Below are 57,671 nucleotides of genomic sequence, written 5' to 3' on the forward strand. Positions count from 1 at the left end.
ACGACCAGGATCCTCTCGGTCTCCTTCCCACTTCAAACATAGCATGGGACCAACACACAGGATCCTCGGGTCTGCGCCGCGTCGCTACCCTCCTTGCTCCGCCCGTGGATGACGAGAGGATGGGCGTTCAGGCCAATCTCGCAAGAGCGCGGCTGCCAAATTCCAGCCATCGCTATCTTGCGTCGAAGACCTCAGTCGGTCGTGCCGTTGTTGCCGACCCCCTCGGCATCGTCGAGACGCACGAAGGTCATGCCCTTCGCCTTCAATGCCAGCAGACCCTGGACGACACCCTCGCCGGCCGCGTGGGTCGGCTGGTTGATATGGGAGATGATGACATCGCCATCCTTGGCGGCGGCGATGCGGCGCGCGGTTTCCCTGGCGCCGAGCAGCGAGCCGCCGTCGCCGTTGATCGAGAAGCCGGCGATCTTGAAGCCGAGCTTGCGGATCATGGCGATCGCCGAAGGACTGTATTCGGCGGTGGCGCCGCGGAACCATTTCGGCGCCGGGCCGCCCGCGCTGACAAGCGCGGCGGCGCCGGATTCGACCTCGGCCTGCACGGCGTCGGGGCTGCCGGCGCTGCGGATGCCATAGATCTTCTGCGGCGTATCGACCGCCGGGATGTGGCGGCCGCCATGGTTTTCCAATTCGAACAGGTCGGGATGCGCCCGCATGATCTCGACAGCGGCGGCGTTGCGCTTCAGCCAGATGCCGGTGACGAAAATGGTCGCCGGGATGCGATTGTCGACCAGGGCCGAAAGGATTCTCGTGTCGGTCTTGCCGCCACAGGCGTCGAGCGTCAGCGCGACGCGACCGCCAGCCGTTTCAGCGGCTTGCGGCTTCAGACGCAGCGTCGGCTCGACCAGGGCGGCATGGCCGGCCGAGACGACCGATACCGACAGCGCGATCGCGCAAAGAGATTTTCCAACCAGACCCATCACTCGTTCCGCATTCCATCATTTCTACCGAAAACGCAACAAGACCGGCATAACGGCGAAAATCGGGACGCACCGGCCGGGAATGCGCCTTTCACGCAAATGTCAGACCGTGCGCTCCGCGGCCACCTCTGTCTGCGACAGCAGCTCGCGCACCGCATCGACGACCGCGGCGACTTCGAGACGCCAGACGCAGTATGCCCTGCTCGGATCGGTCCGGCGACACAGGTCGCTGGCCACGCAGTCGCACGGCATCGAGGGCCGCAGCGAAATGCTGGGCACGCCGACCGGCCCCCAACGGATCGGGTTGGTCAAGCCAAACAAGCCGACAACCGGCGTTCCGACCGCCGCCGCGATGTGCATCGGGCCGCTCTCATTGCCGAGGAAAAGCCGGGCTTCCTTGAGCAGCGCCGGCAAGGTTTCCAGCGACAAGGCCCCGACCAGGCTGACGACCGGCGTTTTTACCATGGCCACGATCTTGTCGTTTGCCTCGGCCTCGTCAGGGCTGCCGACCAGGACGACGGGCAGTCCGGTTTCGGTCGATATGGAGTCGATCGCCGCGGCGAAGCGCTCGGGCTGCCAACGACGCCCCGGGAAACTTGCTCCGGCATGCACGGCCAGGAAGGCATTGCGCCGAAGACCGGACTTGTCGAGCAAGGCCAAGACCCGAGCGGTTTCCAACGGCAGCGGCTGGATCGAAGGAGCCCTCACCCGCAGATCCACGCCAAGCGCCTCCAAGGGGGAAAGATAGCGGTACAGAAAATGCTTTTCGCCGTAGCCGAACGGCTTGGCCCGGACGTTGGCGGGATAACGCTCGAATCGGCGCAGCGGCCGCTCGGTCGGCCAATAGCCGACGCGGGTCTTCGCATTGACGGCCATGACAATAAAACGCGACGTTTTTGAATCGGCCAAGTCGATCGTCATGTCGAGACCGAGCCGGCGCAGCTTGCGCAACACCCGGTAGAGCGCCAGGCCGCGCTCCACGATGGAGCCGCGCGTGCTGGCACGCTGGAAGGTGACCGTCTCGGCTGCAATACCGTGCGCGGTCAGAAAGCTTCCCAGACGGGCCTCGCAAAGGAAGACGATCTTAACACCCGGATAGGCGAGCTGCAGGTTCTTTGTCAGTGCCGATGCGAGGACGACATCGCCGATGAACTTCGTCTGCAGGACCAGGATCGAGCGGACACCGCCTGGCGGAACCTGCACCATCCTTGTCTGGTCATCGGACGGATCGGGCTCCACGAAAGCCGGTTGAGACGAAGTCGACATAGGGAACCGTCACGCGCAGGTTTATGCGACCTCATATACAAACTGCGCGGACGTGGCCATAGCGACCCTTGCACGGCGCCGAAGGGCTCGGCGCGCGCAACCAAATGATGAAATGTCAAACCGCGCGTTCCAAGGCCACCTCGGTGCGCGCCAGCAATTCGAGCGCCGCGTCGACGACCGGATCGACGTCGAGGCGCCAGACGCAGCATGCCTTGCTCGGATCCGTCCGGTGGCACAGATCGCCGCCGACGCAATCGCAAGGCATCGATGGCCGCAACGAAATGGCGGGCACGCCGACCGGCGCCCAACGGATCGGGTTGGTCAGGCCAAACAGCCCGACGACCGGCGTGCCGGCGGCGGCCGCCATGTGCATCGGACCGCTCTCGTTGCCAAGGAACAGCCTCGCCTCCGCCAGCAGCGCCAGCAGCGTTTCCAACCGCAAGATGCCTGCCAGGTTGACGACAGGCGTCTTCGCCTCCGCCATGATCCTGTCCGTCGCTTCGTTCTCGTCCGGACCGCCGACCAGGACAATGCCGAGGCCGGTTTGCCCGGCTATCCTGTCGATGGCGGTGGCAAAGCGCTCCGGCTGCCAGCGACGCCCGATGAAGCTTGCCCCGGCATGCACGGCGATGAAGCCGTTCGGCTGGATACCGTGCCTGGCCAGCAAGGCGAGCGCGCGCGTCGTCTCGAAAGGCAGCGGCCGGATATCCGGCGCCTTGACGCGCAGCTCGACGCCGAGCGCCTCCAGCGGCGAAAGATAGCGGTAGAGAAAGTGCCGCTCGCCAAATCCGAACGGCTTCATGGCGACATTGGCGGGCTGACGTTCATACCAGCGCAGCGGCTTTTCCGTCGGAACATAACCGAGCCGGATCGGGGCATTGACCAGCTCGGAAATGACCCGCGAGGTCTTCGAGCAGGTGATGTCGATCGTCATATCGAAGCGGTGCCGCCGCAATTCGCGCAGCGTGCGGAAGAATTCGCGTCCACGCTGGATTACCGAGCCGCGTATCTTGGCGCGGCTGAAGGGAACGACCTCGGAGGCGATGCCATGGCCGGTCAGAAAACCTGCGAAGCGCGCCTCGCACAGAAACACGATCCTGACGCCGGGATATTGAAGCTGCAGGTTCTTTGCCAACGTCGAGGCAAGCACGATATCGCCGATGAACTTGGTCTGCAGGATCAGGATCGACCGGAAAGTGGTGGGGGAAATCTGCAACATGGTCTCTGGCACCGACGAATTCGGGCCAGAAACTGGTGTCAAACGGTGTCGATATTTAGGGCCGAAACACGCACGTTCGTGTGACATTCCATACAAAATCGTAAGCCGCGCCGCTCAGGCGCGCTTTGCGCCATCTTTCCTGGCCGCCACCGCCGCCTGTGCCGCGGCCAGCCTTGCGATCGGCACGCGGTAGGGCGAGCACGACACGTAGTCGAGGCCGACCTCCTCGCAGAAGCGGATCGAGGCCGGGTCACCGCCATGCTCGCCGCAGATGCCGAGCTTGATGTCGGGTCGCGTCGCCTTGCCCTTTTCGGCGGCCATCCGCACCAGCTCGCCGACGCCGTCGATATCGAGCGACACGAACGGATCCTGTTCGATGATGCCCTTCTGCCGATAGGTTTCGAGGAAGGACGCGGCATCATCGCGCGAGATACCAAAAGTGGTCTGCGTCAGGTCGTTGGTGCCGAAGGAGAAGAATTCGGCCGCCTCCGCGATGACATGCGCCCGGATCGCCGCGCGCGGCAGTTCGATCATCGTGCCCGTCAAATAGTCGATCTTGGTGCCGGTTTCCTGCATGACGCTTTGCGCGACCGCATCGATGCGCGCCCTGACGTATTCCAGCTCCTTTACCAGGCCGACCAGCGGCACCATGATTTCCGGCACCACCAGCGCGCCGGCCTTGCGGCCGGCTTCGACCGCGGCCTCGAAGATGGCGCGCGCCTGCATCTCGGCGATCTCCGGATAGGAGACGGCAAGGCGGCAGCCGCGATGTCCAAGCATCGGGTTGAACTCATGCAGCGCCTCGGTCCGCTGTCTAAGCTTGTCGGCCGAGACGTTCATGGCGGCGGCGACCTCGGCAAGCTCGGCTTCGGTCTTGGGCAGGAACTCGTGCAGCGGCGGGTCGAGCAGGCGGATCGTCACTGGCAAGCCTGCCATGATCTCGAACAGCTCGAGGAAGTCCGAGCGCTGCATCGGCAGCAGCTTGTCGAGCGCGGCGCGGCGGTCCTTTTCCGTGTCGGCCAGGATCATCTCGCGCATGGCGACGATGCGGGCGCCGTCGAAGAACATGTGTTCGGTGCGGCAAAGGCCGATGCCTTCGGCGCCGAAGGAGCGCGCCATGCGCGCGTCGAGCGGGGTTTCGGCGTTGGTGCGCACCTTCATGCGGCGCGTGGCATCGGCCCATTCCATGATGGCGGCAAAGTCGCCGGAGAGCTCGGGCTGCAGCATGGCGACCGCGCCTTTGAGCACCTGGCCGTTGCCGCCGTCGATGGTGATGATGTCGCCCTTGCGGAAGGTCTGGCCCATCGAGAGCAGCGTTCCGGCCTTGTAGTCGACGCGCAGTGAACCGGCGCCCGAAACGCAGGGCTTGCCCATGCCGCGCGCCACCACGGCGGCATGGCTGGTCATGCCGCCACGCGTGGTCAGGATGCCTTCGGCGGCATGCATGCCGTGGATATCCTCAGGGCTGGTCTCGATGCGCACCAGGATAACCTTGCGGCCTTGCGCCTTGGCGTCCTCGGCATCGCCTGAGGAAAAGACGATCTCGCCGGTGGCGGCTCCCGGAGAAGCCGGCAGGCCCATGCCGATCACATCGCGCGCGGCGCTCGGATCGATGGTCGGGTGCAGGAGCTGGTCGAGCGAGGCCGCGTCGATGCGGGCAACCGCCTCTTCCTTGGTGATCAACCCGTCCCTGGCCATCTCGACGGCGATCTTGAGCGCCGCCTTGGCGGTGCGCTTGCCCGAACGGGTCTGCAGCATCCACAATTTGCCGCGCTCGATCGTGAATTCGAGGTCCTGCATGTCGCGGTAGTGCTTTTCCAGCCGGTCGGAGATGTCGACGAAATGCTGGAAGGCATCCGGCATCAGCTTCTGCAGCGACGGCTTGTCGGAACCGGCGGCGATGCGCGCCGCCTCGGTGATGTTTTGCGGCGTGCGAATGCCGGCCACCACATCCTCGCCCTGGGCATTGACCAGGAATTCGCCATAGAGCTGCCTTTCACCGGTCGAGGGATTGCGGGTGAAGGCGACGCCGGTGGCGGACGTGTTGCCCATATTGCCGAACACCATGGCCTGGACGTTGACCGCCGTGCCCCAGCTTTCCGGAATGTCGTGCAGGCGGCGATAGGTGATGGCGCGGCTGTTCATCCAGCTTGAAAAGACGGCGCCGATCGCGCCCCAGAGCTGCTCGTGCGGGTCCTGCGGGAACGGCTTGTCGAGCTCTTCCTCGACCTTGGCCTTGTAGAGCGAAATCACGTGCTGCCACTCTTCGGCGCTGAGCTCGGTATCGAGCTCGTGGCCGAGGTTGGCCTTCTCGTCCTCGAGGATTTCCTCGAACACCTCGTGGTCGAGACCCATGACGACATCGGAATACATCTGGATGAACCGGCGATAGCTGTCATAGGCGAAGCGCGCGTCGCCGGAATCGGCGGCCAGGGCCTCGACCGTCTCGTCGTTGAGGCCGAGATTGAGCACGGTGTCCATCATGCCTGGCATGGAGGCGCGAGCGCCCGAGCGCACCGAAACCAAAAGCAGCTTCGACGGATCGCCAAAGCGCCGGGCGGTGAGCTTGCCGATATGGTCGAGCGCCGAGACAACATCGGCTTCGAGCGCCGCCGGGTAGGTGCGGCCGTCGGCGTAATAGGCGTTGCAGACTTCGGTGGTGATGGTGAAACCGGGCGGCACCGGCAGCCCGAGGCTGCACATCTCGGCCAGATTGGCGCCCTTGCCGCCGAGAAGATTGCGGTCGCCCGCACGGCCTTCGGCAGCGCCGTCGCCGAAGGTGTAAACCCACTTGGTCATGCTCGTCCTCCAGTGCGTGGAAGATAGACAACAGCCGGAGCAAGGCCCGGTTCCCCGCCTTCCGGTTCGAGCGATATGATGCTGCAGTGCGAAAGGCAAGGCATCGCCCCGGCGGGTCCAGCCTCTACAATCGATTAAGCAAAAGCTGCGTCAAAAAGACTTGCCGCGTGCCGGCATGGGATATAGAACATATCAAGAACATAGTGGAGTAGCGTCATGAAACTCAATGGAAAACTCGACTATCTGGAACTGCCGGCGACCGGCGGCACGCTGGACAGCGTGAAAGCATTCTACAGTGCGGCGTTCTCATGGTCGTTCACCGACTACGGGCCAACCTATTCGGCCTTTGGCGAGGGCCTCGACGGCGGCTTCCAGGCCGATGCCGGCGAGGCGCCCGCCAAGCCGTTGCCTGTGCTCTATTGCGACAATCTCGAAGAAACGCTGGAAGCGGTCGAGAATGCCGGCGGCACCATCGTCAAGCCGATCTTTGCCTTTCCCGGCGGCAGGCGCTTCCACTTCACCGATCCGGCCGGCAACGAGTTGGCTGTCTGGGGACATTAGTAAAGACGCAGATTACCCGCAGATTTTTACAGTTGACAGGTGGCCCTGCTCCAATAAGTAGCAGCCCAACCTTTCAACCACAAAAGCGGGCTGATGAAATTCGGGTCGAGCGGCGTTCGAGGTTTGGCTTCCGAATTGATCGGGAGGGCAAGCGGACTTTATACGGAAGGCTTTGCCCGGCGCCTGCGCGCCACCGGCTTTGAACAGGGCAAGGTCTTTGTCGGGCGTGATCTGCGCGACAGCAGCCCGGAAATTGCCGGGGATTGCATGGCGGCGCTCGCGGCAGCCGGCTTTGAGCCGATCGACTGCGGCCCGATCCCGACACCGGCCCTTGCTTTCTACGCCCGCCAGCACCGCAGCGCCGCGCTGATGGTGACCGGGTCGCACATCCCCGCCGACCGCAACGGCATCAAGTTCTATGGCCCGAACGGCGAGATCGACAAGGCGGACGAGGCAGCGATCACGCACGCTGTCGCCGAGTTGTCGGATCGCTATCCGTGGCCGCCGGCCCATGCCAAGCGGCAAGCCAGCCATGATCAGGCGCTCGCGGCCTTTCGGGACCGTGTCGGCGCAATCCTTGCGCCTCGCGCCCTTTCCGGATTGAAGCTCGGCGTCTATCAGCACAGCACCGTGGCGGCGGAACTTCTGGTCGAGGTGCTGCGCTCTTATGGCGCCGATGTCGTCCCGGTCGGGAAAACCGGGACCTTCGTGCCGGTCGACACCGAGGCCGTCAGCCCGGAAACGCTGGCGATGGCGAAGGACTGGGTGCGCGAATTCCGTTTCGACGCCGTGCTCTCGGCGGACGCCGATGCCGATCGTCCCCTCATCATCGACGAAAATGGCGCGTTATTCCGTGGCGACCTGATCGGGCTGGCCACGGCCCTGTTCGTGCGGGCCGACACCGTGGTGACGCCGGTGACCTCCAATTCGGGCATTTCCGACGCCTTCGGCTTCAAGGTGGTGAGAACGAAAGTCGGGTCGCCCTTCGTCATAGCCGGCATGGAGGCTGCACGGTCGGCCGGCGGCACGATTGTCGGCTTCGAGGCCAATGGCGGGGTTCTGCTCGGATCCGACTGCCTGTTGAACGGCAAGACATTGTCCGCGCTGCCGACCAGGGATTCGTTTTTGCCGATCCTGGCCGTGCTCGGCACGGTGGCCGCGACCGGAAAATCCTTGTCCGGCCTGCGCGCGCTCTGGCAGCTTCCGGTCTGCGCCAGCGAGCGGCTCGAGAATTTCCCGATCGAGAAATCGCGCGGCCTGATGCATCGTTTCGCCGACCGGGATGCATTGCAGGACTTTCTCGCTCCCTTCGGAACTGTCGCCGATGTCGATGAGACCGACGGCATCAGGGCGCGCATGACAAGCGGCGAGATCGTCCATCTGCGGCCTTCCGGCAACGCTCCGGAGTTTCGCTGCTATGCCGAAGCCGCAAGCGATGACAGAGCGGCAGCAATTGTGGCAATAGCGCTGCAACGGGCGCGGGACTGGCAGATGAGTGAAAGGCCCGTTTCATGACAGTGGTTCCCGTCATCATCAGCGGCGGCGCCGGGTCGCGGCTATGGCCGGCGTCCAGGCAATCGCACCCGAAGCCTTTCCTTAAGGTCGCGGACGGGCGCTCTCTGATCCAGCACACGGTGCTACGGGCAGTTTCGCTGAAGGACGTCGCGGAGCTTGTCGCGGTAACGTCCAGGGACCACCTTTTCCTGACGAAGGACGATTTCGACGAACTGTCGCCGGCCGTTCCGCCGCATACGTTCCTGCTCGAGCCCGAAGGGCGCGACACGGCCGCCGCGGTAGCCGCGGCTGTCGTGCACGCCAACGCGACACAGGGCCCGGACGCGATTTTGTGCATTTTCCCGGCCGACCACATGATCGGCGACTTGCCAGCGTTCAGCGACGTGATGGGGCGGGCGATCGAACATGCGCGCCAGGGCCTGATCGCGACACTCGGCATCAGGCCCAGCCGTCCGGACACCGCCTTCGGCTACATCGAAGCCGATGGCGAGAAGGTCATCCGCTTCGTCGAAAAGCCGGACCTCGCCACGGCCGAGGCTTACGTGGCAACCGGCCGCTTCTTCTGGAACGCCGGTATCTTCTGCTTCAAGGCGCGGACGATGCTCGAGGCGATGGCCGCGCACTGCCCTGCCGTTCTCGAGGCGGTTGCCGCAAGCTATGAGCATGGCCGCGTCGAAAATGGCGGCGACACTGGGAAAGTCGAACTCTCGGCCGAGCATTTCGCGCTCGCGCCGCGCATCTCGCTCGACCATGCCGTGATGGAGAAGACGCGCAATCTTGCCGTGGTTCCCTGCGAGATGGCGTGGAACGATATCGGCTCGTGGAACGCCATGGCGGAACTCACTCCGGCCGATGGCAGCGGCAACCGGATCCGCGGCGATGTTCACATGGTGGATACGGCGGGCAGCTATATCAGCTCGGACAAGCGCGTCATCGGCACCGTCGGCGTCAGCGACCTTATCATCGTGGATTCGCCGGATGCCTTGCTGGTCGCCTCGCGCGACCGCGTCCAGGACGTCAAGAAGCTGTTCGAGGGCCTCAAGGCGTCGGGGCATGAGGCGCATCTCTTGCACTCGACCGTGCACCGGCCGTGGGGGACCTATACGGTCCTGGAGGAAGGCGAGCGGTTCAAGATCAAGCGCATCGAAGTGAAGCCCGGGCGGCGGCTCAGCCTGCAGATGCACCATCATCGTTCGGAACACTGGGTGGTGGTCAGCGGCTCGGCGAAGGTGGTTAACGGCGACCAGGAGCTGCTCTTGGCGACCAACCAGTCGACCTATATTCCCTGCGGCCACAAGCACCGACTGGAGAACCCGGGCAAGATCGATCTGGTGATCATCGAAGTTCAGAGCGGCGATTATCTCGGCGAGGATGACATAGTGCGCTTCGACGACGTATACGGTCGCGCATAGCGATTCATTCGTCCGCAGGGCTGGGGCGGGCAAACAACGGATAAAGGGCTTGGGGGAGCAATTATCAGAACATTTTGAGAGCATTGATGAAAAAAACAGCATTGATTACCGGTATTACCGGGCAGGATGGCGCTTATCTGGCGGAGTTTTTGCTCTCAAAGGATTATGAGGTCCATGGACTTGCGCGGCGATCGAGCACCGCCGACGTCAACACCACGCGCCTGAAGTGGCTTGGCGTCGACAAGGACGTGCGGATCGTCGATGGCAACCTGACGGATCTGTCGGGCCTGGCGCGCACCATGCGCGATATTAGGCCGGACGAGGTCTACAATCTTGCCGCCCAGTCTTTCGTCAAATCCTCATGGCAGCAGCCTATTTTGACGGGCAATGTCACCGGCATCGGCGTCACCAATGTGCTCGAGGCGCTGCGTCTCGAAATCCCCACGGCGCGTTTCTACCAGGCTTCGTCGTCGGAGATGTATGGCCTTATCCAGGAGCCGATGCAGTCGGAAACCACACCTTTCTACCCACGCTCGCCTTATGCCGTGGCGAAGCTCTACGGCCACTGGATCACCGTCAACTATCGCGAAAGCTTCGGCCTGCATGCCTCGAGCGGCATCCTGTTCAATCACGAATCGCCGCTTCGCGGCATCGAGTTCGTGACCCGCAAGGTCACCGACGCGGTCGCGCGCATCAAGAAGGGCATGATCAAGGAGTTGCGCCTGGGCAATATCGACGCCAAGCGCGACTGGGGCCACTCGAAGGACTATGTCCGCGCCATGTGGCTGATGCTGCAGCAGGACCAACCAGACGACTATGTCGTGGCCACAGGCAGGACGACGACGGTGCGCGACATGTGCCGGATCGCCTTCGAGCATGTCGGGCTGAACATGGACGACCACCTGGTCATCGATCCTGACCTGTTCAGGCCGGCTGAAGTCGAAATCCTGCTTGGCAATCCGGCCAAGGCAAAGGCCAAGCTCGGATGGGAGGCGACGATCTCGCTGGAGGAAATGATCCGCGAAATGGTGGATGCCGATCTCCAGCGTCACTCGGCCGGTCGGATGTAGATTTGGGAAGAAGCGTCAGCATCATGATGGTCGATAATCTGACGCGTCGTGTCTCGCCATGCATCCGACGGCACGCGCGTGTACTTAACCCGTCATGGTCAGCGAGGTCGGCATGCGGGTTTTGATCACCGGGGCCAAGGGGTTCGTCGGCCCGTATGTCTGCGAGGCGCTGCGCACCGTTTGCGGCCATGACATTGTCGTTGCGGCAACCTCCAAGGATGGCGGTCCGCATCCGGTGTTCGGTGAGGTCGAAGCGCTGGACGTGACCGACAAGGCCGCCGTCGATCGCGCCATTGCCCGGCATCGGCCGACCCATGTCATCAATCTGGCCGCCGTTGCCGCCACCAGCGCTGCCCAGGCCGACCCCCAAAACACATGGCGCATCCATGTGGCGGGCGCGCTCAACGTGGCCCATGCCATCCTCGACGAGGCTCCGGATTGTTGGCTGATCCATGTCGGATCCGGCCTGGTCTATGGCGAAAGCGCAAAAACCGGTCGACCTCTTGACGAGAGCACCTTGCTTGCTCCGATCGACGACTACGCCGTGACCAAGGCCGCGGCCGACCTCGCGCTGGGCGCGCTTTCGCGCCACGGGTTGAAATGTGTTCGCATGCGTCCCTTCAATCACACCGGACCCGGCCAGACGGAGGCATTCGCCGTGCCGGCCTTCGCCATGCAGATTGCGCGGATCGAGGCAGGCCTGGCGCCGCCGGTCATTCTTGTCGGCAATCTCGATGCGCAGCGCGATTTCCTGGACGCGCGCGACATCGCCAATGCCTATGCGCGCGCGGCCTTGAACACCGATGATCTCGCGCCGAACACTATCTTCAACATCGCGTCCGGCGTCTCCTGGCGGATGGGCGATGTTCTGGATCTGCTGTTGGCGCAAAGCAGCGTCAAGATCGCCACGGAACAAGACCCGTCGCGGATGCGACCGAGCGACCTGCCGTCGATTGCGGGCGATGCAACGCGCGCCCGGACACGACTTGGCTGGGCGCCTGAACATCCCTTCGAGGAAACGCTTGCCGCTGTCTTGAACGACTGTCGCCAACGCGTGGCCCGGACGTAACCAGGCATGCAGCCTCGACGCGTTGAAGCAGGCATATGTTGCCCTCGCGTCAACCGGAAGAACGCAGCAGCCGAGCGGCCAATGAGGGCTTGCGATACACCGCGGCGGCGATCAATGACTGGGCGCGCAGGGTGTCCGGGTCGTCCGTCACGCGATAGAATACGGCGTCGGCCCAGAGGAGCCTATCCTGAGCGTTTCCATCGTCTTGCGTGTCGTAGTGATAGCGGGCCGGGCCTACCAAATCTATCAGCTCGAATCCATGTGTGTTGAGAAATTGCTGAATTTCCGGGTAAAGCGGTTGGCCCGCGTAAATCGGCGCGAACTCGACTTCGCAATGCACTACGGCTGTGCGCTCCAAGGTCTGTTGTGCTGATTTCAAGGCCATCAGTTCCGCGCCCTGTATATCAAGTTTAAGGAAATCCACCGGCCCGTGCGGAAGGACGTCGTCAAGGCGGTGCGTTTCCACAATTTGCATGTCGACCGTGTGCAGTTCGCGCAGGTGATTGAAGGAGGCGTTCATCACCGCGTTCAGCGGATATAGCGATGAGGTGGCATCGTCATTGTTGATGTAAAGGGTATGCCTGTCGCCGTCGCCGATGGCGTAGGGAAGCAATGTTATACCTTGCTTTCCCTCAGCTTCGGCGCGCTCGGCAAGACGCTCATCGAGAGGATCGAAGCCGATTATCTCGAGAGGCGGATAAGACGCTAGAGGATCATATGGATTGGATCCGTGGCCGAGCAGCTGGGCGCCGACATCCACAATCCGCAAGGGTCTGCCAAGAGCGCGGTGCGCATCGCTGGCAATCGCAATGCACCGCGCCCTGGCGTCGCTGTCGGTTGCCGACTTAAGACGGTATTCTTTGCTCGCCAATATGCCTGCGAGCACCGCAGTCGGATCACCGTGCAGGCCGATTTGGTCTGACCAGGCTGCCAGTCCATCCGGATCGGGTTCTCTACCGAGGCAACATCGGTACAAGGCTGAGACGAATTCTTCTGGTGTAAGGGCGCTCATGTGTTCTCTCTAACCGGAAATCGAACTGGTGGCCGACCTAATCCAGCCGCAAATGCGGCAGCCTCGCCACGAACAGGAAACAGCGGCGGACCGCGCAACGCATCTCAGACTTCATAGCAAATCCCTTCACAGATGCTACGTGCGTCCCGCGACGATAGCATCCCTGTAAAACCGACGCAGAGACGGCTCATCAAACTTGATGTCCCCAGGGCAATAATGTATCGCACAGTCGCGCACAGTCGGGCCTGGGCAGAAACACGAACGGGATTTATGCTGCCGACCAGAACAGGCTTTCTTGCAGAGGCATTCGCCGATGTCGGCGCTGCGATCGAGAAACATCACCTTGCGACGACCTTCAGCTGGCAGGACGTGGCCCAGCGCTATCGGCGCTCGCGGGTCGGCGCGTTTTGGCTGACGATCAATATGGGCGTGCTGATCGGCGCGCTGGGCTTCGTCTTCGGCACGCTTTTCCGTTCGCCGATGCAGGAGTTTCTTCCGTATATCTGCGTCAGCCTGATCATCTGGAATTTCATTTCGACCGCGATCAACGAGGGCTGCACCGCCTTCATAGGCGCAGAAGGGATCATCCTTCAGGTGCGCATGCCGCTGTTCACGCATGTGTTGCGCACGCTCTACCGCAACCTGATCATTCTTGGACATAACATCCTTATCTACCCCGTGGTCCTCCTGGCTGTCGGACGCATGCCGACCTGGGACGTGTTCCTGGCTGTGCCCGGTCTTGTCATCTTGGTGCTCAACCTACTCTGGATCATGCTCATTCTAGGCGTGCTGTGCGCCCGCTATCGCGACATGACGCAGGTGATGCAGAACCTCCTGCAGGTGATCATGTATCTGACACCGGTGATGTGGATGCCGCGGACATTGCCCGACGGCATTTCGCGGTTGGTGCTGGACCTCAACCCCTTCTATCATTTGATCAGCGTCGTACGGGATCCGCTTCTGGGCGTGCCGCCGTCCTCGTTCAGCTGGATGGCGTGCGTTGTGTATGCGATCGTGGGCTGGATAGTCGCGTTGCTGCTGTTCGACCGCTATCGTCATCGTATCCCCTACTGGCTTTGAACATGGCTTCCATCACATTGACCGGCGTCTCGGTCGAATTTCCGGTGTTCAACGCGGCAAGCCGTTCGCTCAAGAACCGGGTTCTCAGTGTCGCGACCGGCGGCGCGATCGACCGCCGCGGCGACGGCCATGTCATCGTGCGCGGCCTTGAGGATGTGAGTTTTTCCGTCAAGGAGGGCGACCGGATCGGCCTTGTCGGTCACAACGGCTCGGGCAAGACGACGCTGCTGCGCGTGCTGTCGGGCATCTACAGGCCAACCAGCGGATCTGCGGTGATCGACGGCGAGTGCGTGTCGCTGATCAACATCGCGCTGGGCATCGATCCCGAGGCGACGGGGCGCGAGAACATCAGGCTCCGCGCGGCCATGATGGGTATGCGGCGGGACGAGTTGCGCGAGCAATTCGACGACATCGCCGAATTCACCGGTCTGGGCGATTTCCTCGACATGCCGTTCCGGACCTACTCATCCGGCATGCAGCTTCGCCTGGCTTTCTCGACATCAACGGCGATCCGGCCGGAGATACTCGTCATGGACGAGTGGTTGTCGACCGGAGACGAGGATTTCAAGCACAAGGCCGACAAGAGGCTGCACGAGATCGTCAACACGACCAAGATACTTGTCCTTGCCAGCCACTCGCGCGAGCTCTTGCAGAAGAATTGCAATCGCATCCTGTGGATGGATCATGGCCGCGTGCGGCTGGACGGACCTGTTGACGAGGTTCTGCCGGCGTATTTTGGCTAATTGGAATGCGGCCTGGCGGGACATGGAGCCAGAGCCGATCGATATTCGAGATTAGATTTTTTGCTTCCAAGCATTTCATTATGCGTTCGGAGGTCATTCATGGCCAGCAGAGAGCAAGATTGGTGGCGTGGCCAAAGGGCGGCGCTCATCGTTGCCCATCCAGGGCATGAATTGCGGGTCCACCATTGGATGGAAAGTACCAGCGCGCTGGTACTGGTGCTGACCGACGGTTCGGGCCATCTTGGCGCAGGCCGGCTCGACCGCACGCTCGCGGTCCTGGCCGGCGCCGGCGCGCGCGCCTCGGCGACGTTCTTCGGCAAGATGTCGGACCGGGAGCTTTATCAAGCCATTTTGGCGGGTGATGCGAGAACACTCAGCGGATTCGCGGACGAAATCGCCACGATCCTTGCCGACGAGGACATCGACTATGTCGCCGCCGATGCGGTCGAGGGGTTCAATCCCGGACACGATGTCTGCCGGCTGCTCGTCAACGCCGCGCTCCGACGACTGCGCGACCGGAACGGCCGCGAGCTGCGCAATTTCGAGTTTCCGCTTGAGGCCGCCGCGCTTGAGCGCGGGACGCGAGGGGAAATAGAACTCCACCTCGACGCTGGCGCGTTCGCGCGCAAGCTCAAGGCCGTCGACAATTATTCCGAACTGACCGAGGAGGCCGACCGGCTGCGCGCGGCGCATGGCCAGGCGAGCTTTGGGGTGGAGCGCCTTAGCCCGGTCAATTATCTTCTGGATATTTCAGGCTGTTGCGAGCAGCCGCCCGCCTATGAGCGCTGGGGCGAGTTGCGGGTGAAAAGCGGCTATTACAAGACGGTGCTGCGTTTCAAGGACCACGTCGAGCCGATCGCCAGGCAACTGGCTTAGTAATATCTCATGGTTTGAGCTCGATCTGGCACAACCCCAGCCCAAGCCGCCGGTCATCGTTCGACAGGCCAAGCTGCAGCGGGCTTGCCGGGTTCTCGATCCGAAACCCGATGCTGAGGCTCGCGCCCGGCATAATTTCGGTCGGTAGTGTTACCAGCCAGTCGCGCGGCGTAAAAAGCGGTTCACCACGAACAGTCGGCCGGAAAACCCGCCGCTCGATCTTCCTGCCGTTGATGAAAAGCTCGACGGCGAGTTTCGCGTGACGCCTGTGCAGAAGAAATGGCACCACGCTCAGCCTCAGCGCCGTCGCAGCCGCGGTGGAGGACAACGTGCATTCGACCGTTGCCAGCTCGCCGTCCGTCCAGACTCCCCAATGCTCGACTGCGGAGAACCCCGTCAGCCGCACGACGCTTTCGGGATCGTCCGCCTGCGCCAGCGACAGCGGCTCGTCCAGCTTCACCGGCTTGAGCTCGATCGGCACAGGGTCGATCGGCTGCGCCAGCCGCGACAGAAGCTCCGCACGCTCCGTCATCCAGGGCCATATAGGGCTCTCCTTGGGCAGCCAGGTCTGCATATGGCGCGCCAGCGCCAGGTTAAGCTCGTGAGCGCCAGGAGGCGCCGCCCGGTGCCGCTCGATAGCTTCGCCATACAGCGACAGACAAGCGTCCAGCCATTGCGACATGCCTGCCTCCCGGCGGGCCCGCCTGGTAACTTCCGCGGCGTCGACGGCATCGTAGCGGTCGATCTCGGCCGAGATGGCGTCCGGCGACAGGGGCTGTTGCAGCACTCCCAATCCGAAATTGCGACGGCGCCAGCTCTCCCAATTGTCGGAGCGGGCCATGCCGGCAAGGCCACGACCGTCGCAGACGATCACGGCGCGCCCGCATGCCATCGCTTCAAGGGCACTGAGGGCGGATGTGAAGAGCAGGTCGTATTGCGGCAGCAGAATTTCGGGCTCGGTCACGAGACTGCCCGTGATACCGCCCGCCACGTCCAGCGCTATGTCGTGCCGCTCGCAAGCTGTTCGCACGGCATGGAGATGCTGAACGTTCTTGGCGAAAGCCAGCGCCCGCCGGGGACGCTCCGGCAGCGGCGGCCCAGGCACAAAACGATCGGTATCCACGGCATTGAGTAGCGTCGCGATGCGATCAGCCGGGATACCCGCTTCGAACCGCAGCCGCCCGGCAACGGTGTCGTCGACGGCAACATATTTCGAGATGTTGGCTAGAAGCGGCGGGCCGCTATGCCAAGCGATGAAATCATGTGCGAAATACAGCGCCGGAGTGTTCGGGAAGCGCGCGGCGGCAATTGCCGTGACCTGATTGTGGTTGCCATGAATGATGTCGACATCCGCGGCGATCGTCGAGATATCGTCGGTGACCGGAATGCCGCGTGCCTGTATCTCCTGCGCAATCGGCCCCAGCCCGGCGGCATAGACAATCGGCATGTGCCCGGCGCGCCGAAGGGCAAAAGCAACGTCGCGGGTGATGATCTCGGTTCCTGAACGACCGGTCAGGTAGATGTTGGCGATCAGGACCGTCAGCGGTCGTTCGAAGGTCATGGATCGGCAGGCTCCCGCTAAAGTGTTTCACCGGAACGGCTAACCGCTTTATCTCTTTGTTTTTAACGCAATTCCGGAAGGAAGGCCTACGGCGGCGCCGTGGCCAACCCTATAGCCTATCGACGCTGCTTGGATCGCCGAAATTGCTACCCGAGCGTGGCGCCGTGCAGATCGCGAAACCGCGCATGAGGGCCTTTTCATTCATGTGCAGGTTCTTAGCCGATGCGCCGCATTCGGCAAGCCGGTATTCAACCTCTTGGCCGGAGCCGCAGAGGGTTTGTTTCAACACAAAAATGGAAGGCCCGTCCGTTGTCGTCGCGGTCGTCAGGGGGTTGCAGGCCTATTTTCGTCGAACTTGTGGATTGAAACGGGTGCGTGTGCGAAGAGATTGCTTGCGATGCACCGCTGGAAGCCCAGCCAAGACGTGCGGCGGAATGAGACGGGTATGATGGACGAAGAATCTGATTCGCTTGGCCAGCCTTTTTTCGGTCCCTAATTTAGGCTCCGAGGATAGCGTCTGATCACACGCCGGTCTCATCATCAACAATTGAGATACTCTCTTTGGCCTTCATTTCATACGCACAGAACTTCGAAGACGTCATATTGTGGCGTGCCCTCAAGTCTGTCGAGCGCGGCTTCTACATCGACATCGGCGCCCAGGACCCGGTCGTAGATTCGGTCAGCCTGGCGTTTTATGAACATGGCTGGCGGGGCGTCCATGTTGAGCCGATATCGTCAAACGTTGCAAGGCTCCGTGCCGCGCGACCCGACGAGGAAGTGCTGGAAGCCGCAATCGCGCGACATGAGGGAACCGCGACTTTCCATGAAATTCCCCAAACCGGTCTCAGCACAGGCAGTGATGAGATCGCGGCAATGCACGCCAATATGGGTTTCGCATCGAATCCCATCGAGGTCACGACCTTGCCCCTGTCGATACTGCTCGATCGCTACTCCGACCGGGAAATCCACTGGCTGAAGATCGACGTGGAAGGCATGGAAGCCGAGACCGTCGCGAGTTGGCGGCCATCGCATGTCAGGCCATGGATTCTCGTTATCGAAAGCACCGTTCCATTGTCGCGGGACGAGAGCTATTTCGAGTGGGAACCGACTGTGCTCGCCATGGGCTATGCGTTCGTCTATTTCGATGGGCTCAACCGCTTCTATCTTCATGAAGCGCATTCCGATCTGAAGCCGGCTTTCGGCGCCCCGCCCAACATCTTCGACGATTTCACGCTGAGCGGACTCTCGAACTCGCCTTTCACACATCGATTGAATGGCGAGATCGCCAGTCTGAAAGAACGCAGCCAAGGCGCTGCTCGCGATGCCGCCGAGATTCAGCGGCTTCATCACCATATCGCCGAGACCGAGAAAAGCCACGCCGCCCAGCGGACCGCTTATGCCGAACTCACTGCCGCGGTCGAGAAACTCGGCCAGGAAAAGGACGCCGAAATCCGTCGGCTCCATCATCATATCGCCGAGACCGAGAAAAACCACACCGCCGAACGGACCGCCTACGCCGCGCTTGCTGCCACGATCGAAAAGCTCGGCCGGGAGAAGGAAGGCGAAATCCACAGGCTTCATCGTCATATCACCGAGACCGACAAGAGCCACACCGCCGAGCGGGCCGCCTTCGCCGAGCGGGCCGCCGCGATCGAGGAAAAAGACATCGAAATCGGCCGGCTGCATCATCATATCGTCGCGACCGAGACCAGCCATGCCGCCGTCCAAGCCGCCTTGGTCGAGCAGGCTGCGGCGATCGCGGAAAAGGATTTCGAAATCGGCCGGCTGCATCATCATATCGTCGCGACCGAGACCAGCCATGCCGCGACGCTCGAAACGCTCGGCCAACGAACCGCCGAACTGGCGGCCGTCACCCGCACGAGCTCATGGAAAATGACGGCGCCGCTGCGCTCGGTGAAGGCCGGCGTCATGCGAATGATCCGCGCGCCCGGTCAACGGCTGACGCTCGTTATGGATCACGGCTTGTTGTGGATGCGACGCAGACCAAGGGTTTTGAGTCTCGCAAGAGGGGCTGTACGGCTGGCGCCAGCGCTGGAGCGACGGCTTGTTGTCTATGCCCACGCACGTATAAATCCCGTAGACCCGGCACGGCCGTTCTGGTCCCTGGAGCCGGATCCGACCACATTGCAGGAATGGCGCCGTCTGCTCGGTCTGCCGCGTCGATAGGAGCCACCATGCGTCTTTGGATCGACGGTCAGTGCCTGCAAACGGCGAGCCGCCTGCGCGGGATCGGGCGCTATGTAAGCGAGCTCATCGGCGCCATCGCCAGGCAGCACCCGGAGGTCGAGCTATCGATTTCATTCAATGCGGCGATGCCCGACGAGGCCCTGCTTGCCAGGGAAGCCGTGAGAGAATGGATAGCCCACGACAATATTCATGTCTGGCATGGGGCAGCCAGAGCCGGAGAAGCCATCGAAGGCTATACGACCGAACGCCGCCACAGCGAATTCGCCCTGGCCCATCATGTCAACTGCCTGGCACCCGACGTCGCGCTTTCCGCAAGCCCATTCGAGGGGTCGCGTGATCGAAGCGTGCCTCTGCTCCCGGATCGCCTTTGCGCCGCGCCAATTGCTTCTATCTTTTATGACGCCATACCGTATCGCTTTGGCGATATATATCTCAATACCAATCTGGATAAAGAATACTACGAGCGCAGACTTAGATCTCATAGCGGATATGATATGAATCTATGTATTTCTGCTTTTTCGGAGTCTGAAATTCAAAATATTTTAGAAAACTCTAAATCGATGAATATTTCAGCGGGGATCTCATCTGACTTTGTTAAATTTCTTGGCAAAAATAATTCCAATTTGACCCTACCAGATCGTTTCGTACTTTATATCGGAGCATTCGACTGGAGAAAGAATGTAAAAACTCTGATTGACGCCTTTCAGCTTCTCGACAAACGATGGGCTGATAGTCGCCTAAGTCTGGTGCTCGCGGGAGACCAGCCACCCCATCTCCTTGACGGGCTGGTATCTCACTGGCTCGAATTGGGCCTGCCGCCTGAGCGCCTGGTGCCACTGGGCCATGTATCCAACGAAGACCTCGTTTCCCTCTATGAGAAGGCCGAGTTGCTTGTCCAGCCATCACTCATGGAAGGATTTGGACTGACAGCGCTCGAAGCCATGTATTGCGGAACCCCTGTGGTCGCTGCTCGAGCCGGCGCATTGCCGGAAGTTGTTGGACAGGAAGAGCTGCTCTTTGATCCTGCCTCAGCCGATCAGTTGGCCAACGCAATGATATTTGCCGTGAAGGAAAAGGCTCACGCGAAGCTTATCCTCAAGGAGCAGGCCCTTAATTTTACCTGGGAAAAGACGGCAGCAACGGCGACCGAAAGCCTCGCACGTCTTAAGCGTACGGCTCTGGACACTGCGGATGCATCCAGAAAGCGGATTGCCAAGCGGTTGATTCAAGAAGGAAGCCTGGACTCCACAACCGCAACTGTCTTCAGCCTTGCGGAGCCATGGGCTTCGCGGGAAAGACGTCTTTTGGTCGATGCCACGGCGACGTCAGTCGTCGACCATCGAACCGGTATCCAGCGCGTCGTAACGAATATCTGCCGAGAGCTGGCCGCAGCGCCTCCGACACAGCACAAAGTCGGCTTTGTATTTTGCGATGATGAATCTGGTTTTTACAAAGTCGACGGCCGAAATCTTCGCGTCCCACAGAAATTAGAGGGCAATCGAGTCTATCTCGCCGGCGATACTCTGCTGATGCTCGACAGCTCCTGGGATCTCTACTCAACTCACGAGCATCAATGGCAAGCCTGCAGGCTGCGCGGCGGCAATATCGTCACCTGCCTCTATGATACGGTCCCGCTCTTTGCCCCAGGGATGTGCGACCCCGGCATGCCTCCCATCTTCACCCGATGGTTCTCGGCCGCCCTGTCCAGTTCCTCCGCTTTCGTGTGCATCTCGCGCTCTGTCGCGGACGAATTGCTGGCGCTTTTGGAGGCACTCGATTTCCCGCGCCGCATGAAGGTCGGGTATTGGCAACTCGGAGCCGATTTCGGCGGCGCACCGCTGGCTGGCCCGGCGCCGCGAGGACAGGACGCGGCTTCATTCCTGATGGTGGGCACTCTCGAGCCTCGTAAGGGACACGCTGTCGCTCTAGCCGCCTTCGAAAAGCTCTGGTCGGAGGGGAGGCAAGACCGATTGGTGATCGTCGGCAAGCTGGGCTGGGGCGTCACTTACCTTGCCAAACGCATCCGCTCGCACAGCGAATTCGGCCGCCGTCTGGTCTGGCAGGAAAAGGCCGATGATGGCCAACTGCAACGGCTCTATACCGAGTGCGACGCGCTGGTCGCGGCTTCATTCGCCGAAGGCTTCGGCCTGCCCATCGTGGAGGCGGGGCATTTTGGCAAACCCGTGATCGCCAGCGACATAGCGGTCTTCCGCGAGGTCGGCGAAGGCGCTGCGAAAGCCTATTTCTTCGAAGCCGGCAATTCCGACGCGATGGCCGACCAACTACGGCAGTTTACACCCGGCAAACTCCCGAAGCGAAAGGTTGGCGCCGCCACATGGCCGACTTGGGCCGAAAGCGCGGAGCAATTGCGGAACGTGATCGTGGCCGACAAATGGTACAAGATCTACGAGCCGCGCTCCCCCAAGCCGTTCGCGCCGCCTTCCGATCTCGGCCGTACGAGAATGACCAAGCCGCTGCCACCAGAAGCAAGACAGTATCGTTTGCGGCTGGTCGAAGGCCCCTACCCTACCGATGACGAGACCGCCTTGAAGGCGGTCGTCGCCGTATCCAACCTCAGCGAGGATGCCTGGTCGAGCGCCGGCAAGGACGACGGCACCTTGGCGATCGGCTTGGGCTATCATCTGCTCGACGCGGAAGGCGGGGATTTGCTTTACGACAATCCGCGCACGGCAATCCCGCTCGTGCTGCCGCCGGGGGGGACGATTTACCTTCCGGTTCTGGTGCCGATGGAATGGAAAGCGCGCGGCGCGGAATTCATGGACATCGAACTTGTGCAGGAGGGCGTGGCCTGGCTCGGCAACCCGCTACGCGTCGGTTTGCAAATCTGAAGAACCGCCTATTTGCGGCGGCAATGGCGATCCCAACCAACGTCGAGATATAGCCTTCGAACAATGATCCTAAATGGGATCGTGCCCATCCGGCGGCGCATCAATGTGGTGATCCACGGCGAAGCGGGAGCGGTATCCTCGAACGGATGATTGACGGCAGTTGCAGCGGATGCAAATCGTGCCCGCTACTGTCATCGAATTTCGCGTATGCAAAAAAGGAAGATGGCTCGAATGTTGTTAAGGCGACTCCAAGCTCGGTTCATGACGCCGCTGGAACGGCAGAAGCCGGAACCCGCGATGCAACGCGCCGATATCGTTGCCGGGTACAACGAAGTGCTCGGTCGTTCCCCCGAGTCCGACGCCATCGTGACAGCGCATTTGGCCGCCCATGGAAATGTCGAGGCGTTTCGAGCGAGCCTGCGACAATCACCCGAATATCAGAAAAGAAATGCCGATTCGAACGGAACTCCGGCAGCGCTGCGGGATTGGCGGCAAGATAAGACAATTACGCGGAGCGATCTCGATACGTTCGTGGCCAGTTCCGATAATATTGGGCCACCGGGATCCCCTCAAACAGACGAGTTCTGGCGCGGAACTCAATACGTTCCCGATACCCAGGTAAATCAGGAGCTGGATCCGTTCAGCGAGGAGTACGTCGCGCAACAGATTGCGGTTTACAAGGAAATCTCCGCACGCGATTTGGACCAGGATGCCAATGAGTTGACCGAGTTCGTCCTGGCCGACCACATTGCCGGAGCGAATCCGTACACGTTTTTTCCACCGACTTCGGTAGCGTTGCACACAGTACGAGTTGCGCGTGCTGTTGAACACTCCGGACTGGTGGCTGGCAACCACATTCTAGACATGGGCTGTGGTTGGGGTACGAGCTGCGAGCTGATGGCCTTCTTTGGGCTTGAGGTTACCGGTCTCGACATCAATCCGCGCTTCGTCGAACTGGTGAACCGCAGGGCGAAGCGCATCGGCCACAAGGTCGGGGCGGTGCAAGGCAGCTTCGAGAACATTCCCGGCGACAAATTATATGACGCCGCACTTTACTATGAGAGCCTCCACCATGCGGTCAGACCTTGGGAGACGCTCTCGCTCGTTCACAGCAGGCTGAAACCCGGCGGCAAGCTGATGCTGGCAGGCGAGCCGATCAACGATATGTGGAAACATTGGGGCATTCGCACCGATCCTTTGTCCGTCTATTGCATTCGCAAGTTCGGCTGGTTCGAAAGTGGCTGGAGCGCCGATTTCATCTCAAGATGCGTGAAGCGGTGCGGCTTCGAGATCGAGCATTTCGAGGCTGAACCGGGCTCGACTGGTTGGATCATGATCGCCCGCAAGGCAGGCTGATCGTGGTGGTGATGATCCGGCGCCATTCAGAACGCTGAAGGTCAACGAAGTGGTGGAGAACGCGGCTGTGCGTGAACGCGGCTTCGATGCAATCGCTGACGGGCGTCGACTTCGTTTGCCGCATCAAAACGTACAAGCCGGTCATCACCAAGACGCCAACGAAGGCCGCAGCCAACACCGAATTTCGAATAGTTTAGACATCCCGCTACCCTCGACGATCACGCTTTTCGGGCGATGTGTCCAAATGCGGGGCCAGCATTGCGCCAACCCTGGACGCCGTCCACCCGGATTTGCGGTTGCCCGTCGGCCAAGTTGATAATTGCGGGACGTTCCATCTCAAGCTTCCATCCCTGGCTCAACAGAGTGCTCATGATCCGTCCCTCGATCTGGCGTGAATGCGTGCCGATAACGATGTAGCGGACAAATCTGTTGAGGTCGGCGATGGCGGCGTCGATGAAATCCGCCTCACCACCCTGGATATCGATATGCAGAAGGTCGACCGGCTTGTTCTCAACGATTTCAGACAGCGGGAAAGCTTCGAGTTGCTGATAGTGGCCGGATGCGGAAGCCTCCTTGATCTGTATCGACGTCGCATTCAGGATCGGTTCCGACCCCCATGATGCACCGGCATTTTCAACCACGGGAAAGAGTGCCACTCCTTTTTCGGGCGCTGCGACACCATGGATGATGCGGGACTTTTCGCGGGAAAAGCCGTTGGCCGCCATCGCCTCATAGGCGTAGGCGACATGTTCGCTGTCGCCCTCGATGCCGATCAGTTCGACTGCAAGTCCCTTTTGGCGTGCGGCGGCGCCGGTGTTGTTCAACCAGCACCCCCAGCCGCATCCAAGCTCGACCACGCGAAATCGTTCCGAAGCGAGGTCGACGGCTCTGAGCGCGGCTGCCCACTCCGCAATGTCGGCATGCCAATTGGCGGGAATTGGCAGGGGTTCGATCGTCCCAGCCTTTCCATCGAGAATGCTCGGAAAGAACCGAGGTGAGACTTTGACACCGAGAAAATTTGTCACAAAGGACGGATCCGGACGCAAGTCGTTCCGCGCATGCCTGTTGATCGTGCCTAGTGCATCGAAACTACAGTTGTAGTGAAAGAATACACTGCCCTGCTCTGCTCCCCTGGATCGCAACTGGGCATTCTCCTGGAAAAGAAGATCGCGTTGCGCCAAAAGATCGGTACGGTCCTGCCACAATCTCCTGATCTGCGGGATTTTGAGCGCAGCTGCCTTAAGCATTGTAGTCGCCTCTCGTGATCTACTTTCAATGTCCAGCGTAATCTAACGATCTGCTGCACGCTTTTCAGCCTCATTCATCGCCTGCTTCGTAAAACGCCCGGCAAGCTGGCCGCCAGCAAAAAAGAGAAAATCGCCCAGGACGGTGATCATCCGGCCGATCACCACCGCCATGAGAACGGTTGGACTAGAACTTATTCCGCCAAGCAGGAACAGCAGCACTGCCTCCCTGACACCGATACCGGCTGGGGCGCCTGGGGTCAAAAGTCCCGCCAGCCATGCCAAGACATAGGCGCCTGCGATTGTAGGGGCGCTGGAAATCTCAATCGAGCCCCCGGCAATTCGGAAACCTGCAACGAACACCAAGCCAGACAGAACCAGATAGAAAACATGGAAGACAGCAGCTTCCAAAAGCGCTCGCCCAAATCGCCCGATGAGATAGAGCGCAATCGCTACAACCGAAATGAATGCCACCGGTGCTGGAAAGGAACCGAGGCCGGGCCAGACCAGTGGCAAAATCAACGGGAAGAACAAGCCACCCGCACCAGCTACGAGGGCAAGCTCAAGCATGGTGGACTTGGCCAGTTGAACGTTGGAGATACCTGCGGACACCCCGAGTGCTTGCCGCCCAAAAAACTGAAACACATTGCCGGGCACATATTTTGCCAGCTGAGACGTGGCATAGGCCCAGACGACCCATCGCAATCGTGGTTGCACGCCCAGGAAATTCAACAGCCTGCCCCAGCCCAGAGCGAGAAACATGTTCCCCGCCCCGTACAGCGCCGCCAAAAGCAAAATGATCGCATATTGAGCGCCGCCTATCCGGGCGACGTCCAGCTCGCTTTTGTAGGCGTAGAGGCGATACGCGACGAAAAGCAGGCCGAGCGCGCCGAGGAAGACGCCAAAACGATTCAGGAAAAGCTCAAGCCTGGCCTTTGTCGCTTCATTGAGCATCTTGTGCAAACGCAATCACCTGATTGGCGCCAGCCAGAAATCGTCGATAGTTGGCTTCCCGCAAACCGGCTCGACGGCCTGTTTCGACGAGACGCTCGCGGTTCAACAGATCTTCGTGCTCGTCATTTGCGCTCCGACTGAATAGACCGATTCGAGAGCCCGCCCAATGAATCCAATCCATTGCCGGGTGCGGCGTCGTGCACACGATCCGTGCTGACGGTGTCTTCACCAGATTTGCCTTCAGGCTGACCAGGAAAGCAACGGGATCTGGCACATGCTCTATGACTGCCAGCGCCGCGACCGTATCGAAGGCACTATCCTTGAGGCTCTGCTGCTGGATGAAAGTATATCCGGGATAGCGATTGCGGGCGGCGGCAATGGATATGGGATCCGGATCGATGCCGACATAGTCGGCTCGGTCTACATAAGCCGCAAGCGCGCCGCTTCCGCAGCCGACATCCAGGACCCGCCCCCGCAGAAACGGCCGTACGGCCGATATCCGCTGCCGTCGCAGGAATGGGGAGAGCAGTCCTTCAGCGCCTTGATCTGCCATGAATTAGACCTTGTCACGTGTTCCGGACGCGGAACTGGAGCCGGCGGACAATTGGGCCGCCCGCTGCGTGTAGCGAATATCCTCGAGGAGTTTGCGGTTTGCCGCGATGACGTCGGCCAGAAACGCGACCAGAAGAGCCTGAAAGCCCATCGACATCAGCACGCCCGCCAGGACCACCGACTGGATGTGGCCGCTGCCGGTCCCGGTCAGGTAGAGGTAGAGGAAGCGCAGACCGAGCAAAAAGCCAAGGCCGAACAAGGCAGCCGCCACGGCACCGAAGAACCGCGCCGGCTGGTAGATGACGAAGATGCGCACGATGGTGAAGATCGAGCGCTTGATGTACGAAGGAATGCTTTTCACCAACCGCGACGGTCGAAGGTCTTCGTTGACACGGATCGGCACAGAAACCACGCGCATGTTCTTGCGGCCGGCCTGGATTATGGTTTCCAGGGTATAGGTGTAGCTGCTGAACACGATCAGTCGCTGCGCGGCGTTTCTCGATATGGCGCGAAAGCCGCTTGGGGCGTCCTGAACGTCGGTGCTGCTGGACACCCGCACGACCCAACTGCCAAGCTTCTGCAGCAGCTTTTTGAGCGGCGAGAAATGCTCTATCTCCGATATTGGCCGTGCGCCGATGACCATCTCCGCACGCCCGTCGAGAACCGGTCCGGTCAACGCCGGAATATCCTCGCCGCAATATTGGTTGTCCGCGTCCGTATTGACGATAACGTCAGCGCCGCGCGCAAGGCAGGCTTCGATACCGGTCATAAAAGCGTAAGCCAGGCCCTGGTTGCTTGTATGGCGTATGATGTGATCCACGCCATTCTGCTCGGCGACCTTGACGGTATCGTCGACGCTCCCATCGTCGATAATCAACCACTCGACACTGTCGAAACCAGCCACCGTGCGCGGCAGGTGGCCTAGCGTCGTCGCCAGCGTCTCGGCCTCATTGTAGCAAGGTATCTGGATGATCAGTTTGGGCAGGGCGAGTGCTCTTCATTTTGGGGTGCCACTCCCGTGCATCTATCATCCCAAGAGCAACGCGCAAGAAATTTTCCCAGAAATGGAACAGCATTTTCTCGTTTAGGATTTGCTGAATTGACGAGAAGCATGGAATGATTTCACAACGAACCGGACAGCGTCCACATCGTTGCCTTCGACCCGCAACGACAATATGCGGAATCCTTTGCTTGCCTCATGTCCGGAGAACCTATTGAAAATCGGCATCGACGGCAGGAACCTGAGATCAGCCACGGACGGAATAGGCCGGTTCGTCCACCAGTCGATCAAGGCGCTGTCAGAGCTCGGCGCCGAGATTTGCGTCTACGCCCCCGCCCCGATCAATGCCGGCTACGACCTGCCGGCCGGCGCAAAGTTGCGAGCCGGCGGGTTCGAAAGCCTTCCGGCGCGGGCGTTGTGGGGGCAAGCCGTGCTGCCCGCACGGGCCGCGCGGGATGAAGTGGAGGTTCTGTGGGGCCCAGCGCACCGCCTGCCGCCCATTCTGGACAAACGCATCGCGCGGGTGGTGACCATCCACGATATCGTCTGGGTGCACGCACCGGAAACAATGCGCGCCAGGACCCTGGTCGGCGAACGCCTGTTGATGAAGCCGGCGCTGCGCAGGGCCGATGTTGTGGTGACGGATTCGGACGCCACGGCAAGCGCGCTGCGCACAGAATTCGCGTGGCTGAAAGCGCCAATCAGGACGATCGCGCCGGGAACGCCCCCGCTTCCCGCGCCGGATGGTTTTTCCAGCCTCGAAACGCTCGGCATCATCAGGCCCTATGCGCTTTTCGTCGGCACGCTCGAGCCGAGAAAGAATCTCGGCAAGCTGATCCAGGCCTATGGGATGCTGCCTGAAAGCACCCGCTCAGACTGCGATCTGGTGATCGTCGGCGGCAGCGGCTGGAAACAGACGAGCCTGGCCGACGACGTGCGCCGCGGCGGGCTGGAGCGCAACGTCATCTTCACCGGTTTCGTCGACGACGCGATGCTGGCGAGCCTCTACGCGCACTGCCTCTTTCTCGCCATGCCGTCGCTTTACGAGGGCTTCGGCTTCCCGATCGTCGAGGCGCAGTCGTTCGGCAAACCGGTGCTGACGTCGAACATTTCGTCAATGCCTGAAGTCGCCGGCGGCAGCGCCATTCTCGTCGACCCGCAAAGCGCCAATTCGATCGCCGATGCCTTCGGGCAGCTTTGCCTCGACGCGCAATTGCGCCAGAAGCTTTCCGCCGGAGCCCGCCGGAATGCGGAGCGTTTCACCTGGGAGAATCATGCCAAAGGCATGCTAGAGATATTTGGGCAGGCCATCCGGTCAAGACGAAAGACGCCTATTTGAAAGTCCTGCATTTCTTCAAGACATACTGGCCGGACAGCTTCGGCGGGGTTGAGCGGACCATCCATGCCATCGCTGAAAGCACGGCCCGCCATGGCATCGAAACCCAAGTCCTGTCGCTGAGCCCCACTCCGGTGGAAAACACCAGGCGCCTGGACGGCCACACGGCCGTGAAAGCCAGGCTGGATTTCGAGCTGGCCTCTACCGGCTTTTCGCGCGCGGTGTTTGCCAAGTTCGACACGCTCGCCCGGCAATCCGACCTAGTGCACTACCATTTTCCGTGGCCGGTCATGGACATCGCGCATTTCCGCTCCCGCCACGGCAAGCCGGCGGTCGTCACCTACCATTCCGACATCGTCAGGCAACGGCTGCTCTTGTCGCTCTACAGGCCGCTGATGATGCGCTTCCTGAGCAATGTCGACGCCATTGTCGCGACCTCGCCCGACTATCTGCGCTCGAGCGCCGTGCTGAGGCGGTTCGAGGCCAAATCGAGCGTCATTCCGATCGGCCTGGACGAATGCGCCTATCCAGCGCCGACTATAGCCGACATCGACTGGTGCCGGTCGATGGTGTCGGGTCCATTCGTGCTCTTCGTCGGCGTCCTTCGCTACTACAAGGGGCTTGATGTCCTTGTCGATGCGGCTGACCGGGCGCGATGCAGAATCGTCATTGCCGGATCGGGACCGATCGAGCAGCTGCTGAAACGCCAGGCCGAAAGGCTCGGCCGAGACAATGTCATCTTCCCCGGCGAGGTGTCGGAAGGACAGAAGATGGCGCTGCTTCACGCCTGCAACGGGTTCGTCTTTCCCTCGAACCAGCGCTCGGAGGCCTATGGGGTTTCGCTTGCGGAAGCGGCCATGTGCGGCAAGCCGATGATCTCGTGCGATATCGGAACCGGGACGTCCTATGTGAACAAGGCCGGCGCCACCGGTCTGGTCGTCCCGCCGTCCGACCCGGAGCGCCTGGCCGAAGCCATCAACCGCCTGATCGATTCGCCCGCTGAAGCGCAACGATGGGGACAGGCGGCGCGCGAGCGGTTTTGCGAGCTCTTCACCGCCGAGAAAATGGGGCAGGCCTATGCCGATCTCTATTTCCGGCTGCAAAAGCGGAGCGCGTAGCCGGCTGCGACGAGATTGCCATGGCGTTCGTGCACAGCCGGCATTGAGCTTTGTCGCGCCTCGTCCTATAAGGCCGCGCGCAGCGGGCCTGCCCGCCTGCTGGGGCGTCGCCAAGTGGTAAGGCATCGGTTTTTGGTACCGACATTCCCAGGTTCGAATCCTGGCGCCCCAGCCAAACTGGACTCCTTTTCGAAAAAGCTGTCTGCTGTGCATCCATTGCTGCGCCGGCTACGACCGTTTCCGCAAGTAAATCAAACGGTTGCCTGAAGACCGGATGAACCTCGCCTTGACTCCATTGGCAGTTCGACAGCACAAGATTCAAGAGCCGCTTTTTCTCGTGCGCAGGCTGTTTCGCAAACAGTCGGCTGGCGTTGCGTGCCAGTTCCAACAGCCGGATGCCGTCATCCATGTATGATTCCTCGGCGCTACCATGGCGCTCTATCTCGCGAAGCAGCCGCGTCTGTTCCGTCCGCCACTGTGCTGACATCCGATCGTAGAAGGCGTTGTCGATGCGGCCATCGAGCTTGTCGAGATACATGGCATGCAGCCGATCCTCGAGCCGCTTGTACTCGACCTGGCATCGATGGATCGCCTGTTCATGCTCGCGGCGCTCGTCGGTATGGCTGGCCAACAGTGCTGCCTTTACCCATTCCAGTATCTCTTCGTCGAAATGCAACCGGTCAAGCAGGTTGGTGAATGTTTGGTCGAGCACTTCCTCGCGGACATATTTGCGGCGGCAATCACCGTATCCACCCCGACCTTTGTTGGTATGCCCCGTGCAGTGATAGTAGACGTATTTGCCCTTTTTTAACTCCGCGACGATGGCGCACCCGCATTCGGTGCAGGTCATAAGCCCGGTGAAGGCGAACTCGTTTCCCATCGGGTGGGTCGGCACCGAATTGCGGCCCGTCAGGACGCCCTGAACCCGCTCCCATAGTTCGATCGATACGAGAGGTTCGTGCTTGCCATGGTGCAATTTGCCGTTCCATTTGAATAGTCCGGTATAGAGGCGGTTGCGGAGGATCATATGCACGGTGCTGACCGGAACCGGGTTGCCGCTCTTGGGATAGATCAGCCCATCGCCATGGGCTGCCTTAGCAAGGGTTTTGAGCGAATACTGACCGGTTGCGTAGCGCTCGAACAGCTGTGTTACGACTGGAGCGAGTTCAGGATGCGGCTCAATAACCTTTCTGCCATCCTTCCCCATGGTGTTCAGATAGCCCAGCGGAGCCTTAGTCGGCCATATGCCCTGCTCCGCCTTCTCCATCTGCCCCTTGCGGGCTTCTTCCGATAGATTGTCGATATAGTTCTTGGCCATCAAGACCTTGATGCCGTGCATGAATTTTTCAGACGAGCGCGAGTCTCGCGACAGCGTCACACCTTCTTTCGCAAGGTGGATTTCCACATCCAGTTCATCGAGAGTCACCCAGTCCTTCAGGTTGCGATAAAGGCGGTCGGTCTTCTCGACCAGGACGCTTCGAATGCCGGGGTGCCTTCGCAGATACTTTACCATTTCGGTGAAGTTGGTCCGGCCAGTGGTCTTAGCCGTCTCGACGTCGATAAACTCCTGCACGACGTCGAACCGCTGTTGCAGGGCGTAGTCGCGCAGCAGCTTGCATTGCGCCGGGATGGAAAAGCCTTCCTTCTCCTGCTCCTTGGAGGAGACGCGCGCGTAAAGCAGCGCCTTTACAATGCCTGCTGGCTTGGCGGTCCGTCCATGTCGCTGGTTCATGTGGGGTCCCCCTCGTTCATCGCACGGTCCCACAACGAAGGCTATCACCTGAGCATCAAGTGTCAGCTATTTGCCCCGGTCAATCCGTTCCCATTCGGCAAGGATGCGGAAGAAGCCGCCGATGTTGTCAACGATTTGCCGTGCGTCCTCCGTTGATTGCGATCGCCCCATGCGAGCCTCAAACAGGCGAGCCGTTTGTTCCAGGAATGCTTCGTCGACGGTGCGATGGCATGAAAATGGGTTGGCCTCGGCTTTGTGCTCAACACGTTTGGTGACGCGCCGCTTCGCCTTCACCATTTCCGTGGCGACAATATCTGCATCGGGATAGGGTCGCCGAAATCGGCTCAGCGCCAAATAGCCGTATTTTACGCCTGAGTTTCTTTTTCTACTCCCCCTTGATGCCGAGGACAGGCCGCCGCGCCAAATCCAGGCTACCCACCCGCTTTTTCACACCGACCAGGTGGGCTGCTATCTCTTGATAACGCCGACAGTCCGCATGAATCACGGATCGTTCAGGGCGTTCTGAAGGCAGGCTCCCGGCTATTTCCTTCAGGTCATCAAGGACGGAAGCAATATGCGGCCATGGAAAGTCTGTCGGGTCGTCGATATCCCGATCTGCGCCTGCGATGATTTCGAGCTTGGCGACGATACCAAGAAGCGACCGCGCCCGTATGGTGGGTAGCTTGTCCTGAAGCTTCAAGGCCACAGTCGAGGACTCGACCTCGGCTTGGCAGGCGATCGAATAGGCGACCCGCTTGTCCATCGCCTCTGAGTCTCTAGCGTCGAGATAACGCCTCTCTAGCCGTTGTTGAAGACGGCAAAGGATCTCAGAAACATGCTGCGCCCGTAACCAATCTCGCAGCAGTTGGATTGGAGGGTCTGAATCCGGCAACCGGTTCGGCGCTGCATTCCTGCCATTCGTGACGACAGGTATAGTCGTGCTATGGTCGGAATCAGCCATGATCCGAGCTCCGCAAAGCGTGGGCGTGGTTAGACTGTCGAAAGCGGGGAACCACTTCCTACGGTCTCTTCCTAAAACAAGCATATTTGCACTTTTTGTGCAACAGGGCATTTGAACAATGAAGGTAAGTGCGGCCCAAGTTCGCGCGGCCCGTGGGCTTCTCGACATTTCTCAACAGGAACTGGCGGATATATCCAAGGTAAGTTTAAGGACGATCGTGCAGTTCGAACGTGGTTCGAAACCAGCATCTGAATCGATCCTGCAAGTGCTGAAGCTATCGCTCGAAGCGGCCGGAATAGAATTCATTCCAGAGAATGGCGGCGGCCCTGGTGTGCGCTTGTCACGAGGTACCGCCAACACTTAGCTGAAGGCGGCACCTGCGGGCGGCATTACGATGCGGGCACACGACGCTCAAGACATTTAGGCCGGGATATGGTCACGGCGCCTAACCGCAACGGTCATCCGGCCTGCTTCAAATGCATCTGCATTTCATTATGCTCGTCAACCGCGCATATCCGCTTCGCATCCCGATTGATAGGCAGCCGAGCGATTATTGCCCGAAGCTGCCGTTAACAATTTGGTCGAACACTAGAAATGAGCCAAGGCTTGCTATTTTCTGAAACTCTTTCGATTTTTTGCCATCTCCGTAGTCAGCGACTCCCTTAATGCATATCGCCTCGACTGCATCACCAGGCGCAAGATACACTGATTGGTATACCGCATGGCATTCCATCTCGAGCGCAACTGCATGCGAGAACCGTCCCAATATCTCCGCTGTCTGTTGTCGAGCAGCGACTACGCTCGATCCGGATACATTCAGACCAATGCGAACTTTAGGCGAGGCCGGCACAAGGCGACCGGCGCTAACAATCCCGACGGCGCTGTCGTGGCGTCTGTAAGCATCTGCCAACAAATGGCGCATTTCCAAGGCGCCTGTTTCGACCAAATTTTCTGCAATTTTACGCAACCGTGGTGCGACGTTGGCCGAGGATGGTCGAGCTTCAAAAAACGCAACGTCATCGACATCTATTACCGCCGACCCGACTTTCTTCTCCGAGTAGCGGCCCTCGTCCCAACAATATGTATCCGACATGACAACGACATCGCCAAGTTCTACCTTGTCACTAGCGTCATCGCCGGTCAGGCCGCAACACATCCCCAGCATTGCGATCATTCGTGGCCGGAAACGAGCGATCATGAAGCTCGCCACACTCGCAGCCGACGCCAGTCCGGTTCGCTCAATACACACCAACGCCGTGCGAAGCTCTAGACCGCCGGTTGTAATCCAAGATCCTGTCTTTACTGTAAAAGCGCTAAAAGCCCGGTCGTGCAAAATTGAGCTACTGCCCCATTTAATGGCGGCATCAATCGGTTTAAACTCATTTTCTGAGCGCGCTGTAAGAATCACTACATCGAAGTGATACGATCTGAAATGATAGTTGACGCTCGCTTCCTTAGAGCGCCAGATAAATTCGATATGACGGCATACTTTCTGCGCCCAGTGATTCTCGCTCGAAGAGTAACCTTCTATGATCATATACTCTATGGGGTAAATCTCCGCTCTAGCAATCTCATCCGTGTATTCAGTTAGCCCGATAATATAACTTGGTATCACTGCCTGACCACGCGTAATGAACTGGACTATATCGTTCGACGCCTGCGCAGTTGGCGACCCGCCTCCTTTCAGATAGGGAAGCCTGATATCGAGTATCACCAGGTCGAAATGACTACGACCAAGTATCTCAATCGCCCGCGTATAATCTTCTGCTCTTTCAGAATACTCGATAATTTCTGCATTCTCTGCCAATACATTTAACGCAATGTTGTCAAACTTTTGGTCGCTGTCCTCGATCACCAAAATCCTAAGACCAGACATTAACTCGCCTCACAAAAGTGCACATTACCGCCCCCCAACAATCTCTGCTATTCGTCTACGCATCTCAATTCTCCAAGGCTCCGAACCCAGCCTAACCCTTACTGTACCGCGATAGTTGAAAGGGAATGCTTCCTGGAGCGCGGTGTCCAAAGCATCGACATCGGGGAAATAAAGAAAGTCTTGCTCAAAAACATCGTGCTGCGTAGCGACGATAACCGGCGTTGTGTCTCCACGGGCCTGGAGAGCCTGTAGCACCTCAATTCCGGCGAGACTCTCCTTGCTGCTAGCCGAGAATGCCCCCTCAGCTGCGTGCAATGTCATATCTAGGATTATCAGGCGCCACCCGCCTCGTTGTATCGCCGGATATGCTGCCCTCAGTCCCCTGACAGAAATGATGTCGGCCTTCGCGACCCCCGTACCTTCAACAATCTCAACTATTTGCCTTGCCTTCTCCTCATTATCCTCAACAAGAAGGACTCTCACCTAGATTTCCTTTAAGAACGGACCATTCAGAGCAACCTCCACAACGAACCTTCGCCTACGTCCGATGCTCGGGATATTGATACGACAAACTCCGAAATCTCGAATGCACATTCGTTGGACCTTCTTCAAACCCGTTCCTCCCTCTCGAAAAGTATCCTTCTTGAAGTCTCCTCGTGCCCGATCATTAGCCTTTTTGTGAAGGGCGTCTAGCTCTTCATCCGAAATCGTGTCTGCAATATCGTTTTCTACATGAAAAACCACACTTTGTTCAGAAATTCTGCATTTAAGCATTACCGCCGTTCGGCGGCCAAGGCCGCTGTATTTAACGGCGTTTGCAACAAGATTATGTATAATTGATGCTACCGCCTCGAAGTACATGCCCGGTATCTGAACGTCGTTAACGACTCGACGTCTCGACTCTCTATCGAACTGCACCTGGATGTCAGCTCGATCTATTGGCGTACTCGGCCTCAATAGCTTGAGCTCAAACTCTGCTAGATCGCGGAGAGAAAACGATTCAATGGTGCCTCTCAAATTGGGTATGCCGATCCAACTTTTTACCTCTTCGAATGAGTTGGTAAGCTCTGCGGATATCCTCTCGGCAAGGGAGACCGAAATGCCTTGACCATTTGCGAATACACCGCATGACTTCTCAATCTCAGCGACGAGTTGGCTATCAAAGGCTACCAATGCGTTTTCCACCACGCTTCTCGAAAGCGATCTAATCTCCTCAAGAGCTGCCTCACACAATGCTCCAGTCTCTATTTCAGAGGCTCTCTCCAACAATTTGTCAAACTTTCGGATCAGATCATCGCGGAGCCGTTTAACGGTAGGTCCGTCGGCAACTATTTTTAGCCATTCGTTCATGTAACGTTGAACCGCGTGCTCGATTTCGGCGCGGAGCGGCGATATCAGATCGTACTCATCAGAGGACCTGCAGGCCATATCAATAGCATTGGTTATGCGGGGCTCGATTACTCCATGCCGTAAGTTGTTGCTAAGCACCGAGTTCAATGAGAAATCGGACCGAAACAATCCATGTTGCACAATACTGTCTGCCATCGCCTCAACGAGATGCCTCCTGAGGATCGGGTCACGGCGCCCCTTGCGCGCCGCAATACGGAACTCACTTTCAAATATCATTTCAAAATCAAAAAGAAGTTCAATCTCATTCACCTGGACGCGACCAAGACCGAGGATCTCCTTAAAATGCAAGCTGCGGAGGACCGACCGCTCTTCTTCAAGGGCTTTGATTAACGGAGCCCGCCCCTCCCGTGTATGATTTACTAAATATGTTATGAGCTCAATGCGTGTCTGAGCTACGTTTTTTTCATCACTTGAACGACTGAGTTGCTCTGATGTGTTTGTAAAGTCTGAGGTCAGGTGAAATATTGAATATAGTCGATCGGATACGCTTCTTTCGGAAAGGTACGAGAAGACGACGCGCCTCGCCCGACCTTTACCTCAAGGAACCTTCGCAAAAATCCGCTTATGCGCCTGGCGGCGCCACGCTTCAGTAGGTCGGATGCGAGCTCAAAAATCTGATTGTTCGGGCGGCCATTCCCATGAGCGAGGCCGACCTTGAGCGGAAAGCGTCGTGCAATTGCAATATCCGTCATCAATATCGAGATGAAAATAGAGCGAGGAGTGATCTCTGCTGGAAATTGCCTCATATAATCTGCAATTCGTCCCCAGTTCAGAAATTTTGCCGCAAGAGGATCAATGCCGTGTATTGCTTCTATTTCTCGATATATCGACTCACGTTCCCGTCGAGTGTTTATGTCGCAATATATATTTATCGTATGTGAAACAATACGGGCATATGGATCGCTCCCGGATACACGAATGGCTCTAGCCTGCCTCCATTCTTCCTTCGAAAAACAATCTACCTTCTTATATATACTAGATTTTGAGCTAAATAGCTCTTTTGCCAATGGAACTAACGGTAAATGATTTATATTCCGATACCCGTTCAGACGTCGGATTAGCAGAATGGATGCTAGGGTTTTGTCAAGAAGTAGGATTGTTGCTTCGGATCGCAAAACGGAATCGTTAGTGTATTCAATATTATCTTCTGGATCACAAAGACGCATTAACGTATGCGGTACAAACCCTCCGGTAATCGGCCATAGTGAACGTACAATTATCTGCAGCGAGCGCCGAAGTGCGGTTATGGGGTCGTTCTTCCGTAAATCTATGTTCTCTACTTTATCCAGATTTTTTGCTAGATGAATTATATGCAAATAGGACGATATGACCTGGCTACTTGTCGCGAACGGTAATTTGTGGCGCCGAAATAGGTCAATCATACAGGTTCGGAGGCGCGTTATGGCCTCGTCAGGAAGTGGCGTTTGGTAAATTCTTCTAAATAGCGAATAATCAGATGGCGAAAGAGAATCCTCATTGGACTCGCTATAGTAGTCAAATACATCGCCTACGGCCAAATTGCGGAAGATGTGGTATGTTTTCTGACCTTGTAATATCTCGGAGAAACTTGCTTTTAAGGAGTAGCTTCTATAGGTGTGAGAGAAGGTTAGATATCGTTCAAGGTATGAAAATTCTCGTGCAAAGAAATCGTTTTCTGCGGTCTGTATCGGGGGGTGGAGGGCAGTCAGAGATATCGAATTGCGTTTTCGTTGGACGACTCTTTTTGTTCGGCTTTTCAAAAGCGCTTCAAGGACAATGATCCGCTGGCGCATGCCGGCTTTCAAGCGCGATATGCTTATGTCTGGCATCACTCGCATCCCGTTGGTGCTGCTCGTGTTAACAGCATTCCGCGTCGTTTGATTAGACCAGATTAGCGCTCGGTCGCCAAGGGCCAAGAGCCGCGGTTAGCGTCATGTGGCCTGCGCCTCGCACGCTTGAGCTCTAGTGGATTGATCGGGACAGACGAGTCCGATTGGGGATTCCCGGTGTTGCGTGCCTGTGCGACGATGCGGGATGCGTACCGGTATCAGCATCGTCGTCACGGCATCGGATAGGGCCCGGCTTGAGGCGCTCGTCGCGGCGCGCGGTTCACCGCAAAAGCACGTTTGGCGGGCGCGGATCATCCTGTTGACCGACGATGGCTTGGGCACCGTCGCGATCATGGCGGCAACGGCCAAGTCGAAGACCTGCGTGTGGCGCTGGCAGGAGCGGTTCATGGCCGAGGGCGTGGATGGCCTGCTGCGCGATAAGACCCGTCCTCCGGGCATCGCGCCGCTCAAGACCGCGCTGGTCGACAAGGTTGTGGCGCTGACGCTGGGGCAGCCCGACAACGAGGCGACGCACTGGACAGTCCGCGCAATGGCAAGAGCGGTTGGCATTGCTGCGTCCTCGGTGGTGAAGATCTGGCACGACCACGGCCTTGCGCCCCACCGCTGGCGCAGCTTCAAGCTGTCCAACGACAAAGCCTTTGCCGAGAAGCTTCACGATGTGGTCGGGCTCTACGTCTCGCCGCCTGCGCATGCCATCGTGCTGTCGGTTGACGAAAAAAGCCAGATACAGGCGCTTGATCGCACTCAGCCGGGGTTGCCGCTAAAGCGCGGTCGTGGGGCGACCATGACGCACGACTACAAGCGCAACGGAACCACTACCCTGTTCGCCGCACTCAACATCCTCGATGGCTCGGTGATCGGCCGCAACATGCAGCGCCATCGGCATCAGGAGTTCATCCGCTTCCTCAATACCATCGAGGCTGAAATGCCCGCCGATAAAACCGTCCACGTCATCCTCGACAACTATGCCACCCACAAACAGCCGAAAGTCCGCGCCTGGCTAGAGCGCCATCCGCGCTGGACATTCCACTTCGTGCCAACATCATGCTCGTGGCTCAACGCCGTCGAAGGCTTCTTCGCCACATTGACCCGACGGCGCCTGAAGCACGGCGTCTTCCATTCGGTTGTCGACCTCCAGGCCGCCATCAACCGCTTCATCAACGAGCACAATCAGCAAAACCGACCCTTCGTCTGGCGCGCCGATCCAGACGAAATCATCGCCGCCGTCAGGCGTGGGCACCAAACGTTGGAATCAATCCACTAGGCCTATGAGGCAGATTTCTTTATAGTTGCAAAGTGGCGCGTTATTGTATTCGAGCACACCAGCCGGTGGGACTTTCAACCCATCGATTGACATCGGATTCCCGCCAGCCCGCCCCGTTGACGCTGATCTTGATCTGAGCCGGGAACGTGCCGTCGGCAATCTTGCGATAGAGGGTTGAGCGGGACAGGCCGGTCCGGGCAAGGACGGTTTTGAGGCGAATTATACGATCGGGCTCGGACATGGCTTGCCTGCACCTCACTGGTTCTTGCTGATTGCTGCTGCGACAGACAGGATGAACCTACCCCGGAGGCAATCAGGTTTGTCGCCTCAGCCGGCTGCGGCGCGGAAATGGCGGCAAATCGGCATGCCTTAGATCCCAATGCCCCGCCCCTTGCCGATGCCATGGCTGAAGGCGAGTTCCGCCCCGAGACGACGACCCGACTCCACGTTGATGCCAAGCTCGCGCTTACGGTTTGCCAGTAGGGATTCAAGTTGAGGGTCGCGTTCAAGGCTCTTGGCCATATCGGACATTGCCGAACGCGTTGACTTGTAGCCGGACATGTCGCCGGCCTGATATTGCTCCCGTCCGGTACGGTCGAGCTTTTGCCAACGTTCCACGAACCGGTCGGCGCGGCGACCCGGATCGATGTCCAGTCCGGCGCGGATTTCCGTCTCAAGCTGGAGAGCAAGAACGATTCGATTGACCCGGCCGGCCCCCGCTTCGCGAACCAACTCGGGATTCTTCACATAGGCCGCTTCGGCATCGCGCCAGCCATGAGGCCGAACCTTCTCGAAAGCGCTACGGGCATCCCTCAATTCGCGCATCTGCTCGCGACTGCCCTGCCCGTCCGCATTTCCAGTACTGAGGATCGCGTCGATTGCGCGCGCGTGACGAACAAGCGCTTTCGTACGAGCGCTGCGCAAGGCCGCTTCCGCGTCCACCGGCACATTCGTTTCGCGTGACACGCCGGTGGCGAGATTTCCTCTGCCAGGCGTCGGGCCTGGATCTCCGATCCGCGCCGCACCACTCTCCCTTCCCGGCCCAGGTCCACGTTCCTGCACGGACTCGCCCTCTCCGGGCGAGCGCAACCCGTCCAGCAGTCCGCCGATCCTGTCGCGCAGCTTCTCCGGAACGACCCGGCGCACGATCTCGACCGCGCGCTCGCGGAACGTGATGCCGCGCTGCTCGGCATAGCTTTGCGCCGGGTCGATCTGCTCGTAATCCGACGCCATGTCCTTGGCGCGGTCCCGTGACAGCGTCCGGACGAGGCGATCGCGGGTCGCGAAGTCATCGCTGCCGTAATGCAGGTCCATGCTGTCTCGATGCCGCGACAGCGCGACGTAGCTGCCATGCGCATCCATGCCCGCCGTGGCGAGCACATGGGTGCGGTCAACGGTCATGCCCTGCGCCTTGTGAATGGTCGCGGCATAGCCGTGGTCGATGTGCGCGTAGTCTTTCAGGTCGAAGCGAACCGATCTGTCGTCATCGGTGCGCACGGTCATGCTTCGTGTGCTGACTTCCTCCACGCTGCCCAGCGTGCCGTTCTTGACGTCAAGCCCGCGCTCGTTATGCAGGAACATGACTCGGTCGCCGCTGGCGAAGTTTCTTGCACCGCGTTCGACATTCACCTGAACCTCGTCGCCGAGATCGCCGGCAGCGCGCATGCGCTCGCGTGCTGCCTTGTTGAGCGCGCGCACCTCGTCGTTTGTGTGAGTCAGAATGATCCGGCTTGCCTCTGGATGCGCCTGCCTGTCGCGATCCCAGCGCTCGACGAGTTCACCTCGCGCCTCATTGCGCGTTGCAGCCTGATGTACCATGCCTTGCGCGTCGTAGGCGCTGATCGCAGCGCCGATCCTGCCGGTTGCCAGATCGCGCGTGGCATCGCGCTGCCAGTCCTCACGCTGTCGCCGCACCTGGCCGATTTCGACGCCGCCGTGTCGCTCGTGAATCGATCGGAATGCAGCGCCGGCTTCGATTGCCTGCAGCTGCTGCGGATCGCCGACGAGGACTACTTTTGCGCCAACATCCGCCGCATGGGAGAGCACGCGCTCCAACTGGCGCGTGCCGACCATGCCAGCCTCATCGATCACCAGGACATCGCGCGTGGTGAGCAGATCCCTGCCCTGTCCCCAGCTATGCTCCATACTGGCGATGGTTCGAGACGAAATGCCTGAACCGCCTTCCAGATTCTCGGCGGCAATGCCGGACAGTGCGGCGCCTCGGACCTCGAAGCCAGCCGCTGCCCATGCCTGACGCGCAACGCCCAGCATGGCGCTCTTGCCCGTTCCGGCAAAGCCGACAACGACACCAAGACCGCGGCTATTCGTGATGTGATCCAGTGCACCGCTCTGCTCGCCCGAAAGGATAAGCCCGCGTTGCACAGCCCGCGCTAGCGCTGCCTCGCGATGTGCGCTGCTCACCGCGTGTCGCTCGTCCAGATCGATACGCTCTGCCGCGTGATGAAGGCGCTGTTCGGTGTCGATCATCTGCCGCGTGCTGAACCGGTCTTCGCCACGCCTGTCCTTGCCGAGTTCAATCAGATCGGGTGCATTGCTGATGGCCGCCACCACCGCGTTGAACTGCTCCATTCCATCGCTGTGCCGATGCGAGAACTTTGCAATGTCCTTTCGGGTGAAGGTCGATTGCTGATGCGTGATGGCATCGAGCGCCACGGATGGATCGGCAATGATGCGCGCGCCATTGTTGCGCGCGATCTCGCGATGCAGTTCGGCGCGATCTGCTTCGGTGTCGCCAGCGTCAAGGCCACTGCCCTCGATGCGTTGGGCCGGTGCACCAATCTGCGTTTGCGGCTCCAATGCAATGCCCTGCGCTTCCAGACTGCGATGATCGATGCGGGCGTCGATGTCGAGTTCGGCCAGGCGCTCATTGGCAAGTTCCGCCCATCGCTCGCGCCAGCGCTCGACCAGTTCGGTGCGGTTCCAGTCGCGAACCTTTGACCCGAAACCGTTCTCATCGACTGACCGCATGGTCAGCATGACATGGGCATGCGGCTTGGGGCTGCCATCCTCCGCCCTGTCCCAATGCACATTGAGATCGGCTACCATGCCCTTGCTGACAAACTCGACTTGTACAAAGTCGCGCGCCAGTTCGATGCCTTGCGCCTGGCTGAGTTCATGCGGGAGCGCAAACTCGACCTCGCGGGCCAGCTGGGCATCCCTGCGCACCTCGAAGGCTTCGACGTCGTTCCACAGCCGTTCGCGGTCGCGCCAGGCCTCCGGTGCATCCTCAGGCAACATCACCTCGGAATGGACGACACCGCGTTTGGCCGAAAAATCATGGCTGCGTTCGATGCGCTCGTCGCGCAGCCGCGAAGCCGAGCGGTAGGCCGCCGACGCCACAGCGCTTGAGCCTGCCTTGCGGCCAATGACCTTGACGTGAAGATGATAGATCGCCATCGCGACCAGATCATTTGCACGGCAAAGCGCACGTCGGCACGACGTATAAGCGCGCCCTCCCTCGAAAAAATCTCGGGATGGACCAGCCCGTCCCGGGCTGTCTCGCCAACCCTGAAGCCTTCCGGCGGACGCTCAACTATCATCGCCGCATCGACAATCAATGGAGGACAGCCATGCGCAAACCACGGGACTTCGACGCCGAACTGAAGGCGCTGGAAAACAAAGCGCGAGAGCTCAAAACGCGAAAGGTGCAGCAGCTTGGCGAGCTGGTGATCGCCACCGGCGCCGATCAACTGAGCACCGACGAACTGGCCGGCGCACTCGTCGCAATCACTGAGACGAAAGACACGGCAAAGCGCGAGGCATGGGCCAAGCGTGGAGTGATGTTTTTCGAGAGCCGGCCCCGGCGAGCTGCTCCGGCATCTCAGCGCAACCTTCGCGGCGCTCCAGCGCAACCGGGCGGCACACAATCGCCGGCAGGCGGCACAGGCTCGCAATGACATGCGCGCCTGGCAGGTCGAGCGACGCCAGCGCACCCGACATCTGATCGAACTGGGCGGGCTCGTCGTCAAGGCAGGCATCGTCGACATCACCAATGACGATCGCGCCACGATATACGGCGCTCTGCTTTGGATCGCCGCCAAGCTGCAAAGTCTTGAAGGCGGGCATGCGCGGAACCTGTGGGCCGGGAAGGGAAAGGAGGCGTTCGATTCGGAACGGCATGAAGACCAAAAGAGGGAGCGAACGTAGCGGTGGTCGGCAAGCGGCGTGCAATGCAAAGCCGTCCATTTGATCACACACGGTCACAACCGCCTCAGTACGAAATGGGTATTTACACCGACGCGCAAACACCGAACCTGATTAGCGAACCAGCGTTGGCCGCCTCAACCTGAACTCGCGGCGGCGTTGGCCGTTGACTGATCCAATGCCAGCCGCAATCGCTCCATTTCCGGGCGACTGTGTTCGCGGGCGGCAAGGATCTGGGCTCTTGTCTGCTTGAGCTGCTCAAGACCGAGAACCAAGGCGCCTTGCAGCCGCTTGCGGTCGCCGAGAATGTCCTGGTCGATCTGCGCGATATCGCGTGGATCGATCGCTCGTGAGGGATCGAAGACGAAGCGGGCTTCGACGGACTTTCGCCAATTCAACAACTTCTGCGCGGTTTTAGGTCCGAATCCGGGCACGCTGTAAAGCTTGTTTCTCTCGACATCGAGCGCTGTTTCGATGCCATACGACTCCAGGACCTGTTTCTTGCCCGGTCCTATGCTCTCGATCTTTGCCGATGAGATTTCAAAGTTGTCTAGGAACCGGTGCAGTTGCGCCTGACGGCGGTTGCGCTCGAGCTCCGAGATCCTGGCTACCCGTTTGGAAGGCAAGATGTCCCATTCGCCCCTGAGCCCGGCGAGCACCGTTTTTTGCCTGTCGAAAGCATCCGGCCCGGCCCTCTGCATCCACGTTGTTTGCGCGTTTTTCCACTGGGCGGCGGCCTCGGCGGCGACGCGCCGGTATCCCGCAGCCTCACTGTCCCTGTTCAGCAGACCTCTCAGTCCCAGAAAGACTCCCAAGGCGATGCCCAGCACCCAGGCCTGCGCCATCATCAAGCCGGCGACGCCGACCACTGCGGCCGCTATTCCTGCCCGGAAGTTGGTGCGGCGCGCGTGCCCCCGGAGCTTCAGGGCGTTGGGATCTGGTGTTACATTCTTTTCGGGGACGGTCGGCACCGGCCCGGGATGCGGGATGGCGTCCACCTGCCGCTGGAATCCGGCGATATCGAAAAGCGTAGCCCCGCCGGCGGGAACAACGGTTGAGAACAGCGGGACGCCGGTGGCGCCTTCCATTTTGCACCACGGGCATGGCGATGAGCCAAGTGACCAGTGGCTGGAATTGGAGGAGCACTGCTTGAGGTTCGCTTCTAATTCCGCCAGGGAAGCCACCCATTCCCGGGCCACCGGCCTGCCAGCCGACGTTCCCCTTTGCGAGAAGGCATCCTCAAACATTTTTGCAAGTCGTGGGCCGACGATGGCGAGTTCGGGGGAACTCGGAGGCCTCGCCATTCCGACCGCGGCGGCGTTCGCCCCGTAGGGAAAGCGGTACTCCTCGATCGCCTTCGAAATCGGCATGTCGCCCGTTCCCGCGTAGCGGCCGGCAAAGGGGTGTTTTCCCATGAACAGCAACAGGAACACCATCACGGCCAAACCGAAATTGTCGTGATTGGGCGTCCTCACGATTCCCGAAAAAGATCTGCCCTGCAGCTCCGGCGGTGTGAAAGTCTCGATTCCCACCTCGCAAAGATATTGCTGCCCCAGATAGGAGACCTGGAAACTGTCGCAGTCGATCAGGCGCACGGTAGCGTCCTGCGCCACGAGCACACCGCCGTGATTCACATCGCCGATGACGCAGGCGTTGTCGTGAACAGCCGCAAATGCCCGGGCGGTGTTTGCCGCCACACGTGTCAGAAATCGCCAATCAACCCGCTGAAAGTCCGTTCTGCGGCTTTTGGGGCTGTAGAGCTGATGGATGCTCTTGCGACCGCTGATCTTTGGCATGATCAGCCCGATGGGCTTGCTGTCCTTGGAGCAGACCAGCCCCGTCGGCCAGGCCGTCAGCTTTTCGAGTGAATCGGTCTTGATCTTGCCCATCGCACGGATCTTGTCGATCCGCTGCTGCTCGAGCGGCCGGTGGTAGATTTTGGCGACATGGTTCTTGTGTGCAGCTAGGTCGTAGACGGCGCCCTCGCCGCCTTGGCCGACGATCTCGCCAAGTTTGAGGGCTTCCCCTCGCAGGGTGAACACCTCGCGGACCTTAGCGTTCATTTTGCGGCCACCATCGGTTCAGCATGCGATCTCGTAGCCAGGATCAACGACTTGTCATCATCGGTCCTCTCGCAGATCTGCGGCGACAACAGATAAGCCTTCAGTCCATCCGAAAGTGTAGAGTCCTCGCCCGCCACTGCCGATCGTCTGACTGCCGGGAACATCGCATCGAAGAAAGGCTGATGGACGCTGCGCGAGGCCTGGTGCAAGACAAGGTTCTCGATACCGTCCGAGAACAACGCGACCTCGTCAATGCGCCGGGGCGCGAACTCGAATTCGAGGACATCCGCGACATTTGACGATGTGACAAAGTTGGTCGTGTTGGCAAACTCGCCGTGCTGCGGCCAGAACACGTAGGACCATCCGTCTTCACTGCCGTGCGAAACAACCATTGCGCCGTCGCCTACCTGGAAGAACACGGTGCTTGTAGGACCGAGGACGGCAACCAGCAGCGTGCATGCATACTCACGCATCTCATGCCCGAGTGCGCGCGCATGAGCGGCGATGCGCTCGGCAATTTCGGTCACCCAGCCCAACGCTTTTGGCCGGTCGATCTGATCGAGCGCACCGTTCTCTGCGAAATGCACGAAAATGAGCTCCAGCAGGTTCTGCCCGGCCAGCCAAGACCCAACCTCCGAGTGCGCCGCACTGCCAGCGCCGTCGCAGACAGCGGCCGCGAGGATTGGACCTTCCCTGCCCTCGATCAGGGCATGGACCGAATTATCCTGACAGGGCTTGCCGGCCGTGACATGCGAAGTGCCGATGGCGCTAGCCGACGCTATGCGCCAAGACATCACACCTCAGCCCAACCTGCGGGAGATTGGAGCGCCACGGTCTGTCCGACCTGCGACTGCGAGACGCCTGACAGCGATGCGGAGAGCCATGAGAACAGCTCGCGGAATTTGAGGCCACTTAGCTTCAGCGGCTGGCGTGTGGAGAGCTTGGCAAGGATGTCCATGTTGGCACCCTCGACGCCAACGGCGAAGAACGAAAATGCCTTTGCCGCCTCGCCGGATTTGATCGCGTGTTCGGCAGCAACGACGCTGTCCGTGGGGGCACCGTCCGTCATAAGAAAGACCCATGGGCGATAATAGGAGATGCCGTTCGCGCGGTACTCATCTTTGCGACGTCGCAACATCTCAAGGCCTTGCTCGATCGCCGCACCCATTGGGGTGTCGCCGCTGGTTACCAGAGTACTAGGCGTAAACAGGTCAGCGGTCTGGAACGGTGCGACGATGTTGACCGGTCCGAAGGTGACGATGGCGACCTCGACGCGTTTCATCGCCAGGCTGTCCGCCGCGAGCTCGTCCTTAAAGGCAACAAGTCCCTGGTTCAGCGCGTCGATCGGCGCTCCGTTCATCGAATAGGACGTGTCGAGCAGAAGGAGGCATGGACAGCGAGGTTCGGGGTTATCCGCGAACTCTGCAGCTCCAAACGGTATCTGATCAAACTGGTTGGACATTTTACTCGCCTTTTCGCTGAAATATCGCTTCCCGCAAGCCCGGGTCTTCCGGCATTCGGCAGGTAGCGTCCAAAAATTATTGAAACCGGAATTCCAAAGCGTCGATGCGCTTGCCCGCCCCCAATCTTTAATCCCCTTCCCTATCTACAGACGCTCGGTTTCTGCTGTCAATTGACTTGAGATTTAGCCACCCAAAAGTCGATTCGACTTTCGCGGACTGCTCTGTTTTGTATTGTGCAGGGAGGGTGAAATGGTCAGCCAACAACGGATCGGCTGGGGCATCGCGGTTTTCTGCGTTATCGGGTGGGCCATGTCGAGCATCGACGCCCGATCGCCACCCCCCGCCCCGCCCGCGGTCCCCGGGGCAACCACCACCGCGGCGCCTCAGGCACAGCCGAACAACAGCTCGATTGCCTATGCAAAGCCCGACGCGGTGGCTGCCCAGAAGCCCAACCCCACCACGTTGGTTCGCTGGCTGTACACCACCAAAAACGTCCGTGTCAGGGTCGCGCCGGACACCGGGGCGCGTATCATCACCACGCTTCCGCTGGGCGACCTGGTCCAGACCAATGGTCAACAAGGTGACTGGTACAATGTGACGGTCTCCGCACGGATCGGATGGATCCATGGCGACTACCTCAGCGAGGCGAAGCCGGTCGAGCTGACTTCGACCATACCGGTCGCGCCAGGGGCTGTATCAGATGACGGCACCGTTTCGGAGCATGCTTCGGGCGATCCTGTCAGAAACCCCGTGGTCGGCAGATGCGACTGCCCATACGACCTGATGCGCAATGGGCGTTTGTGCGGTGGCCGGAGCGCTTACAGCAGGCCAGGCGGCAGAAGCCCGGTGTGCTACTGGTAGGAGGGCTGCGCCGCCAGCAGCGAGCGGTTGATCCACCCGAATGTGACTTCGTCCTTGCTGACCCGGGCCCAGCGACCATTGATTTCGACCACCGTCAGAGCGGTGCCGGCCGGCACCTGCCTCACCACGGTGCCGCCCATGGAAGGATCCGAACGGATATTCGCGGTCCTAGTCACGACTGCCGTTGGGAATTGCTCGCTCTGCGGCTGCTCGACCGCTGCCGAGGAACCCAGATCGGTTCCCGATGAAGTGCTTGGCGGTTTCTGATCACCAGCGGAGGTGGGCCAGCTATCGCCAACGGGAGTGTCCTGCTGAACCGGCGCTTTGGCTGCTTCCACAAATGGCGGCAGATTCGAAGGGCTGATGTCGCGTCTTACCGGCCGCAGCGGTTGGGTCTGTCCTGGTTCCTGGCGGACGGTTCGGGGTGCCAATGTCAGGCTTGGCGCAGCGCCGGATTTTGTGTCGGAATTCTGGGCCAGCAAGGCCGCCCCCACACCGACGACGCCTATAGCAAGCAAGGACACTTGCGCCACCCTGCTTCCCTTGGCGGCGTGGTAGATCAGGGCCACGAGTGCTGCGATCAATAAACCCAGAAAAAGAGCTGATTTACCGCTGCGCTTGGAAGAATAGGACATGCCCGAACCGGGCAGACCGACCGTGCTCTGAATGCCGCCTCGGCCCATGTTCAACGTGGAGCCGGGCTTGCCAAAGGAGGCACTACTGAGCCCTTTCCCGGTGACGTTTAGGCGAACGCCGGGAATGAGCCTCAATGACTTTCTGTATCTAAACCCCACTGCGCCCCCGCCAGTGCTGTGCAGGCTGCACGTTTAACTTTGCTATTCTCGCGAAGCAACTTCCGTCTGCACCGGAGTCGGCGCTGTGCGTAGTGTGATCGTTGCAGGTCTCTCCTTCGGAGACCACGGCTAGTTGCCGGCGCTTTTAATTCCGGACGCGACAGCCGAATTGTCTGATGATTGCGTTACGCTGCTTAGTAGCGTGCACATAATCTCCTTGCTCCGGAAATTGAATCCTAAACACGACTTTTCATTCACGCATTGTAAAATGCAGTCGGGATACCTGAGTTGTCCCGTCCAATAGCTGGTTCCAGAAACTTCAGTGTTCTTTGCAAACACAAGGTTTGAATAATGGAGATTGCTCTCAACAACCTTCTTCGCAGCCATCAGCGAATCTTCGCTCTTTACAAGAATGGACGCGTCACCCTTCATGAAACACGCTTGGTATTTGGTATTATACGTCACTGCCAAACACGTAAAATCGCGATCGCAAGCGCTCTGGCATTGTTCGGCAGTAACGCCACGGATGGGCATGTTGGGTAGGTCATTTCCAATCGCGTCCCATCCCGAAACGACGACAAAGCCGGTATCAGGATCGGTCCCTGTCATCATGACCGGGGGCTGGGGGGATAAGTCGCCCACTTCTCGACGAGGATCGGTTGTAAAATCCGAGGCTGCAAAAGTACGACCATCGAGCCACGCACAATTCGTTGCCAGCTGGATTGCCGTAGAATCTGTTAAACCGACCTGTGCCAAGGTCTCGCGTGCAGATATGGGTGAGACAGGCTGCGTTTCTGGACCCACCCTATTTGCCAGTTGAACGTTTACGTCAACGCCATTGACCATCCGATGCGAGTAGCACCACGCCGTGTCCCAAGAGCTGTCTTTCTCATCCTTGAAATGATGGCCTGAAATCAACTCCCATTTGTCTCCCTGGAAGTCGATCGTCTTCGTGGCGAACTTTGTGAAGTCCACGGTGACGACGTCAGGATCCTTTGGAGGCACTGGCGGGGTCGGCACTTGCGTGGGCCGTGGAGTAGGCAGTGGGATGGAAGGCTTATCTGCTCTGGTATCTGCGGGCTTGGCAGGCACTTCTACGCGCGGAATGTTCGGTTCTGGGATTGTGGGGCTCTTCTGCCAAAGTCCAAGCTTCAAGCCCAAGCCGATCCCAATTGCTGCAACAGCAATTGCACCTCCGGTCGCAATCCGACGCAATGCAGCCGCTTTGGAGATTTTCTCCTGAGCTGCGGCCTCGGCCTGTAGCATCGGTATGGCAGAGCGCTTTACGACTAGGCCAACCGCCTGCTCGAGAAGGGCGGTGTTATGCCGGACGAGCATTGCCCTGCCCCTTCATAGATAAACTCACCAGATCGGCAACATCTGGCGGCAGCTCCTTTTTTAGAGCCGTCCGAAGCACCTCCGGATCATCGGTAAACAGCGGAACATAGAGTATCTCTTTGACGACCTTTTCAATCTCGACGGGGACCTCGACGCGCTTCTCGACTTCCGTCTCGACGACCTTCTCGACCGGCACCTCGATCGTGCGAATGCGGCGCCACCGCCAACTCAAGAGCATGCGGCGAATGAGTGACGACAGCCGGCTATGGGACTGAACTTCGCCGCGAGCGGCTATTCGTTGAAGAGCGAGCGCCACCATCGCGGTGATCGGCCCGGCCAGCGCCGCGATCACTGCAAGCGAACTAAACCAAATGACTGAGATCACGCCTGCCTGTTCCGGAGTCACCTGCTCTGGCTTTGCACCGTACCATCTTGCCGCGATGCGCCTGACCTGGTCGGTGCGCGCCATTGGAATCCGCTCCTTCTCGAGGGCCGCGAGTTCCTTGGCTATTTGATCCTGCCTAACCTGATTTTGCGCGGCCAAGGTCGCCTTGTTGGCTTCAGCGCCTTGGGCATCGGCTAGCCTTTTGCCCGCCTCGTCAAGTCGTTTCTGCCAACTGGCGGCGTCTGCATCGCGTATCTGCTCCAGATTCGATCGCCGATCTGTAAGCTTTTGCCGCTGGTCGGCAGTCATCGGCGGACTGCTTGCGCGTTGTCGATCAAAATCCGATCGAAGTGCAGCTATTTCCTGATCCATTGGATCTATTTGAGCGTCGAATTTGGCGCCGATTTTGGACCTTGGATTTGCCAGCTTGGCGACCTCATCCTCCAACTTACGAGCTGAATCGCTGTCGCCTGAGTCTCGCGCCATCTTGATGCGCTGGACGAAGCTGTCACGCTGGCCTTCAAATTGGGTTACAGCGTCTCTTATCTCGGCATCGCGCTGCTCAATCAGGGAAGATCGAACCGTGTTCTTTTCTTCGATCTGGTCTCGAACACGGGATGCCTCCGGAGTAAGAGCTGTTGCCCCCTGCAGTTCAGCGTCAACCTCCGCAATTTGTGTCTGGAAGCCAGCACGGGACTTCTCGGCAAGGGCGGTCATCTCCTCAAATTCGGCGCGAGCCTGGTCAACCTGATCGGCTTTTCTGCCGAGTTCATCTACCGAGGCAAGTTTCGAAGCTTCCTGCTCGAGCGCGTCAATCTTGTTCACCAAATCTTCGTAGCGAAGCTGACGAAGGGCGCCTGCACGCTCCATCCCCATAAAAACGGTCTCGAACGTGATACCTGCGAGGATTAATAGGAAGACGAGCACTATCGGCTTCCAAACCCAAGACACGCTGAAAAGCAGAGTTGCAATTGGGATTTTGGTGAGTTCCGCAATGGCGACCATCAGAAATGGTGCACTTGCAAGAGTTAGGTCCATCGCAGTGACAGACTCGCTCGCTGCGAAAGCTTGATAGCCAAGAGCCACACCGGTCATAAGACCGATAGTCGCCGCTGCGAGCTCAAGCGCCCATGCCCCTCTATAGGTCCATTGCCCATAGGTCGCGAGCTTTTGGCTCATCGTTGTTTGCATATTACGCCCCCGATCCGCCAAACCCACACGCACGGATCTGATGGCATTACACCGAAAAGTAACTATGTCCGCAACTGTTCTGAGCCGGTAATCGGCAAATATCCCGGGGCGTAGTTAAGGCCGGGGCGATTTTCATTCCGACTATACCAAGACCAGATGACTCATCGCCGATTCCGCCGTCTGTGTCGGATCAGTATTGATTGGGCAGATCGGCTCGCACGCAGCAAAACCAAATATGTTGCCTCCCTATCGGAGCGTGAAACAAAATTAGCACCGCCGCGCTCGTACGCTCCTAGAAGAACCGCCTCGCGCACATATTTCTGCAAACGCAATCCACGTCGACCACCTCACGCTCACAGATTTTTCAATCCTCAATTAACAGAGCCGCGAGTTACCGTATGGGCTTGGCGATGACTGCGCGGTTGAAGGAAACGCCTGAGAGTGATGTCTCAGATCGAAATTGAAGTGCTCGCCAACCGGCGATAAATCCTGAGTCGCACAATTATTGTTGTTCGGCAGATTCGACAACAAAATGCAAAACGTGCATGATCTGGCTTGGTGTCGGGGGATACCTTCATGCATTGGCGTTGGATTTCGGGCGCAATATTTGCGGCATTTATCTCAGGCTGCACTACTGACTATTTGAATAATTATGACACCGTGACGCTCGCAGCCGGCGATTCGAACCACGCCAACCAGCTTTTGCAGGCCGTCGATCCGTTCAATCCGAATAGCCAAAACACGCACATTCAAAGTGACGGGCAACGCGTGGCGGGTGTCGTCCAACGCTTTCGCGGAACAACCTTAGTGCCCCCGGCGCGGAACGGCATTGTTGTCAACGTCGGGAACGACGGTGACCATCCGTGCGATCTAAGGACGCAAGTCGATAGCATAGGGAGAAGTTGCGGCGAACGTTCCGCCGAAGCGAAAGATGGCGGTCGAACCGGACACGAAGCGGGCAACTAGCCGTATGGCGAAGTCAACTCAATACAAGATGAAGCAGTCGCGCCCGCCTCGCGGTCAACGGCTCTTCCGTGTTCCTATTTCGATAGCCGCAATTTTCGTCGGTCTTGCAGCCGCTGCTAGCTTCGTCAGCGCTGACCGCTTGAATTTGGATAGGGTTCCAATACTCGGCACCATGAACGACCCCGGCCCGATAGCCGGAACCGCATCGGTTGTTGACGGCGACACGATCGAAGTGCACGGCCAACGCATCCGCTTCAACGGGATCGACGCCCCGGAGAGCCGCCAGAATTGCGACGACGCAAAGGGTTTCGAATATCCCTGCGGGCGGCGTTCTGCCGAGGCGCTCGACGGGTTTCTAGCGGCCTCTAGGCCCGTCAAGTGCTCATTTGTTACATGGGATCGCTATGGGCGTTATGTCGGCGACTGCCGACGTGCGGACGGAGCAAGCGTAGCCGCCTGGATGGTCGAACACGGCGAAGCGCTCGATTGGCCAAAATACAGCAATGGTGCTTTTTCATCGCAACAGGCGAAGGCAAAGGCGTCGAAAGTCGGCTTGTGGGTAGGATCATTTCAAACACCTTGGGACTGGCGAGTACAGCAAATTGGCGATGGGCAAACAACGTCCGCACCGGTCTTCGCGTTCGGCAGCGGCAACGCCGGCTGCAACATCAAGGGCAACATTTCGGTGGACGGCAACCGTATTTATCACGTTCCGGGACAAAAATATTACAGCGTAACCATCATCAACCAAGCCAAAGGCGAACGGTGGTTCTGCTCAGAAGCGGACGCCGTGGCGGCCGGCTGGCGACGGTCGAAACGATAACCAAGGAACATTTATGGTTCATACAACCGGAGCCAAGTCGACTGCGACGGCAACCCTTTGTAGATTGATGTTGAACGCTTCGCAGAGACCTAGGCTGTGAACTCATAAATGCGGAGTGGCCGAGAAGGGTGGAATTCGGACGGTGCTTGTCAACCCGTAGCGAATTCAAGGAATTCAGGTTCTACGTAGATCGTGTGCATATACGACGGTTCACCTAATATCTCTCCGACATCCAAAGCAGCCATGCCGTCTAACATTTCCCTGATTGGGAACGTCTTTCCGAGGCATAAGCGGAAGAGAGTTGCGGTTTGAAGATCGTCTGCATCGACAAGATTTGGCGGCGTTCCAATCAAACGAACAAGTGTTCCGACGCTGAAGGATCTTTGCATACATGGAGTTATATCGCTGCAGCCATTGTCCGCAATGGGGTCGTTCGCCTATTGGCGGCTTTCAAATTGCAGTGGAATCTGATTCAGCCTCTGCATGAGCCGATATGACCTGACTGATTCCGAATGGCGTGTGATCGAGCCGCTGTTGCCCAATAAACCGCGAGGGGTGCCGCGCGTAGACGATCGCCGCGTGCTGAACGGCATCTTCTGGGTGCTGCGATCCGGTGCGCCATGGCGCGATCTGCCAGAGCGATACGGCCCCCGCACCACCTGCTACAATCGCTTTGTCCGATGGCGTAAAGCAGGTGTGTGGGACCGCCTCATGGACGCCGTCACCAAAGGCCATGACGGCAAGGTGCAGATGATCGACACCTCCATTGTTCGCGTCCATCAGCAGGGGGCGACGGCAAAAAGGGGGGTCGAGATCATTGTCTCGGTCGTTCCCGAGGCGGCCTGACAACCAAAATCCATGCTCTTGTCGATGCCCAAGGCAGGCCTATCAAGCTGACGCTCACGGCAGGTCAAATGAGTGACATCGCCTCCGCAGCGGACTTGATCAAGGATTTGCCCGAGGGTGCCATGCTGCTCGCCGACAGGGGTTATGATGCCAACGCCTTGCGCAATGCCGTCACCGAGCAAAAGGCATGGGCCAACATCCCGCCCAAGGCCAACCGCAAAGACCCGATGTGCTTCAGCCCCTTCCTCTACAAGGCCCGCAACCTCGTCGAACGCTTCTTCAACAGGGCCAAGCAGTTCCGTCGCATCGCAACTCGGTATGACAAGCTGGCAGAAAACTACCTCGCCGCCCTCAAACTCGTCTCCGTCCGCATCTGGCTACGCGGTAATGAGTCTACGTCCTAGCTTTGTGGAGAAGGGGTTACACGTTGAGCTCCTCGTCCAACGTCGTATTGGTCACCGTACTGCCTCTTGTGTAAAAGAAACATTGCAACCGTCGTTCCACGGAAACTCCGCGCGATCCCGACAACGTCAGTATGAAATTGGTCTTACACCCTAACGTTCTTTAGGCCGCCTGCCAGACTTGGTTCAATATCCGCGCAGCAAGTGCAGCTTTGTCTTGCGGCAAAAAACGACCGTAGTGGTGCGCCACCATATCGGGCGTGTCCTGGATCGCGTAGCTTGCCTGCTCATATGAGCCAGTCTGTTTCAGTATGTGCGTCGCCAGCACGTCACGAACATTGTGCGGGCCATGAGGGAGGAGACCGGGGATCGCGCCGCGCTTAGTATATGGATTGTAAATGCCATATCGCTGGATGGTCAGGCGCCACGCCTCATAAAATGTGTTTCGATCGTATGCGGCGTCCTTGCTGGTCGCTTTCACGGTTTTGATAAAGAAGGTGCCGGGGTCTTCCGACCCTCCAAGCAGCACTTTGCGATGGCGATCAATATACGCCTCAATCTTCTCATACAGACCGCCCAAGTTCGGCAGGACGAGCCGAAACGGCTTGCTTCCGAAAAAGGATGAGTTCGCGTTCTTGAAAGCGACTGAAGGAATAAGCACCTCCCAGCCCTTTTCACGTTCGCTCCAGCGGAGTTCACCGCGCTTCATGTCGGCAAGCTGACGCTCAGACCTGGGCAGTCTGCCGCGTTCACTGACCATCAGCTGGCGCAGGTTCTTCTGCCGCAACCCAAGATGCAGCCCGAACCGAAGCATCAGGAACGAGCGCACTGCTTCGGCGGCAGGACGGCGATGGATGCGCTCATCAGGCATGAGCCGAAGAATCTCTTCAGTGATCTTTCGATACTCGCCGACTGGGCTATCGGCCTCTAGCACGGGCATGATTGGTTCAAAAGGATCGCGATGTACACGCGCGACGCGTTGAATCTCTTTCACACGGGAGGTGGCATGCTTGAAGTAGACATCGCAGGCGTCCTCCCAGTCCCCGCTCGCGCGATCAATGTCGGTCTGTGAAACCAGTCCATTGATGGGACGGATCCGCAACGCCAGATGAGGTTGCTGCCTGAGCCAGCCCGTGTCCTTGCGAGTGAGCGCGAGCGAAATTCGCAGCATGTCCACCTCCCAGGCGGTGTAGAACCCGCGACGTCTCTCGCGCCATTGCACATACCAGTCCCACACCGACGGGAAGACGAGCAGGCCAAAAGTCACATGCTGGGTTGGAACGCCATAGCCACGTACAGGTCCGCGCGGATGCGCGACCAACGCACCGAACATCAAACCGAGATGCTCGACTTTCTGCGATGCGGTCTCCTCGCCCCAAACACCGTTGCGCTGTAGACCGAACGCAGTAAGCGTCGCTGTCTTGAAGCGGATCAGATCCGCCATTTCCATCGCAAGCGCAGGTGGAGCGTCGATGACGCCGGACATCAGGTCGGGGTCCGTGAACTGGACGCTACCCGCGTGCTGTTGCTCGCGCTGAACTCGATAGCCATCATTTGCAGCATCCGACTGACCATAGGTGATACCCGGGAAACGGATGGCGTAACGCTGTTTCAACGCGGCCGCCTGGAATTTCCGGTAATCAGTTGACCCGCTGATAATCACGCGCCGAACCCATTCCAGGATCTCTTCCTGCTCCTCGGAACGACGCGTGTTGAAGTCGTCAGGCAGGTGCCACGCAAGCCGACGGCGTTCAGCCGGGCCGATATCATCGAGAATGTGGCCGAAGGCGGAGCGCGTCTGAAGCGGGAGTCTCGCTTTAAAATACCCTGTTGGAAGACGATAACGACGCTCGATCCGCGCTAGCACTTCCATGCTCGCCACGCTGCGCGGCGATTTTGACCCCTGGAGCCAGTGACGAATTGTCGAGCGGTCGAGACTCTCGTCGTCTCGGACAACAGCACGATGTAGATGCCAATAGCTGTCGCCATGGCGGCGCATCTGGAATTCCAGCGCCGCCTGGAAGCTTGGGTGATCAAACGCTTCCTCGAAAAGAGGTTGTGGGAACTCCTCGATAGCGCGCGGTTTTATGCCGGTCTTTTGCCGGTCTACTCCAGCCTCCCGCTCCGACCGGTCGAGCTTTTTTATACGACTTGGAACTGGCGCCTTCCCTGCCGGCGGCTGCGGACCTTCCGGCGCATGACGCTGCGGTTTCGCGTTGCGACGGCACGCGATGGTCACCCGCTTTGGCGCGTTTTTCATATTTCGAGCGATCGCATCCAATGCTGGTTCGATTGCGGTCCGGGCAGATCGAAGTGTCTCACCGTCGAGATCGCAAAGAATGCCGATTTCTTGCCAATCATAGCCGCGCAGTTTTCGTGGCGGTGTTTCAGCACAGGAGATCAGGTTGAGCAGAAACGCTCTGATGCGCGCGCTTTCGTGAGGGGGGAACAGCGGGTCGATACGGATACGGCAGTAATCAGCGATTTTGCGAGAAAGCAGTCGGGTATGCGAAGTTTCAGTCATGCGAGCAAGCGATGGGGTTCGTCAGAGACGGTGGGTTGAGGGAGTGCGCGCACATACGCGATTCTTGTCGCTTGGGAGGACCAAAGCGCATGTATCTGACAGAAATGTCGCAAAAGGCTTATATGAGCACGAGCTGGAACTTAAGGGCGCCGCGCGGGACCCTCTTCCGAACTAAACCCGCAGTGGAAGGCGTGATCAGATTCCGTCGTGGCAGCTATTCATGTTCCGGCCTCGCTCGCGAGCACGCGCAATTCGGTTGGTGCAGTATGGCAGAAAGTTCGAAAAGCTTCCAAGAACCCCAGCCAATCTCTAATTGTAGAACCGTACACGACGCTTTTGGGCCGGAAGCGGCCGTCTGCCTCAAATCCTTGGCCACCGCCGTTTGGCCTTACCATCACTACGCGCATTTAGAAAATGCTAAGCTATGCCTTACGGGCTCCGAGTATCTGCGCCATCAGCCTGCGGCTGTCGTCAGGATGGCATCTGTCCTTGCCATAAGGGCAATCCAGTTTCCGCAGCAAAGTCTCTATCCTCCGCGTAGATTGGCTCTCCTCTTCTCGCCAACCGTCGAAGCAAATCTGCATCTTCGTCGGCATGATATCGAAAGGCATTCCGGGTGTCGTATCCATGCCCGGCTTGGGATAGGGAAAACCCACTGACCACAACAGGAGAGAAACCGGCGAAACGCGTCAGCATGATCGCGAAGGCTCCGGTGGAGATTTTCCGATGCCAGCCGCGGGACACATGATATTTGCCGCTAAGTCGCCAGACGATGTTGGCAAGCTGCCATTTGGTAAGCGCCTGCAAGATGTCATAACGATAGTTGCAGTTGCGACAGCCGGCTTTCAGTTTTTCCTCGGCGTCCGACCAAACTGGGATTATCAGATGCTTTGCCTGCCGTCCTTTTAACAAATCACGCTTGTAAAAATCCTGCTCGCTCGCGCCGACAAAAATGCCGCGGCGGATCAGGGCGATATCAGGAACGGCAAGGCCAAAGGTTTCCGCCAAAAGCTGGGAAGCGTTGACGGTCACAAGTGCCCAACCG

46 protein-coding genes, 1 tRNA gene and 2 pseudogenes (1 of these 49 running past the window's edge) are annotated in these 57,671 nt (G+C 59.1%); 23 read left to right on the forward strand and 26 right to left on the reverse strand.

Annotation, left to right across the window (positions count from 1 at the left end; genetic code table 11):
* Positions 1 to 191: 191 nt before the first annotated feature.
* The 4 genes from AB6802_RS18815 to ppdK all read right to left on the reverse strand — a co-directional run bounded on the left by AB6802_RS18815 (position 192) and on the right by ppdK (position 6,219).
* Positions 192 to 935, reverse strand: a complete 744-nt coding sequence (locus tag AB6802_RS18815) for a polysaccharide deacetylase family protein (protein WP_371011677.1) — start codon at positions 933 to 935, stop codon at positions 192 to 194.
* Between the two features lie 102 nt (positions 936 to 1,037).
* Positions 1,038 to 2,141, reverse strand: coding sequence for a glycosyltransferase family 9 protein (locus tag AB6802_RS18820; RefSeq protein WP_371011678.1), 1,104 nt, complete (start codon positions 2,139 to 2,141; stop codon positions 1,038 to 1,040).
* Between the two features lie 175 nt (positions 2,142 to 2,316).
* The gene (locus AB6802_RS18825; RefSeq protein WP_371011679.1) at positions 2,317 to 3,420 is read right to left on the reverse strand and encodes a glycosyltransferase family 9 protein; all 1,104 of its coding nucleotides are present in this window, start codon (positions 3,418 to 3,420) and stop codon (positions 2,317 to 2,319) included.
* Between the two features lie 114 nt (positions 3,421 to 3,534).
* On the reverse strand, positions 3,535 to 6,219 hold the full coding sequence (gene ppdK / locus AB6802_RS18830) for a pyruvate, phosphate dikinase (protein WP_371011680.1): 2,685 nt from the start codon (positions 6,217 to 6,219) through the stop codon (positions 3,535 to 3,537).
* 216 nt (positions 6,220 to 6,435) lie between these two features.
* Here ppdK and AB6802_RS18835 point away from each other — a divergent pair, with 216 nt between their 5' ends.
* The 5 genes from AB6802_RS18835 to AB6802_RS18855 all read left to right on the forward strand — a co-directional run bounded on the left by AB6802_RS18835 (position 6,436) and on the right by AB6802_RS18855 (position 11,846).
* Positions 6,436 to 6,780 (forward strand): VOC family protein, encoded by a 345-nt coding sequence (locus AB6802_RS18835; RefSeq protein WP_371011681.1) that lies wholly within the window; start codon positions 6,436 to 6,438, stop codon positions 6,778 to 6,780.
* A 93-nt stretch (positions 6,781 to 6,873) separates the two neighbouring features.
* Positions 6,874 to 8,295, forward strand: coding sequence for a phosphomannomutase (locus AB6802_RS18840; RefSeq protein ID WP_371011682.1), 1,422 nt, complete (start codon positions 6,874 to 6,876; stop codon positions 8,293 to 8,295).
* Positions 8,292 to 9,707: a mannose-1-phosphate guanylyltransferase/mannose-6-phosphate isomerase gene (locus AB6802_RS18845; RefSeq protein ID WP_371011683.1), complete on the forward strand. Its 1,416-nt coding sequence runs from the start codon at positions 8,292 to 8,294 to the stop codon at positions 9,705 to 9,707. The genes AB6802_RS18840 and AB6802_RS18845 overlap by 4 nt, the downstream gene beginning before the upstream one ends.
* Positions 9,708 to 9,793: 86 nt before the next feature.
* Complete coding sequence (gene gmd / locus AB6802_RS18850; RefSeq protein WP_371011684.1) at positions 9,794 to 10,777, forward strand: GDP-mannose 4,6-dehydratase; 984 nt, start codon at positions 9,794 to 9,796, stop codon at positions 10,775 to 10,777.
* Positions 10,778 to 10,889: 112 nt separating this feature from the next.
* Positions 10,890 to 11,846 carry an NAD-dependent epimerase/dehydratase family protein gene (locus AB6802_RS18855; RefSeq protein ID WP_371011685.1) on the forward strand — a complete coding sequence of 319 codons (957 nt, stop codon included), beginning with the start codon at positions 10,890 to 10,892 and terminating at the stop codon, positions 11,844 to 11,846.
* A 49-nt stretch (positions 11,847 to 11,895) separates the two neighbouring features.
* Here AB6802_RS18855 and AB6802_RS18860 read toward each other — a convergent pair whose 3' ends face one another.
* Entirely contained in the window at positions 11,896 to 12,858 is a 963-nt protein-coding gene (locus AB6802_RS18860; RefSeq protein WP_371011686.1) for an FkbM family methyltransferase, read from the reverse strand.
* Between the two features lie 270 nt (positions 12,859 to 13,128).
* Here AB6802_RS18860 and AB6802_RS18865 point away from each other — a divergent pair, with 270 nt between their 5' ends.
* The 3 genes from AB6802_RS18865 to AB6802_RS18875 all read left to right on the forward strand — a co-directional run bounded on the left by AB6802_RS18865 (position 13,129) and on the right by AB6802_RS18875 (position 15,557).
* Positions 13,129 to 13,938: an ABC transporter permease gene (locus tag AB6802_RS18865; protein ID WP_371011687.1), complete on the forward strand. Its 810-nt coding sequence runs from the start codon at positions 13,129 to 13,131 to the stop codon at positions 13,936 to 13,938.
* Positions 13,939 to 13,940: 2 nt separating this feature from the next.
* A complete protein-coding gene (locus tag AB6802_RS18870) occupies positions 13,941 to 14,681 on the forward strand; it encodes an ABC transporter ATP-binding protein (protein ID WP_371011688.1) in 741 nt (246 codons plus the stop codon).
* Between the two features lie 99 nt (positions 14,682 to 14,780).
* Positions 14,781 to 15,557: a hypothetical protein gene (locus tag AB6802_RS18875; RefSeq protein WP_371011689.1), complete on the forward strand. Its 777-nt coding sequence runs from the start codon at positions 14,781 to 14,783 to the stop codon at positions 15,555 to 15,557.
* Positions 15,558 to 15,564: 7 nt separating this feature from the next.
* Here the strand turns inward: AB6802_RS18875 and AB6802_RS18880 are convergent, their stop codons facing one another.
* On the reverse strand, positions 15,565 to 17,118 hold the full coding sequence (locus tag AB6802_RS18880; RefSeq protein WP_371011690.1) for a hypothetical protein: 1,554 nt from the start codon (positions 17,116 to 17,118) through the stop codon (positions 15,565 to 15,567).
* Between the two features lie 603 nt (positions 17,119 to 17,721).
* On the opposite strand from AB6802_RS18880, the gene AB6802_RS18885 reads away from it, so the two are divergent.
* From AB6802_RS18885 to AB6802_RS18895, 3 genes are all read left to right on the forward strand, one after another.
* The gene (locus AB6802_RS18885; RefSeq protein WP_371011691.1) at positions 17,722 to 19,305 is read left to right on the forward strand and encodes an FkbM family methyltransferase; all 1,584 of its coding nucleotides are present in this window, start codon (positions 17,722 to 17,724) and stop codon (positions 19,303 to 19,305) included.
* Positions 19,306 to 19,313: 8 nt separating this feature from the next.
* A complete protein-coding gene (locus tag AB6802_RS18890; protein WP_371011692.1) occupies positions 19,314 to 22,175 on the forward strand; it encodes a glycosyltransferase family 4 protein in 2,862 nt (953 codons plus the stop codon).
* 261 nt (positions 22,176 to 22,436) lie between these two features.
* On the forward strand, positions 22,437 to 23,531 hold the full coding sequence (locus tag AB6802_RS18895; protein WP_371011693.1) for a class I SAM-dependent methyltransferase: 1,095 nt from the start codon (positions 22,437 to 22,439) through the stop codon (positions 23,529 to 23,531).
* Positions 23,532 to 23,749: 218 nt separating this feature from the next.
* Here AB6802_RS18895 and AB6802_RS18900 read toward each other — a convergent pair whose 3' ends face one another.
* The 4 genes from AB6802_RS18900 to AB6802_RS18915 are packed head-to-tail and all read right to left on the reverse strand — an operon-like array spanning position 23,750 to position 27,185.
* Positions 23,750 to 24,778 carry an FkbM family methyltransferase gene (locus AB6802_RS18900; protein WP_371011694.1) on the reverse strand — a complete coding sequence of 343 codons (1,029 nt, stop codon included), beginning with the start codon at positions 24,776 to 24,778 and terminating at the stop codon, positions 23,750 to 23,752.
* A 42-nt stretch (positions 24,779 to 24,820) separates the two neighbouring features.
* Entirely contained in the window at positions 24,821 to 25,729 is a 909-nt protein-coding gene (locus AB6802_RS18905) for a hypothetical protein (protein WP_371011962.1), read from the reverse strand.
* Positions 25,719 to 26,282 carry a class I SAM-dependent methyltransferase gene (locus AB6802_RS18910; RefSeq protein ID WP_371011695.1) on the reverse strand — a complete coding sequence of 188 codons (564 nt, stop codon included), beginning with the start codon at positions 26,280 to 26,282 and terminating at the stop codon, positions 25,719 to 25,721. Before AB6802_RS18910 ends, AB6802_RS18905 begins: the two co-directional genes overlap by 11 nt.
* Before the next feature lie 3 nt (positions 26,283 to 26,285).
* The gene (locus AB6802_RS18915) at positions 26,286 to 27,185 is read right to left on the reverse strand and encodes a glycosyltransferase family 2 protein (protein WP_371011696.1); all 900 of its coding nucleotides are present in this window, start codon (positions 27,183 to 27,185) and stop codon (positions 26,286 to 26,288) included.
* 310 nt (positions 27,186 to 27,495) lie between these two features.
* Here AB6802_RS18915 and AB6802_RS18920 point away from each other — a divergent pair, with 310 nt between their 5' ends.
* From AB6802_RS18920 to AB6802_RS18935, 4 genes are all read left to right on the forward strand, one after another.
* Positions 27,496 to 28,620 carry a glycosyltransferase family 4 protein gene (locus AB6802_RS18920; protein WP_371011697.1) on the forward strand — a complete coding sequence of 375 codons (1,125 nt, stop codon included), beginning with the start codon at positions 27,496 to 27,498 and terminating at the stop codon, positions 28,618 to 28,620.
* The gene (locus AB6802_RS18925) at positions 28,617 to 29,735 is read left to right on the forward strand and encodes a glycosyltransferase (protein ID WP_371011698.1); all 1,119 of its coding nucleotides are present in this window, start codon (positions 28,617 to 28,619) and stop codon (positions 29,733 to 29,735) included. The genes AB6802_RS18920 and AB6802_RS18925 overlap by 4 nt, the downstream gene beginning before the upstream one ends.
* A 100-nt stretch (positions 29,736 to 29,835) precedes the next feature.
* A tRNA-Gln gene (locus AB6802_RS18930) sits at positions 29,836 to 29,910 on the forward strand.
* Between the two features lie 366 nt (positions 29,911 to 30,276).
* Positions 30,277 to 30,546, forward strand: a complete 270-nt coding sequence (locus tag AB6802_RS18935) for a hypothetical protein (protein ID WP_371011699.1) — start codon at positions 30,277 to 30,279, stop codon at positions 30,544 to 30,546.
* On the opposite strand, the pseudogene AB6802_RS18940 reads toward AB6802_RS18935, so the two are convergent.
* Together AB6802_RS18940 and AB6802_RS18945 are read right to left on the reverse strand one after the other, a co-directional pair.
* Positions 30,481 to 31,467: pseudogene (locus AB6802_RS18940) on the reverse strand (recombinase family protein); the annotation flags it as partial. The gene AB6802_RS18935 and the pseudogene AB6802_RS18940 overlap by 66 nt on opposite strands.
* Before the next feature lie 385 nt (positions 31,468 to 31,852).
* A complete protein-coding gene (locus AB6802_RS18945) occupies positions 31,853 to 32,428 on the reverse strand; it encodes a hypothetical protein (RefSeq protein ID WP_371011700.1) in 576 nt (191 codons plus the stop codon).
* 118 nt (positions 32,429 to 32,546) lie between these two features.
* On the opposite strand from AB6802_RS18945, the gene AB6802_RS18950 reads away from it, so the two are divergent.
* Positions 32,547 to 32,792 carry a helix-turn-helix domain-containing protein gene (locus AB6802_RS18950; protein ID WP_371011701.1) on the forward strand — a complete coding sequence of 82 codons (246 nt, stop codon included), beginning with the start codon at positions 32,547 to 32,549 and terminating at the stop codon, positions 32,790 to 32,792.
* A gap of 186 nt (positions 32,793 to 32,978) precedes the next feature.
* Here the strand turns inward: AB6802_RS18950 and AB6802_RS18955 are convergent, their stop codons facing one another.
* The 4 genes from AB6802_RS18955 to AB6802_RS18970 form a co-directional block, all read right to left on the reverse strand.
* Complete coding sequence (locus tag AB6802_RS18955; RefSeq protein WP_371011702.1) at positions 32,979 to 34,283, reverse strand: hypothetical protein; 1,305 nt, start codon at positions 34,281 to 34,283, stop codon at positions 32,979 to 32,981.
* Positions 34,284 to 34,328: 45 nt separating this feature from the next.
* Complete coding sequence (locus AB6802_RS18960) at positions 34,329 to 34,787, reverse strand: hypothetical protein (RefSeq protein ID WP_371011703.1); 459 nt, start codon at positions 34,785 to 34,787, stop codon at positions 34,329 to 34,331.
* The gene (locus AB6802_RS18965) at positions 34,788 to 35,963 is read right to left on the reverse strand and encodes a hypothetical protein (RefSeq protein WP_371011704.1); all 1,176 of its coding nucleotides are present in this window, start codon (positions 35,961 to 35,963) and stop codon (positions 34,788 to 34,790) included. It lies immediately after the preceding gene.
* A gap of 203 nt (positions 35,964 to 36,166) precedes the next feature.
* Entirely contained in the window at positions 36,167 to 37,522 is a 1,356-nt protein-coding gene (locus tag AB6802_RS18970; protein ID WP_371011705.1) for a hypothetical protein, read from the reverse strand.
* Positions 37,523 to 37,727: 205 nt separating this feature from the next.
* Between AB6802_RS18970 and AB6802_RS18975 the strand changes: the two genes are divergently transcribed.
* Positions 37,728 to 38,807, forward strand: a complete 1,080-nt coding sequence (locus tag AB6802_RS18975) for an IS630 family transposase (RefSeq protein ID WP_371011706.1) — start codon at positions 37,728 to 37,730, stop codon at positions 38,805 to 38,807.
* Between the two features lie 40 nt (positions 38,808 to 38,847).
* On the opposite strand, the gene AB6802_RS18980 is transcribed toward AB6802_RS18975, so the two are convergent.
* Entirely contained in the window at positions 38,848 to 39,048 is a 201-nt protein-coding gene (locus AB6802_RS18980) for a helix-turn-helix transcriptional regulator (RefSeq protein WP_371011707.1), read from the reverse strand.
* Between the two features lie 128 nt (positions 39,049 to 39,176).
* Entirely contained in the window at positions 39,177 to 42,224 is a 3,048-nt protein-coding gene (gene traA, locus AB6802_RS18985; RefSeq protein WP_371011708.1) for a Ti-type conjugative transfer relaxase TraA, read from the reverse strand.
* Between the two features lie 173 nt (positions 42,225 to 42,397).
* On the opposite strand from traA, the gene AB6802_RS18990 reads away from it, so the two are divergent.
* Positions 42,398 to 42,724 (forward strand): conjugal transfer protein TraD, encoded by a 327-nt coding sequence (locus AB6802_RS18990; RefSeq protein ID WP_371011963.1) that lies wholly within the window; start codon positions 42,398 to 42,400, stop codon positions 42,722 to 42,724.
* A gap of 1 nt (position 42,725) precedes the next feature.
* Positions 42,726 to 42,974, forward strand: coding sequence for a conjugal transfer protein TraD (locus AB6802_RS18995; RefSeq protein WP_371011709.1), 249 nt, complete (start codon positions 42,726 to 42,728; stop codon positions 42,972 to 42,974).
* Between the two features lie 134 nt (positions 42,975 to 43,108).
* Here the strand turns inward: AB6802_RS18995 and AB6802_RS19000 are convergent, their stop codons facing one another.
* The 3 genes from AB6802_RS19000 to AB6802_RS19010 are packed head-to-tail and all read right to left on the reverse strand — an operon-like array spanning position 43,109 to position 46,496.
* Positions 43,109 to 45,034 carry a helix-hairpin-helix domain-containing protein gene (locus AB6802_RS19000; protein WP_371011710.1) on the reverse strand — a complete coding sequence of 642 codons (1,926 nt, stop codon included), beginning with the start codon at positions 45,032 to 45,034 and terminating at the stop codon, positions 43,109 to 43,111.
* On the reverse strand, positions 45,031 to 45,828 hold the full coding sequence (locus AB6802_RS19005; protein WP_371011711.1) for a PP2C family serine/threonine-protein phosphatase: 798 nt from the start codon (positions 45,826 to 45,828) through the stop codon (positions 45,031 to 45,033). Before AB6802_RS19005 ends, AB6802_RS19000 begins: the two co-directional genes overlap by 4 nt.
* Entirely contained in the window at positions 45,828 to 46,496 is a 669-nt protein-coding gene (locus AB6802_RS19010) for a VWA domain-containing protein (protein ID WP_371011712.1), read from the reverse strand. The genes AB6802_RS19005 and AB6802_RS19010 overlap by 1 nt, the downstream gene beginning before the upstream one ends.
* Positions 46,497 to 46,746: 250 nt before the next feature.
* Between AB6802_RS19010 and AB6802_RS19015 the strand changes: the two genes are divergently transcribed.
* A complete protein-coding gene (locus tag AB6802_RS19015; RefSeq protein WP_371011713.1) occupies positions 46,747 to 47,358 on the forward strand; it encodes an SH3 domain-containing protein in 612 nt (203 codons plus the stop codon).
* On the opposite strand, the gene AB6802_RS19020 is transcribed toward AB6802_RS19015, so the two are convergent.
* The 3 genes from AB6802_RS19020 to AB6802_RS19030 form a co-directional block, all read right to left on the reverse strand.
* Positions 47,349 to 48,152, reverse strand: coding sequence for a DUF4236 domain-containing protein (locus tag AB6802_RS19020; protein ID WP_371011714.1), 804 nt, complete (start codon positions 48,150 to 48,152; stop codon positions 47,349 to 47,351). The two genes, AB6802_RS19015 and AB6802_RS19020, sit on opposite strands and share 10 nt — an antisense overlap.
* A 129-nt stretch (positions 48,153 to 48,281) precedes the next feature.
* Positions 48,282 to 49,490: a PAN domain-containing protein gene (locus tag AB6802_RS19025; RefSeq protein WP_371011715.1), complete on the reverse strand. Its 1,209-nt coding sequence runs from the start codon at positions 49,488 to 49,490 to the stop codon at positions 48,282 to 48,284.
* On the reverse strand, positions 49,474 to 51,066 hold the full coding sequence (locus tag AB6802_RS19030) for a hypothetical protein (protein ID WP_371011716.1): 1,593 nt from the start codon (positions 51,064 to 51,066) through the stop codon (positions 49,474 to 49,476). Before AB6802_RS19030 ends, AB6802_RS19025 begins: the two co-directional genes overlap by 17 nt.
* 576 nt (positions 51,067 to 51,642) lie before the next feature.
* Here AB6802_RS19030 and AB6802_RS19035 point away from each other — a divergent pair.
* The 3 genes and pseudogenes from AB6802_RS19035 (at position 51,643) to AB6802_RS19045 (ending at position 54,105) form a co-directional block, all read left to right on the forward strand.
* Positions 51,643 to 52,032: a hypothetical protein gene (locus tag AB6802_RS19035; RefSeq protein ID WP_371011717.1), complete on the forward strand. Its 390-nt coding sequence runs from the start codon at positions 51,643 to 51,645 to the stop codon at positions 52,030 to 52,032.
* Complete coding sequence (locus AB6802_RS19040) at positions 51,998 to 52,855, forward strand: thermonuclease family protein (protein ID WP_371011718.1); 858 nt, start codon at positions 51,998 to 52,000, stop codon at positions 52,853 to 52,855. The genes AB6802_RS19035 and AB6802_RS19040 overlap by 35 nt, the downstream gene beginning before the upstream one ends.
* Positions 52,856 to 53,338: 483 nt before the next feature.
* Positions 53,339 to 54,105: pseudogene (locus AB6802_RS19045) on the forward strand (IS5 family transposase).
* A 160-nt stretch (positions 54,106 to 54,265) separates the two neighbouring features.
* Here the strand turns inward: AB6802_RS19045 and AB6802_RS19050 are convergent.
* Together AB6802_RS19050 and AB6802_RS19055 are read right to left on the reverse strand one after the other, a co-directional pair.
* Positions 54,266 to 56,626 carry a hypothetical protein gene (locus tag AB6802_RS19050; protein ID WP_371011719.1) on the reverse strand — a complete coding sequence of 787 codons (2,361 nt, stop codon included), beginning with the start codon at positions 56,624 to 56,626 and terminating at the stop codon, positions 54,266 to 54,268.
* 471 nt (positions 56,627 to 57,097) lie between these two features.
* Positions 57,098 to 57,671: the 3' portion of a hypothetical protein gene (locus AB6802_RS19055; RefSeq protein WP_371011720.1), read on the reverse strand. The gene runs 128 nt beyond the window's last position; the window shows 574 of its 702 coding nt (coding positions 129-702); its start codon lies beyond the right edge, outside the window; its stop codon occupies positions 57,098 to 57,100.

Source organism: Mesorhizobium sp. RCC_202 (assembly GCF_041355295.1).
Taxonomy (GTDB): Bacteria; Pseudomonadota; Alphaproteobacteria; order Rhizobiales; family Rhizobiaceae; genus Mesorhizobium.

What these genes read in the sequence shown, in the direction of transcription:
- AB6802_RS18815 (WP_371011677.1), bottom strand. Translation starts at nt 935, where the DNA reads ATGGGTCTGGTTGGAAAATCTCTTTGCGCGATCGCGCTGTCGGTATCG.
- AB6802_RS18820 (WP_371011678.1), bottom strand. Translation starts at nt 2,141, where the DNA reads ATGGTGCAGGTTCCGCCAGGCGGTGTCCGCTCGATCCTGGTCCTGCAG.
- AB6802_RS18825 (WP_371011679.1), bottom strand. Translation starts at nt 3,420, where the DNA reads ATGTTGCAGATTTCCCCCACCACTTTCCGGTCGATCCTGATCCTGCAG.
- ppdK (WP_371011680.1), bottom strand. Translation starts at nt 6,219, where the DNA reads ATGACCAAGTGGGTTTACACCTTCGGCGACGGCGCTGCCGAAGGCCGT.
- AB6802_RS18835 (WP_371011681.1), top strand. Translation starts at nt 6,436, where the DNA reads ATGAAACTCAATGGAAAACTCGACTATCTGGAACTGCCGGCGACCGGC.
- AB6802_RS18840 (WP_371011682.1), top strand. Translation starts at nt 6,874, where the DNA reads ATGAAATTCGGGTCGAGCGGCGTTCGAGGTTTGGCTTCCGAATTGATC.
- AB6802_RS18845 (WP_371011683.1), top strand. Translation starts at nt 8,292, where the DNA reads ATGACAGTGGTTCCCGTCATCATCAGCGGCGGCGCCGGGTCGCGGCTA.
- gmd (WP_371011684.1), top strand. Translation starts at nt 9,794, where the DNA reads ATGAAAAAAACAGCATTGATTACCGGTATTACCGGGCAGGATGGCGCT.
- AB6802_RS18855 (WP_371011685.1), top strand. Translation starts at nt 10,890, where the DNA reads ATGCGGGTTTTGATCACCGGGGCCAAGGGGTTCGTCGGCCCGTATGTC.
- AB6802_RS18860 (WP_371011686.1), bottom strand. Translation starts at nt 12,858, where the DNA reads ATGAGCGCCCTTACACCAGAAGAATTCGTCTCAGCCTTGTACCGATGT.
- AB6802_RS18865 (WP_371011687.1), top strand. Translation starts at nt 13,129, where the DNA reads ATGCTGCCGACCAGAACAGGCTTTCTTGCAGAGGCATTCGCCGATGTC.
- AB6802_RS18870 (WP_371011688.1), top strand. Translation starts at nt 13,941, where the DNA reads ATGGCTTCCATCACATTGACCGGCGTCTCGGTCGAATTTCCGGTGTTC.
- AB6802_RS18875 (WP_371011689.1), top strand. Translation starts at nt 14,781, where the DNA reads ATGGCCAGCAGAGAGCAAGATTGGTGGCGTGGCCAAAGGGCGGCGCTC.
- AB6802_RS18880 (WP_371011690.1), bottom strand. Translation starts at nt 17,118, where the DNA reads ATGACCTTCGAACGACCGCTGACGGTCCTGATCGCCAACATCTACCTG.
- AB6802_RS18890 (WP_371011692.1), top strand. Translation starts at nt 19,314, where the DNA reads ATGCGTCTTTGGATCGACGGTCAGTGCCTGCAAACGGCGAGCCGCCTG.
- AB6802_RS18895 (WP_371011693.1), top strand. Translation starts at nt 22,437, where the DNA reads ATGACGCCGCTGGAACGGCAGAAGCCGGAACCCGCGATGCAACGCGCC.
- AB6802_RS18900 (WP_371011694.1), bottom strand. Translation starts at nt 24,778, where the DNA reads ATGCTTAAGGCAGCTGCGCTCAAAATCCCGCAGATCAGGAGATTGTGG.
- AB6802_RS18905 (WP_371011962.1), bottom strand. Translation starts at nt 25,729, where the DNA reads ATGCTCAATGAAGCGACAAAGGCCAGGCTTGAGCTTTTCCTGAATCGT.
- AB6802_RS18910 (WP_371011695.1), bottom strand. Translation starts at nt 26,282, where the DNA reads ATGGCAGATCAAGGCGCTGAAGGACTGCTCTCCCCATTCCTGCGACGG.
- AB6802_RS18935 (WP_371011699.1), top strand. Translation starts at nt 30,277, where the DNA reads ATGCAGCCGATCCTCGAGCCGCTTGTACTCGACCTGGCATCGATGGAT.
- AB6802_RS18945 (WP_371011700.1), bottom strand. Translation starts at nt 32,428, where the DNA reads ATGGCTGATTCCGACCATAGCACGACTATACCTGTCGTCACGAATGGC.
- AB6802_RS18950 (WP_371011701.1), top strand. Translation starts at nt 32,547, where the DNA reads ATGAAGGTAAGTGCGGCCCAAGTTCGCGCGGCCCGTGGGCTTCTCGAC.
- AB6802_RS18970 (WP_371011705.1), bottom strand. Translation starts at nt 37,522, where the DNA reads ATGCCAGACATAAGCATATCGCGCTTGAAAGCCGGCATGCGCCAGCGG.
- AB6802_RS18975 (WP_371011706.1), top strand. Translation starts at nt 37,728, where the DNA reads ATGCGTACCGGTATCAGCATCGTCGTCACGGCATCGGATAGGGCCCGG.
- AB6802_RS18980 (WP_371011707.1), bottom strand. Translation starts at nt 39,048, where the DNA reads ATGTCCGAGCCCGATCGTATAATTCGCCTCAAAACCGTCCTTGCCCGG.
- traA (WP_371011708.1), bottom strand. Translation starts at nt 42,224, where the DNA reads ATGGCGATCTATCATCTTCACGTCAAGGTCATTGGCCGCAAGGCAGGC.
- AB6802_RS18990 (WP_371011963.1), top strand. Translation starts at nt 42,398, where the DNA reads ATGCGCAAACCACGGGACTTCGACGCCGAACTGAAGGCGCTGGAAAAC.
- AB6802_RS18995 (WP_371011709.1), top strand. Translation starts at nt 42,726, where the DNA reads ATGCGCGCCTGGCAGGTCGAGCGACGCCAGCGCACCCGACATCTGATC.
- AB6802_RS19000 (WP_371011710.1), bottom strand. Translation starts at nt 45,034, where the DNA reads ATGAACGCTAAGGTCCGCGAGGTGTTCACCCTGCGAGGGGAAGCCCTC.
- AB6802_RS19005 (WP_371011711.1), bottom strand. Translation starts at nt 45,828, where the DNA reads ATGTCTTGGCGCATAGCGTCGGCTAGCGCCATCGGCACTTCGCATGTC.
- AB6802_RS19010 (WP_371011712.1), bottom strand. Translation starts at nt 46,496, where the DNA reads ATGTCCAACCAGTTTGATCAGATACCGTTTGGAGCTGCAGAGTTCGCG.
- AB6802_RS19015 (WP_371011713.1), top strand. Translation starts at nt 46,747, where the DNA reads ATGGTCAGCCAACAACGGATCGGCTGGGGCATCGCGGTTTTCTGCGTT.
- AB6802_RS19025 (WP_371011715.1), bottom strand. Translation starts at nt 49,490, where the DNA reads ATGCTCGTCCGGCATAACACCGCCCTTCTCGAGCAGGCGGTTGGCCTA.
- AB6802_RS19030 (WP_371011716.1), bottom strand. Translation starts at nt 51,066, where the DNA reads ATGCAAACAACGATGAGCCAAAAGCTCGCGACCTATGGGCAATGGACC.
- AB6802_RS19035 (WP_371011717.1), top strand. Translation starts at nt 51,643, where the DNA reads ATGCATTGGCGTTGGATTTCGGGCGCAATATTTGCGGCATTTATCTCA.
- AB6802_RS19040 (WP_371011718.1), top strand. Translation starts at nt 51,998, where the DNA reads ATGGCGGTCGAACCGGACACGAAGCGGGCAACTAGCCGTATGGCGAAG.
- AB6802_RS19050 (WP_371011719.1), bottom strand. Translation starts at nt 56,626, where the DNA reads ATGACTGAAACTTCGCATACCCGACTGCTTTCTCGCAAAATCGCTGAT.